Source organism: Enterobacter sp. RIT637, from assembly GCF_019718755.1.
Classification (GTDB): domain Bacteria; phylum Pseudomonadota; class Gammaproteobacteria; order Enterobacterales; family Enterobacteriaceae; genus Enterobacter.
The window spans coordinates 1-57,671 of record NZ_JAIHAZ010000008.1 but is presented as its reverse complement, the minus strand read 5'-3'; the positions used below and the strand labels follow the sequence as shown (position 1 = coordinate 57,671).

Annotated in this window: 52 protein-coding genes and 1 riboswitch (1 of these 53 running past the window's edge); of the genes, 20 read left to right on the top strand and 32 right to left on the bottom strand. The window is 55.2% G+C overall.

Annotation, left to right across the window (positions count from 1 at the left end; translation table 11 throughout):
- The 3 genes from aceF to pdhR all read right to left on the bottom strand — a co-directional run.
- Nucleotides 1-1,127, bottom strand: the 5' portion of a protein-coding gene (gene aceF, locus K5E19_RS13740) for a pyruvate dehydrogenase complex dihydrolipoyllysine-residue acetyltransferase (RefSeq protein ID WP_221551706.1). The gene continues 772 nt to the left of window position 1, outside the view; only the first 1,127 of its 1,899 coding nucleotides appear in the window; the start codon lies at nt 1,125-1,127; the stop codon falls past the left edge of the window.
- 14 nt (nt 1,128-1,141) lie between these two features.
- Complete coding sequence (gene aceE / locus K5E19_RS13735; RefSeq protein WP_221551705.1) at nt 1,142-3,805, bottom strand: pyruvate dehydrogenase (acetyl-transferring), homodimeric type; 2,664 nt, start codon at nt 3,803-3,805, stop codon at nt 1,142-1,144.
- A gap of 123 nt (nt 3,806-3,928) precedes the next feature.
- Nucleotides 3,929-4,693, bottom strand: a complete 765-nt coding sequence (gene pdhR, locus K5E19_RS13730; RefSeq protein ID WP_008501960.1) for a pyruvate dehydrogenase complex transcriptional repressor PdhR — start codon at nt 4,691-4,693, stop codon at nt 3,929-3,931.
- 263 nt (nt 4,694-4,956) lie between these two features.
- Here pdhR and K5E19_RS13725 point away from each other — a divergent pair, with 263 nt between their 5' ends.
- The 4 genes from K5E19_RS13725 to K5E19_RS13710 all read left to right on the top strand — a co-directional run bounded on the left by K5E19_RS13725 (nt 4,957) and on the right by K5E19_RS13710 (nt 9,125).
- On the top strand, nt 4,957-5,184 hold the full coding sequence (locus tag K5E19_RS13725; protein ID WP_221551792.1) for a hypothetical protein: 228 nt from the start codon (nt 4,957-4,959) through the stop codon (nt 5,182-5,184).
- A gap of 46 nt (nt 5,185-5,230) precedes the next feature.
- Complete coding sequence (gene aroP / locus K5E19_RS13720) at nt 5,231-6,601, top strand: aromatic amino acid transporter AroP (protein WP_221551704.1); 1,371 nt, start codon at nt 5,231-5,233, stop codon at nt 6,599-6,601.
- A gap of 165 nt (nt 6,602-6,766) precedes the next feature.
- On the top strand, nt 6,767-8,164 hold the full coding sequence (locus K5E19_RS13715) for a glycoside-pentoside-hexuronide (GPH):cation symporter (RefSeq protein ID WP_221551703.1): 1,398 nt from the start codon (nt 6,767-6,769) through the stop codon (nt 8,162-8,164).
- Between the two features lie 10 nt (nt 8,165-8,174).
- A complete protein-coding gene (locus K5E19_RS13710; protein WP_221551700.1) occupies nt 8,175-9,125 on the top strand; it encodes a family 43 glycosylhydrolase in 951 nt (316 codons plus the stop codon).
- 18 nt (nt 9,126-9,143) lie between these two features.
- Here K5E19_RS13710 and ampE read toward each other — a convergent pair whose 3' ends face one another.
- On the bottom strand, nt 9,144-9,998 hold the full coding sequence (gene ampE, locus K5E19_RS13705; RefSeq protein WP_221551699.1) for a beta-lactamase regulator AmpE: 855 nt from the start codon (nt 9,996-9,998) through the stop codon (nt 9,144-9,146).
- A 9-nt stretch (nt 9,999-10,007) separates the two neighbouring features.
- The gene (gene ampD / locus K5E19_RS13700) at nt 10,008-10,559 is read right to left on the bottom strand and encodes a 1,6-anhydro-N-acetylmuramyl-L-alanine amidase AmpD (RefSeq protein WP_221551697.1); all 552 of its coding nucleotides are present in this window, start codon (nt 10,557-10,559) and stop codon (nt 10,008-10,010) included.
- Between the two features lie 87 nt (nt 10,560-10,646).
- Here ampD and nadC point away from each other — a divergent pair, with 87 nt between their 5' ends.
- The 4 genes from nadC (at nt 10,647) to hofC (ending at nt 14,720) form a co-directional block, all read left to right on the top strand.
- Nucleotides 10,647-11,540 (top strand): carboxylating nicotinate-nucleotide diphosphorylase, encoded by an 894-nt coding sequence (gene nadC / locus K5E19_RS13695; RefSeq protein WP_221551695.1) that lies wholly within the window; start codon nt 10,647-10,649, stop codon nt 11,538-11,540.
- Between the two features lie 173 nt (nt 11,541-11,713).
- Nucleotides 11,714-12,151: a prepilin peptidase-dependent pilin gene (gene ppdD / locus K5E19_RS13690; protein ID WP_221551693.1), complete on the top strand. Its 438-nt coding sequence runs from the start codon at nt 11,714-11,716 to the stop codon at nt 12,149-12,151.
- A 12-nt stretch (nt 12,152-12,163) separates the two neighbouring features.
- Nucleotides 12,164-13,546: a type II secretion system protein GspE gene (gspE, locus tag K5E19_RS13685; RefSeq protein WP_221551787.1), complete on the top strand. Its 1,383-nt coding sequence runs from the start codon at nt 12,164-12,166 to the stop codon at nt 13,544-13,546.
- Nucleotides 13,536-14,720, top strand: coding sequence for a protein transport protein HofC (gene hofC, locus K5E19_RS13680; protein WP_221551691.1), 1,185 nt, complete (start codon nt 13,536-13,538; stop codon nt 14,718-14,720). The genes gspE and hofC overlap by 11 nt, the downstream gene beginning before the upstream one ends.
- 43 nt (nt 14,721-14,763) lie before the next feature.
- On the opposite strand, the gene K5E19_RS13675 is transcribed toward hofC, so the two are convergent.
- Nucleotides 14,764-15,807, bottom strand: coding sequence for a GMP reductase (locus K5E19_RS13675; RefSeq protein WP_089599177.1), 1,044 nt, complete (start codon nt 15,805-15,807; stop codon nt 14,764-14,766).
- A gap of 228 nt (nt 15,808-16,035) precedes the next feature.
- Here K5E19_RS13675 and coaE point away from each other — a divergent pair, with 228 nt between their 5' ends.
- Genes coaE through yacG form a run of 3 tightly spaced genes read left to right on the top strand, consistent with a single transcriptional unit; the run spans nt 16,036 to nt 17,603 of the window.
- Entirely contained in the window at nt 16,036-16,656 is a 621-nt protein-coding gene (coaE, locus tag K5E19_RS13670) for a dephospho-CoA kinase (RefSeq protein WP_221551689.1), read from the top strand.
- The gene (gene zapD, locus K5E19_RS13665; protein WP_221551688.1) at nt 16,656-17,399 is read left to right on the top strand and encodes a cell division protein ZapD; all 744 of its coding nucleotides are present in this window, start codon (nt 16,656-16,658) and stop codon (nt 17,397-17,399) included. Before coaE ends, zapD begins: the two co-directional genes overlap by 1 nt.
- Nucleotides 17,400-17,408: 9 nt before the next feature.
- Nucleotides 17,409-17,603, top strand: a complete 195-nt coding sequence (gene yacG, locus K5E19_RS13660) for a DNA gyrase inhibitor YacG (RefSeq protein ID WP_010426960.1) — start codon at nt 17,409-17,411, stop codon at nt 17,601-17,603.
- A 32-nt stretch (nt 17,604-17,635) separates the two neighbouring features.
- Here the strand turns inward: yacG and mutT are convergent, their stop codons facing one another.
- From mutT to leuO, 23 genes are all read right to left on the bottom strand, one after another.
- Nucleotides 17,636-18,028, bottom strand: a complete 393-nt coding sequence (gene mutT, locus K5E19_RS13655) for an 8-oxo-dGTP diphosphatase MutT (protein ID WP_221551687.1) — start codon at nt 18,026-18,028, stop codon at nt 17,636-17,638.
- A 57-nt stretch (nt 18,029-18,085) separates the two neighbouring features.
- Entirely contained in the window at nt 18,086-20,791 is a 2,706-nt protein-coding gene (gene secA, locus K5E19_RS13650) for a preprotein translocase subunit SecA (protein ID WP_120159218.1), read from the bottom strand.
- Between the two features lie 59 nt (nt 20,792-20,850).
- Nucleotides 20,851-21,354 (bottom strand): secA translation cis-regulator SecM, encoded by a 504-nt coding sequence (secM, locus tag K5E19_RS13645; RefSeq protein ID WP_221551686.1) that lies wholly within the window; start codon nt 21,352-21,354, stop codon nt 20,851-20,853.
- 277 nt (nt 21,355-21,631) lie between these two features.
- Nucleotides 21,632-22,549, bottom strand: coding sequence for a UDP-3-O-acyl-N-acetylglucosamine deacetylase (lpxC, locus tag K5E19_RS13640; protein ID WP_010426966.1), 918 nt, complete (start codon nt 22,547-22,549; stop codon nt 21,632-21,634).
- A 101-nt stretch (nt 22,550-22,650) separates the two neighbouring features.
- The gene (gene ftsZ, locus K5E19_RS13635) at nt 22,651-23,802 is read right to left on the bottom strand and encodes a cell division protein FtsZ (RefSeq protein WP_221551685.1); all 1,152 of its coding nucleotides are present in this window, start codon (nt 23,800-23,802) and stop codon (nt 22,651-22,653) included.
- 189 nt (nt 23,803-23,991) lie between these two features.
- Nucleotides 23,992-25,248, bottom strand: coding sequence for a cell division protein FtsA (gene ftsA, locus K5E19_RS13630; protein ID WP_010426970.1), 1,257 nt, complete (start codon nt 25,246-25,248; stop codon nt 23,992-23,994).
- A complete protein-coding gene (gene ftsQ / locus K5E19_RS13625; RefSeq protein WP_221551684.1) occupies nt 25,245-26,087 on the bottom strand; it encodes a cell division protein FtsQ in 843 nt (280 codons plus the stop codon). The genes ftsA and ftsQ overlap by 4 nt, the downstream gene beginning before the upstream one ends.
- 1 nt (nt 26,088) lies before the next feature.
- Entirely contained in the window at nt 26,089-27,009 is a 921-nt protein-coding gene (locus K5E19_RS13620; RefSeq protein WP_221551683.1) for a D-alanine--D-alanine ligase, read from the bottom strand.
- Complete coding sequence (murC, locus tag K5E19_RS13615; RefSeq protein ID WP_221551682.1) at nt 27,002-28,477, bottom strand: UDP-N-acetylmuramate--L-alanine ligase; 1,476 nt, start codon at nt 28,475-28,477, stop codon at nt 27,002-27,004. Before murC ends, K5E19_RS13620 begins: the two co-directional genes overlap by 8 nt.
- Nucleotides 28,478-28,533: 56 nt before the next feature.
- Nucleotides 28,534-29,598, bottom strand: coding sequence for an undecaprenyldiphospho-muramoylpentapeptide beta-N-acetylglucosaminyltransferase (gene murG, locus K5E19_RS13610; protein ID WP_042718660.1), 1,065 nt, complete (start codon nt 29,596-29,598; stop codon nt 28,534-28,536).
- Nucleotides 29,595-30,839, bottom strand: coding sequence for a cell division protein FtsW (ftsW, locus tag K5E19_RS13605; protein WP_042718662.1), 1,245 nt, complete (start codon nt 30,837-30,839; stop codon nt 29,595-29,597). Before ftsW ends, murG begins: the two co-directional genes overlap by 4 nt.
- Complete coding sequence (gene murD / locus K5E19_RS13600; protein WP_042718665.1) at nt 30,839-32,155, bottom strand: UDP-N-acetylmuramoyl-L-alanine--D-glutamate ligase; 1,317 nt, start codon at nt 32,153-32,155, stop codon at nt 30,839-30,841. Before murD ends, ftsW begins: the two co-directional genes overlap by 1 nt.
- Before the next feature lie 2 nt (nt 32,156-32,157).
- Nucleotides 32,158-33,240 (bottom strand): phospho-N-acetylmuramoyl-pentapeptide-transferase, encoded by a 1,083-nt coding sequence (gene mraY / locus K5E19_RS13595; RefSeq protein ID WP_003856353.1) that lies wholly within the window; start codon nt 33,238-33,240, stop codon nt 32,158-32,160.
- Nucleotides 33,234-34,592, bottom strand: coding sequence for a UDP-N-acetylmuramoyl-tripeptide--D-alanyl-D-alanine ligase (gene murF, locus K5E19_RS13590; RefSeq protein ID WP_221551680.1), 1,359 nt, complete (start codon nt 34,590-34,592; stop codon nt 33,234-33,236). The genes mraY and murF overlap by 7 nt, the downstream gene beginning before the upstream one ends.
- A complete protein-coding gene (murE, locus tag K5E19_RS13585) occupies nt 34,589-36,076 on the bottom strand; it encodes a UDP-N-acetylmuramoyl-L-alanyl-D-glutamate--2,6-diaminopimelate ligase (RefSeq protein ID WP_221551678.1) in 1,488 nt (495 codons plus the stop codon). The genes murF and murE overlap by 4 nt, the downstream gene beginning before the upstream one ends.
- Nucleotides 36,063-37,829 (bottom strand): peptidoglycan glycosyltransferase FtsI, encoded by a 1,767-nt coding sequence (locus tag K5E19_RS13580; protein WP_010426990.1) that lies wholly within the window; start codon nt 37,827-37,829, stop codon nt 36,063-36,065. Before K5E19_RS13580 ends, murE begins: the two co-directional genes overlap by 14 nt.
- Before the next feature lie 15 nt (nt 37,830-37,844).
- Entirely contained in the window at nt 37,845-38,210 is a 366-nt protein-coding gene (gene ftsL, locus K5E19_RS13575) for a cell division protein FtsL (protein WP_221551676.1), read from the bottom strand.
- Nucleotides 38,207-39,148, bottom strand: coding sequence for a 16S rRNA (cytosine(1402)-N(4))-methyltransferase RsmH (gene rsmH / locus K5E19_RS13570; RefSeq protein ID WP_014068893.1), 942 nt, complete (start codon nt 39,146-39,148; stop codon nt 38,207-38,209). The genes ftsL and rsmH overlap by 4 nt, the downstream gene beginning before the upstream one ends.
- Before the next feature lie 2 nt (nt 39,149-39,150).
- Complete coding sequence (gene mraZ, locus K5E19_RS13565; protein WP_010426995.1) at nt 39,151-39,609, bottom strand: division/cell wall cluster transcriptional repressor MraZ; 459 nt, start codon at nt 39,607-39,609, stop codon at nt 39,151-39,153.
- A 600-nt stretch (nt 39,610-40,209) separates the two neighbouring features.
- A complete protein-coding gene (gene cra / locus K5E19_RS13560) occupies nt 40,210-41,214 on the bottom strand; it encodes a catabolite repressor/activator (protein ID WP_010426996.1) in 1,005 nt (334 codons plus the stop codon).
- Between the two features lie 179 nt (nt 41,215-41,393).
- Nucleotides 41,394-41,885 carry an acetolactate synthase small subunit gene (ilvN, locus tag K5E19_RS13555; protein WP_003856371.1) on the bottom strand — a complete coding sequence of 164 codons (492 nt, stop codon included), beginning with the start codon at nt 41,883-41,885 and terminating at the stop codon, nt 41,394-41,396.
- Nucleotide 41,886: 1 nt separating this feature from the next.
- A complete protein-coding gene (gene ilvI / locus K5E19_RS13550) occupies nt 41,887-43,611 on the bottom strand; it encodes an acetolactate synthase 3 large subunit (RefSeq protein WP_221551675.1) in 1,725 nt (574 codons plus the stop codon).
- A 379-nt stretch (nt 43,612-43,990) separates the two neighbouring features.
- Nucleotides 43,991-44,935 carry a transcriptional regulator LeuO gene (gene leuO / locus K5E19_RS13545; RefSeq protein ID WP_221551674.1) on the bottom strand — a complete coding sequence of 315 codons (945 nt, stop codon included), beginning with the start codon at nt 44,933-44,935 and terminating at the stop codon, nt 43,991-43,993.
- A gap of 637 nt (nt 44,936-45,572) precedes the next feature.
- On the opposite strand from leuO, the gene leuL reads away from it, so the two are divergent.
- The 5 genes from leuL (at nt 45,573) to leuD (ending at nt 50,432) form a co-directional block, all read left to right on the top strand.
- Nucleotides 45,573-45,659 (top strand): leu operon leader peptide, encoded by an 87-nt coding sequence (gene leuL, locus K5E19_RS24385; RefSeq protein WP_071786497.1) that lies wholly within the window; start codon nt 45,573-45,575, stop codon nt 45,657-45,659.
- A gap of 91 nt (nt 45,660-45,750) precedes the next feature.
- The gene (gene leuA, locus K5E19_RS13535) at nt 45,751-47,322 is read left to right on the top strand and encodes a 2-isopropylmalate synthase (RefSeq protein ID WP_221551673.1); all 1,572 of its coding nucleotides are present in this window, start codon (nt 45,751-45,753) and stop codon (nt 47,320-47,322) included.
- Nucleotides 47,322-48,413: a 3-isopropylmalate dehydrogenase gene (gene leuB, locus K5E19_RS13530; protein WP_024907450.1), complete on the top strand. Its 1,092-nt coding sequence runs from the start codon at nt 47,322-47,324 to the stop codon at nt 48,411-48,413. Before leuA ends, leuB begins: the two co-directional genes overlap by 1 nt.
- Before the next feature lie 2 nt (nt 48,414-48,415).
- On the top strand, nt 48,416-49,816 hold the full coding sequence (leuC, locus tag K5E19_RS13525; protein ID WP_121425012.1) for a 3-isopropylmalate dehydratase large subunit: 1,401 nt from the start codon (nt 48,416-48,418) through the stop codon (nt 49,814-49,816).
- Nucleotides 49,817-49,826: 10 nt separating this feature from the next.
- Nucleotides 49,827-50,432 carry a 3-isopropylmalate dehydratase small subunit gene (gene leuD / locus K5E19_RS13520; protein ID WP_221551672.1) on the top strand — a complete coding sequence of 202 codons (606 nt, stop codon included), beginning with the start codon at nt 49,827-49,829 and terminating at the stop codon, nt 50,430-50,432.
- A gap of 92 nt (nt 50,433-50,524) precedes the next feature.
- On the opposite strand, the gene K5E19_RS13515 is transcribed toward leuD, so the two are convergent.
- The 3 genes from K5E19_RS13515 to sgrT all read right to left on the bottom strand — a co-directional run bounded on the left by K5E19_RS13515 (nt 50,525) and on the right by sgrT (nt 52,346).
- On the bottom strand, nt 50,525-50,677 hold the full coding sequence (locus K5E19_RS13515) for a Hok/Gef family protein (RefSeq protein ID WP_010427008.1): 153 nt from the start codon (nt 50,675-50,677) through the stop codon (nt 50,525-50,527).
- A gap of 217 nt (nt 50,678-50,894) precedes the next feature.
- Nucleotides 50,895-52,073 (bottom strand): sugar efflux transporter, encoded by a 1,179-nt coding sequence (locus tag K5E19_RS13510; RefSeq protein ID WP_221551671.1) that lies wholly within the window; start codon nt 52,071-52,073, stop codon nt 50,895-50,897.
- A 120-nt stretch (nt 52,074-52,193) separates the two neighbouring features.
- Nucleotides 52,194-52,346, bottom strand: a complete 153-nt coding sequence (sgrT, locus tag K5E19_RS13505; RefSeq protein WP_221551785.1) for a glucose uptake inhibitor SgrT — start codon at nt 52,344-52,346, stop codon at nt 52,194-52,196.
- A gap of 88 nt (nt 52,347-52,434) precedes the next feature.
- Between sgrT and sgrR the strand changes: the two genes are divergently transcribed.
- From sgrR to thiQ, 4 genes are all read left to right on the top strand, one after another.
- Entirely contained in the window at nt 52,435-54,090 is a 1,656-nt protein-coding gene (gene sgrR / locus K5E19_RS13500; RefSeq protein WP_221551670.1) for an HTH-type transcriptional regulator SgrR, read from the top strand.
- Between the two features lie 36 nt (nt 54,091-54,126).
- Nucleotides 54,127-54,227, top strand: a riboswitch (TPP riboswitch).
- A gap of 31 nt (nt 54,228-54,258) precedes the next feature.
- Nucleotides 54,259-55,242, top strand: a complete 984-nt coding sequence (thiB, locus tag K5E19_RS13495) for a thiamine ABC transporter substrate binding subunit (protein ID WP_221551669.1) — start codon at nt 54,259-54,261, stop codon at nt 55,240-55,242.
- The gene (thiP, locus tag K5E19_RS13490; protein ID WP_221551668.1) at nt 55,218-56,828 is read left to right on the top strand and encodes a thiamine/thiamine pyrophosphate ABC transporter permease ThiP; all 1,611 of its coding nucleotides are present in this window, start codon (nt 55,218-55,220) and stop codon (nt 56,826-56,828) included. The genes thiB and thiP overlap by 25 nt, the downstream gene beginning before the upstream one ends.
- Entirely contained in the window at nt 56,812-57,513 is a 702-nt protein-coding gene (thiQ, locus tag K5E19_RS13485) for a thiamine ABC transporter ATP-binding protein ThiQ (RefSeq protein ID WP_221551667.1), read from the top strand. The genes thiP and thiQ overlap by 17 nt, the downstream gene beginning before the upstream one ends.
- Nucleotides 57,514-57,671 lie beyond the last annotated feature (158 nt).

Genomic DNA, 57,671 nt, shown 5'->3' with positions numbered 1-57,671 from the left:
GCAGCTTCGGCGCGTTTCACCGCGTCTTTCACGTAGGTCTGAACGTCTTCGCGCAGGATACGACCCTTACGGCCGGTTCCTTTCACTTTCGCCAGGTTCACACCGAATTCGCGCGCCAGGCGACGAATCAGCGGGGTAGCGTGGACGTAAGCGTCGTTTTCAGCGAACTCAGATTTTTCTGCTTTAGCAGCAGGGGCAGCGGCTGGTTTAGCAGCCTGAGCCGGTGCAGCAGCAGGGGCTGGAGCAGCCGCGGCAGCCGGAGCTGCGGCAGGCGCAGCGCCTTCCACTTCGAAGACCATGATCAGAGAGCCGGTAGACACTTTGTCGCCGGTGCTGATTTTGATCTCTTTAACGGTACCCGCGAACGGCGCAGGCACTTCCATAGAAGCCTTGTCGCCTTCAACGGTGATCAGTGACTGTTCAGCGGCAACTTTGTCGCCCACTTTCACCATCACTTCGGTCACTTCAACTTCGTCACCGCCGATGTCCGGTACGTTAACGTCTTTCGCGCCGCCAGCAGCTGCTGGTGCAGCAGCCGGAGCCGGAGCAGCGGCCTGTGCAGGCGCGGCAGCAGGTGCAGCACCCGCCACTTCGAAGACCATAATCAGGGAGCCGGTAGACACTTTGTCACCGGTGTTGATCTTGATCTCTTTAACGGTACCGGCGAACGGCGCTGGCACTTCCATAGAGGCTTTGTCGCCTTCTACGGTGATCAGTGACTGCTCGGCCGCAACGGTGTCGCCCACTTTCACCAGGATTTCAGTGACTTCAACTTCGTCACCGCCGATGTCAGGCACGTTCACTTCTTTCGCGCTTGCGGCAGCGGCTGGAGCAGCGGCGGCCGGAGCGGCTTCTTTCTTCTCTTCCTGCGCAGGTGCAGCTGCTGCTGCACCGTCGGCGGAATCGAAAATCATGATCAGTTTGCCGGTCTCGGTTTTATCGCCAACAGAGACTTTGATCTCTTTAACGATGCCAGCCTGAGGAGACGGGACTTCCATAGAGGCTTTATCGCCTTCTACGGTGATCAGCGACTGTTCAGCTTCAACTTTGTCGCCTACTTTGACCAGGATCTCGGTGATTTCAACTTCATCAGCCCCGATGTCCGGTACATTGATTTCGATAGCCATTATTCTTTTACCTCTTACGCCAGACGCGGGTTAACTTTTTCTGCATCGATGTTGAATTTGGTGATTGCGTCCGCAACCACTTTCTTATCGATTTCGCCACGTTTAGCCAATTCGCCCAGTGCTGCTACAACCACGTAAGAAGCATCAACTTCGAAGTGGTGACGCAGGTTTTCGCGGCTGTCAGAACGACCGAAGCCGTCAGTACCCAGAACGCGATAATCATCAGCTGGAACGTAAGTACGAACCTGCTCAGCGAACAGTTTCATATAGTCAGTAGACGCCACCGCTGGCGCGTCGTTCATCACCTGAGCGATGTACGGAACGCGTGGAGTTTCCATTGGGTGCAGCATGTTCCAACGCTCACAATCCTGGCCATCACGCGCCAGTTCAGTGAAGGAAGTCACAGAGTACACGTCGGAACCCACACCGTAGTCTTTCGCCAGGATCTGTGCTGCTTCACGTACGTGACGCAGGATAGAGCCGGAGCCCAGCAGCTGAACTTTACCTTTGCTACCTTCGAGGGTTTCGAGTTTGTAGATACCTTTACGGATACCTTCCTCGGCACCTGCTGGCATTGCCGGCATGTGGTAGTTTTCGTTCAGGGTGGTGATGTAGTAGTAAATGTTCTCTTGCGCTTCACCGTACATGCGCTGCAGACCGTCATGCATGATGACTGCCACTTCGTACGCGTAAGACGGGTCGTAAGAGATACAGTTAGGGATAGTCAGAGACTGAATGTGGCTGTGGCCATCTTCGTGCTGCAGACCTTCACCGTTCAGGGTCGTACGACCGGAGGTACCGCCTACCAGGAAGCCGCGAGCCTGCTGGTCGCCTGCCTGCCAGCACAGGTCACCGATACGCTGGAACCCGAACATGGAGTAGTAGATGTAGAACGGGATCATCGGCAGGTTGTTGGTGCTGTAAGAGGTCGCAGCAGCCAGCCAGGATGCGCCTGCGCCCAGCTCGTTGATACCTTCCTGCAGGATCTGACCTTTCTCGTCTTCTTTGTAGTATGCAACCTGCTCACGGTCCTGCGGGGTGTACTGCTGGCCGTTCGGGCTGTAGATACCGATCTGACGGAACAGACCTTCCATACCGAAAGTACGCGCTTCGTCGGCGATGATTGGAACCAGACGATCTTTGATCGACTTGTTCTTCAGCATCACGTTCAGGGCACGAACGAAAGCGATAGTGGTAGAGATCTCTTTGTTCTGCTCTTCCAGCAGCTGAGAGAAGTCTTCCAGCGCTGGCAGTTCCAGCTTCTCGGTGAAGTTAGGCTGACGAGCTGGCAGGTAGCCTTTCAGCGCCTGACGACGTTCGTGCAGGTACTTGTGCTCTTCAGACCCTTCCGGGAAGGTGATGTAAGACAGGTTTTCTACCTGCTCATCGGTCACTGGAACGTTGAAACGGTCGCGGATATAACGCACGCCGTCCATGTTCATTTTCTTAACCTGGTGAGCGATGTTTTTACCTTCTGCGGTATCACCCATGCCGTAACCTTTGATGGTATGGGCCAGGATTACAGTCGCTTTACCTTTGGTTTCGCGCGCTTTTTTCAGTGCAGCGTAGACTTTCTTCGGATCGTGACCACCACGGTTCAGGGCCCAGATCTGCTCATCAGTCCAGCCTGCAACCAGTGCTGCGGTTTCAGGATATTTACCGAAGAAGTGCTCACGAACGTAGGCACCGTCTTTGGATTTGAAGGTCTGGTAGTCACCGTCAACGGTTTCGTTCATCAGCTGGATCAGTTTACCGCTGGTGTCTTTACGCAGCAGCTCATCCCAACGACCGCCCCACATGACTTTGATCACGTTCCAGCCAGCACCTGCGAAGATGCCTTCCAGTTCGTTGATGATCTTGCCGTTACCGGTTACCGGACCATCCAGACGCTGCAGGTTACAGTTGATGATGAAGCACAGGTTGTCCAGCTTCTCACGGGTTGCGATGGTGATCGCACCTTTGGATTCTGGCTCATCCATTTCGCCGTCGCCCAGGAAGGCGTATACGGTCTGCTCGGAGGTGTCTTTCAGACCACGGTGTTCCAGGTATTTCAGGAATTTAGCCTGGTAGATCGCACCGATTGGGCCCAGACCCATAGATACGGTCGGGAACTGCCAGAATTCAGGCATCAGTTTAGGGTGCGGGTAAGAAGACAGACCTTTACCGTGAACTTCCTGACGGAAGTTGTTCATCTGCTCTTCAGTCAGACGACCTTCCAGGAATGCACGTGCATAGATGCCCGGAGAGATGTGGCCCTGGAAGTACACCAGATCGCCGCCGTCTTTCTCGTTCGCTGCACGGAAGAAGTGGTTGAAGCACACTTCGTAAACGGTTGCAGAAGACTGGAAGGACGCCATGTGGCCACCCAGTTCCAGGTCTTTCTTGGATGCGCGCAGAACGGTCATGATGGCGTTCCAGCGGATTGCAGAACGGATACGACGTTCCAGATCCAGATTGCCCGGGTATTCCGGTTCGTCTTCGACGGCAATCGTGTTTACGTAGTTGCTAGCCCCTGCACCTGAAGCAACCTTCACACCGCCTTTGCGGGCTTCAGAAAGCAGCTGATCAATCAGATACTGAGCGCGCTCAACACCTTCTTCACGGATGACCGATTCGATCGCCTGTAGCCAGTCGCGAGTTTCGATCGGATCCACGTCATTTTGGAGACGTTCTGACATGGGGGTATTCCTTATCTATCTAATACGTTGATTTGTCTGGAACCTGTCCCATTGTGCTCTTGGGCAAGAACACAATAAGACAGGTTCTGCGTTTAGTTGCCGCGCTCTAAAAGTACCTGGCGCTTAATCCTTTCGTTGCTGTATGCGGCGTAATGAACGTTCGCGACGCGATTGTTCACGGCTGCGGTCCAGCAAGATTTCCTCAATGAAAGCCAGATGGCGGTGCGACGCTTCGCGCGCCTGCTCCGGTTCCCCGGCCATTATCGCCTCGAATACTCGGGTGCGATGGTTGCTTACCAGTGGGAGCATGTCCCGACGGGCATACAACAATTCAAAATTCTGACGAACGTTCTGGGCCAGCATGGGCTCCATGCAGCGTAGCAGATGGAGGAGCACCACGTTGTGGGCCGCTTCGGTGACGGCAATTTGATACTGGACGACGGCGCTGGACTCGGCGTCTAAATCGCCGGACTGCTGTGCCCGTTCAATGGCCTGATGCAGTTCGCGGATACGCACGCGATCTTCATCAGTGCTGCGAAGGGCGGCGTAATAGGCCGCAATACCTTCAAGCGCGTGACGGGTCTCAAGCAGGTCAAACTGGGATTCTGGGTGGTCAGAGAGAAGTTCTACCAGCGGATCGCTGAAGCTCTGCCACAGGCTGTTTTGCACAAAGGTTCCGCCGCCCTGGCGACGAAGCAGCAAGCCCTTTGCTTCGAGACGTTGAATCGCCTCACGCAGAGAGGGACGTGAAACGTCGAACTGTTTTGCCAGTTCGCGTTCTGGCGGAAGTTTCTCACCCGGGCGCAGAGTCCCTTCGAGGATTAAAAACTCCAGCTGCTGCTCAATCACATCAGATAGTTTTGGTTGGCGAATTTTGCTGTAGGCCATATTCCCTGTCTTACGCCTTTTTGCCCGGAGTCAATTGGTCTTACCAATTTCAAGTTCGTATCGCTAAAGTAACAAAGTATTCACCTTCTGTCCATATTGGTTTTGATTGAAATCAGTAAACCCTGCACATTTTAACAACCTTACAGAAATAACGTTTCAGAAATGTAACTTTGCACAAATGAGTTGATTACTACCAAAGAGGCAGTTTTAACCATAATGAAACGAGGGTTTTTGCAATCTGAAGCGATTCAACAAGGCAAATAATGAAAATTCGCCCACTTCTTGCGCATTTCTATTCTATAGGTTGGGTTAGGAGGAATGAGCGGGCCGATTTACAAATGCTTTCTTTTTATTCAAGTCGTCATCAGCCCTTCATAAAGCAGGTGCATTCACAGGCGCTTACCACTATTCTTGCGCTTACGGAAGTCATCTCCGCTTTTTTCGGTGTCATTAACCGTAAAGAAATAAATACAGAATATGGATTTTCATAATTACACACGCACAGCGTGAACATAACAACCACACACGAGGTTTCAAATGGAAGCTCAACAGCACGGCGATCAGCTAAAGCGCGGGCTTAAGAACCGCCACATACAGCTCATTGCACTGGGTGGTGCTATCGGTACTGGCCTGTTTCTCGGCAGCGCGTCCGTTATCCAGTCAGCCGGTCCGGGCATTATTTTGGGGTACGCAATCGCAGGCTTTATTGCCTTCCTGATCATGCGTCAGCTGGGTGAGATGGTCGTTGAAGAGCCGGTTGCAGGCTCGTTCAGCCACTTTGCCTATAAATACTGGGGCAGCTTTGCCGGTTTCGCCTCTGGCTGGAACTACTGGGTGCTGTACGTCCTGGTTGCCATGGCGGAACTCACCGCTGTCGGGAAGTACATTCAGTTCTGGTATCCTGAAATCCCAACCTGGGCTTCTGCTGCGGCCTTTTTCGTCCTGATTAACGCCATTAACCTGACCAACGTAAAAGTGTTCGGGGAAATGGAGTTTTGGTTTGCCATCATCAAGGTCATTGCCGTGGTAGCGATGATCATCTTCGGCGGCTGGCTGCTGTTCAGCGGCAACGGTGGCCCGCAGGCAACCGTGCGCAACCTCTGGGAACAGGGCGGATTCCTGCCTCACGGCATGACCGGCCTGGTGATGATGATGGCTATCATCATGTTCTCCTTCGGCGGCCTCGAGCTGGTGGGCATCACCGCCGCGGAAGCCGACAACCCGGAGCAGAGCATTCCAAAAGCCACTAACCAGGTTATCTACCGCATCCTGATCTTCTATGTGGGCTCGCTGGCCGTGCTGCTTTCCCTTCTGCCGTGGACCCGCGTGACCGCTGACACCAGCCCGTTTGTTCTTATCTTCCACGAGCTGGGCGATACCTTTGTCGCTAACGCGCTCAACGTGGTTGTTCTGACCGCTGCGCTGTCTGTTTATAACAGCTGCGTATACTGCAATAGCCGCATGCTGTTCGGTCTGGCTCAGCAGGGCAACGCGCCGAAAGCGCTGCTCAATGTCGACAAACGCGGCGTGCCGGTGAACACCATTATTGTGTCCGCAGTAGTCACGGCGCTGTGCGTTCTGATTAACTACCTGGCACCGGAATCGGCCTTCGGCCTGCTGATGGCGCTGGTGGTTTCTGCTCTGGTGATTAACTGGGCGATGATCAGCCTGGCTCACATCAAGTTCCGCCGCGCCAAGCAGCAGCAGGGCGTGACCACGCGCTTCCCTGCCCTGCTTTACCCGCTGGGCAACTGGGTGTGCCTCGTCTTTATGGCGGCCGTGCTGGTGATCATGCTGATCACCCCGGGCATGGCGATTTCCGTTTACCTGATCCCGGTCTGGATTGCGATCCTCGGCGTGGGCTACATGGTGAAACAGAAGAACCAGAAAGCCGTGAAAGCGCACTAAGCCTCTCTGCGCTGTACCCGTTTTTTGCGGGTACAGCGTGTTGTTACCTTCCTCACAAATTCCGGCCTTCAGCCATTTCATCCATATCACCGCCTTTATCCTGCAACGCATATATTCATGAGCCAGCGAATAATTCTCTCCATACCGTAAACCGGAGAGCTGTCGATGGATAACAACAAACTGTCAGTAAAAGAAAAGATCGGCTATGGGATGGGCGACGCGGGATGCAACATCATCTTCGGCGCCATCATGCTGTTTGTTAACTATTTTTATACGGATATTTTTGGCCTTGCGCCTGCGCTGGTCGGCGTGCTGCTGCTGTCCGTCCGCGTGATTGACGCCGTAACGGACCCGATCATGGGGGCGATTGCCGACCGTACCCGCAGTAAATATGGCCGGTTTCGTCCATGGCTGCTGTGGATCGCCTTCCCCTACGCGCTGTTCAGCATACTGATGTTCACCACGCCGGAATGGAGCTATAACAGCAAAGTTATCTATGCATTTGTCACCTACTTCCTGCTCTCTTTGACCTATACGGCCATCAACATCCCTTACTGCTCGCTGGGTGGCGTGATCACCAACGACCCGAAAGAACGTGTGGCCTGCCAGTCGTATCGCTTCGTGCTGGTCGGCATCGCCACGCTGCTGCTCTCATTAACGCTGCTGCCGATGGCCGACTGGTTTGGCGGGGACAACAAAGCCAAAGGCTACCAGATGGCAATGACCGTCCTGGCGCTGATTGGAACCTGCATGTTCCTGTTCTGCTTCGCCACCGTGCGCGAGCGCGTGCGCCCGGCGGTACAGACCAACGACGAGTTGAAAAACGATCTGAAAGACGTCTGGAAGAACGACCAGTGGGTACGCATTCTGCTCCTGACCCTGTGCAACGTCTGCCCGGGCTTTATCCGCATGGCGGCCACCATGTATTACGTCACCTGGGTGATGGGCCAGAGCACCCACTTCGCCACGCTGTTTATCAGCCTGGGCGTGGTCGGCATGATGCTCGGCAGCGTGCTGGCAAAAGTGCTGACCGACCGCTGGTGTAAGCTGAAGGTCTTCTTCTGGACCAACATCGTGCTGGCGATTTTCTCAACCGCCTTCTATTTCTTCGACCCGAAAGCCACCGTCACCATCGTGGTGCTCTACTTCCTGCTGAACATCCTGCACCAGATCCCGTCTCCTCTGCACTGGTCGCTGATGGCCGACGTGGACGACTACGGCGAGTGGAAGACCGGGAAGCGCATTACCGGGATCAGCTTCTCCGGCAACATCTTCTTCCTGAAGCTGGGGCTGGCGATTGCCGGAGCGATGGTCGGCTTCCTGCTCTCCTGGTACGGTTATGACGCAGGCGCAAAAGCGCAAAGCGCGGACGCCATTAACGGGATCGTGCTGCTCTTTACCGTCATTCCCGGCGTTGGATACTTAATTACCGCTGGCGTGGTGCGCCTGCTGAAGGTTGACCGTGAGACCATGAAGCAGATCCAGTCCGATCTGGAGAAGCGTCGCGCCAACTACCGCGAGCTGAATGATTATCAGGAACTCAAAGCCGCTGAGACTAAATAAGGAAAGCCGAATGCAAACCTGGCCAAACCCGTTTATCGAACAACGCGCCGATCCGTACATTTTACGCCATGAGGGGCAGTACTATTTTATCGCCTCCGTGCCGCAGTACGACAGGCTGGCGATCCGCCGCGCGGACTCGCTGGAAGGGCTACGCGACGCTGAAGAGGTCGTTGTCTGGCGTAAGCCCGACACCGGCCCGATGAGCCAGCTGATCTGGGCGCCGGAGCTGCACCACATTGACGGGAAGTGGTACATCTACTTTGCGGCGACGCACACCCAGGCGCTCGACGCGCTCGGGATGTTCCAGCACCGTATGTTCGCCATTGAATGTACTGACGGCGATCCGCTCGCCGGAACATGGATTGAAAAAGGGCAAATCAAAACGCCTTTCGATACCTTCGCCCTGGACGCCACCACCTTTGTTCATCAGGGCAAACGCTGGTATCTGTGGGCGCAAAAAGCGCCGGATATCACCGGCAACTCCAATCTTTATCTGTGTGAAATGGAGAACCCCTGGACGCTGAAAGGCGAACCGGTGATGCTCAGCAAGCCAGAGTATGACTGGGAGTGCCGCGGATTTTGGGTCAACGAAGGCCCGGCGGTACTGGTTCACGGCGATAAGCTGTTTATCAGCTATTCCGCCAGCGCCACCGACGAGAACTACTGCATGGGGCTACTGTGGATAGACCTGAATGCCGATCCGCAAAACCCGGCAAACTGGCACAAATCCCCGCGCCCGGTGTTCGTCACCAGCTATGAGAACCGCCAGTACGGTCCGGGCCACAACAGCTTTACGCAAACGCAGGAAGGGGAAGATGTGCTGGTGTATCACGCGCGTAATTACACCGAAATTGAGGGCGACCCGCTGTACGATCCGAATCGTCATACCCGGCTGAAGCTCGTTCGCTGGGACGAAAACGGGATGCCTGATTTCGGCATCCCGCCCGCGGATACGCTCTAGTCTTTGCGGCGCGCTGGCTTACACCAGCGTGCCGTAGATAGTCAGTAACGCCACCACCACAACCACCGCAAACGACGTTTTCTTCGCCATGGAGACAGCGGCCTTCGGCGTTTCAATCTTGTCGGTATGCGGCTCACGCGCCAGCGAGAACTGCGCCAGACGCGTTAGCACCTGATACTGCGACGTATGGCGGTCGCCAAGCGAGGCGAACCATGCTGGCAGCGCTTTTTCACCGTGACCAATCAACGCGTAGACCACGCCCACCAGACGAGCCGGGAGCCAGTCGAGCACGTGCAGGATGGCATCAATGCCTGACAGCAGGCGTTCGTGCGGCGTCAGGTAACGGGCCAGCCAGGTCTGCCAGGCGCGCAGGAACGCATACCCCATCAGCAGTACCGGCCCCCACGGACCGCCCACTACGAACCAGAACAGCGGTGCCAGATAGTAGCGGAAGTTAATCCACAGCAGCGCGTTTTGCAGCTCGCGCAGGAATTCGCGCTCGTCGCAGTCCGGCGGCACGCCGTGGATCATGGTCAACTCGCTCGCCATGGCGCCGCGCGCGTGGGCGTCGTCACGGGAGGCGGCTTTAAGATAAGCGTGATAGTGCATACGCACTTTGCCCGCACCAATGCACAGCACCCCAAGCAGGATCCACACCACCAGCAGCGGCACGTTGAAAAACAGCCCGTACAACGAGCGCAGCAGCAGGAAGGTAATAAGCATGACGCCCGCCGTCATCAACAGCGTACGCAGCATGGAAAAGTGCTTAATGCGGCGGAAAATTACCTCCAGCCGGTGATCCAGATGCCAGTGCTCGCCGAGTTTGAACAGGCGTTCAGCGATAATAACCAGCAGCATGGTAAACAACGTCATGGTATCTCCTTATTCTGACGACGCGGTGAGCATGGCGCGAAACCGGGGCCAGTCAAAGGCCGGACCGGGATCGGTTTTTCTCACCGGGGCGATATCACTGTGTCCGGTAATATTTTCTGCGATTGCCGGATAGAGCCCGATAAGCGTTCGGGTCACGGCGGCTAACTGTTGATACTGTGAATCGGTGTAGGGCGTGGTATCCGTGCCTTCCAGTTCGATCCCAATGGAGAAATCATTGCACCGTTCGCGCCCGTGATACACCGACGCTCCGGCATGCCAGGCACGCTTATCAAAAGGAACATACTGAACCACTTCACCGTCGCGACGGATCAGGCAGTGTGCCGATACGCGCAGATGGGCAATTTCAGCAAAAAAGGGATGGGCATCGGGATCAATCGTTCCCGTGAATAACGCGTCGATCCACGGGCCGCCAAACTCTCCCGGCGGGAGACTAATATTATGAACCACCAGCAGTGTGGGCTTTTCATCCTCCGGGCGGCAATCGTGGTGCGGCGAGGGCACGTGCCGCGCATCCACCAGCCATCCGTTTTCTAACAACATGCTGGAACTCCTTCTGTATGGTGCAATGACTCGGTTCAGAGTAGCATGTTTCAATATTATGATTCGTTACCAATTTGGAGTTTTATCATGCCGCCTCGCCGCTACAACCCCGACCACCGACGTGAAGCCCTTCTGGAACGTATTAACATGGATATCCCGGCAAGCGTCGCCCATGCGTTGAAAGAAGACCTGGGCGGCGACGTCAGCGCCGACAACGATATTACCGCACAGCTGTTGCCAAAAGAGACACGCTCGCACGCGGTCATCATCACGCGTGAAGACGGTGTTTTTTGCGGCAAACGTTGGGTCGAAGAGGTCTTTACCCAACTGGCAGGCGATGATGTGCAGGTAACCTGGCATGTAGATGACGGTGATGCGGTGACTGCCAATCAGACTTTGTTCGAGCTGGACGGTCCCTCCCGCGTATTGCTTACCGGCGAACGCACCGCGCTCAATTTTGTACAAACCCTCTCTGGCGTCGCCAGTGAAGTGCGTCGCTACGTTGACCTGCTGGCAGGCACCCGCACGCAGCTGCTGGATACCCGCAAAACGCTGCCGGGTCTGCGTACCGCGCTGAAATACGCGGTACTGTGCGGCGGCGGCGCAAACCATCGTCTGGGTTTGTCAGATGCTTTCCTGATTAAAGAGAACCACATTATTGCCTCTGGCTCCGTGCGCCAGGCGGTGGAGAAAGCCTTCTGGCTGCACCCGGACGTGCCGGTTGAAGTGGAAGTGGAAAATCTGGAAGAGCTTGAGCAGGCGATTAAGGCCGGGGCCGACATCATCATGCTCGATAACTTTGAAACCGAGCAGATGCGCGAGGCGGTAAAACTGACGAACGGACAGGCGCAGCTTGAGGTATCCGGCAACGTGACGTTCGATACCCTCCGTGAATTCGCGGAAACCGGCGTTGATTTTATCTCAGTAGGTGCTCTCACCAAGCATGTGCGGGCGCTCGATCTCTCCATGCGCTTTAAGTAATCCCGTTCTCCCCCTTCACGCGAAGGGGGAATCACAGCCTTCATCGCAAATCTTTTGCCCTTCCCTGTAACGCTACGTTAAATCCCTGAAAGCCCCTTCACGTTTCCTTTTTTGCCCCTCGTTTCTGCTCCCTCTCACTGCCAGAGTAGCGGCACTTAACCTAAGGAGCAGATATGAACAGACAAAAAGGATTCACGCTCATTGAGCTAATGGTGGTGATTGGCATTATTGCCATCCTGAGCGCCATCGGCATACCCGCGTACCAGAACTACCTGCGAAAAGCCGCACTCACCGATATGCTGCAAACGTTTGTCCCTTATCGCACTGCTATCGAGCTGTGCGCACTGGACCACGGCGGCGTGGAGCGCTGTGATGCGGGAACGAACGGCATCCCCTCTCCGACGACGACACGCTATCTTTCAGCGATGAGCGTGGCAAAAGGCGTCGTTTCGTTAACGGGGCAGGAGAGCCTGAACGGGTTGGAGATTCTCATGACGCCGCTCTGGAGCGACGGCAATGGCATGACGGGCTGGACGCGTGACTGCAAGATCGACTCTGACAGCGCGCTCAAGCAAGCCTGTGAAGACGTTTTCCGCTTCGACACTCACTAAGGGGAGCGGATGATGAATACCGAGCAACTCGTCGCACTGTGTCAGCGCCATCACGCCCTGCTACTGACCAGCGATACCGACACGATAAGCATTGCCGTCGCGGGAAACCCCGGCAATGAACTGATGGAAGCATTGCGTTTCGCGACGCAAAAACGGATTGATATCGAATGCTGGAGCGTTGAACGCATGGAAAAGCACCGGCAGATGGCATCACAGTCTCATCTCCCCGTCGTGTCAGCACCTCACTCCGCCGTAGATATCCTCAACCACACGCTGCAGCAGGCAATAAGCCAACGCGCGTCCGACATTCATATTGAGCCGATGGAGCACGCCTGCCAGATTCGTTTACGCATCGACGGCGTGCTTTGCCCGCAGCCGCCGCTCTCCGCGGCGCTAGCGACCATGCTCATCGCGCGCTTAAAGGTGCTGGGTAATCTGGATATTGCGGAGCGCCGTTTACCTCAGGACGGTCAGTTTACGGTTGAGGTAGCCAACGAGCCGGTCTCCTTCCGTATCGCTACGCTCCCCTGCAGCGGTGGTGAGAAAATTGTGCTGCGCCTGCTGCATCAGGTTCAACAGGCGCTCGAACCCGCTAAGCTGGGAATGAATATCGAACAGCTGGCCTGCTTCAACGAGGTCCTTCATCGCCCGCAAGGCTTGATCCTGGTGACGGGCCCCACCGGCAGCGGGAAAACCGTAACGCTATACAGCGCGTTGCAGGCGCGTAACACGCCCGACGTCAACATCTGCAGCGTGGAAGATCCGATTGAGATCCCGCTTGCCGGGTTGAACCAGACGCAGATTAATCCCCGAGCGGGATTAACCTTCCAGAGCGTGCTGCGGGCGCTGCTTCGTCAGGATCCCGACATCATCATGGTGGGAGAAATCCGCGACGGCGACACCGCGGAGATCGCCATCAAGGCCGCGCAGACCGGACATCTGGTGCTGTCTACGCTCCATACCAATTCAACAGCGGAGACGCTTATTCGTCTTCAACAAATGGGGGTCGCCCGGTGGATGATCTCCTCAGCGCTTTCGCTGGTGATTGCCCAGCGGCTGGTGCGCCGCCTGTGTCCCCACTGCCGCCTTGAAGCCAGCGGCCGTGAAGAATTACCTCGCGCCCTTTGGCCCAGGCCGCTTCCGCGCTGGCAACCTACAGGCTGCGATCGCTGTTATCACGGTTTTTATGGCCGCGTGGCGATTTTTGAAGTGCTGTCCATCGACAGCACGCTTCGACAGGCGATTGCCAGCGGAGCGACCATAGAGGTGATAGAAGGCAGCGCGCGTCAGGCAGGAATGACATCGCTGTTTGAACATGGCTGTATGGCCGTTGAAGAAGGGCTCACCACGATCGAAGAGGTGGTCCGTGTCATGGGAATGCCCGATGGCTGTTAATCAACTCTGGCGCTGGCGGGCGCTTTCTTCGGAAGGGGAAGTCCGCACGGGCACGCTTTGGGCTGTCAGTCGTGAGGCCGCTTGCAGCAGCTTAGAACAACGGTTTCTGCATCCGCTGGCGCTCAAACGGTCGTGGCAGCGTCCTCGATGGCAGCATCATCACTGCTACGATATCTTTCGCCAGCTCGCGACGCTGCTGCAGGCTGGCCTGACGTTGTCTCACAGCCTGCAAATGCTGGCGGAACAGCATCCGTTAACGCATTGGCAGGCTTTGCTTCACAGCCTTGCTGACGATCTGAGTGGAGGCTGTGCCTTTTCAGCGTCAATGAATAAATGGCCGGAGGTGTTTAGCCCGCTTTATGTCTCAATGGTAAAGACAGGCGAGCTGACCGGGAAGCTGGAGGAGTGCTGTCGCCAGCTCGCACAGCAACAAAAAGCCCAGCAGCAGCTCGGTGCAAAAGTCAAAAAGGCGCTGCGCTACCCCACGATCATTCTGACCCTTGCAGCGCTGGTGGTTCTGGCGATGGTGACCCTGGTGCTGCCCGAATTCGCCGCTATCTATAAAACGTTTAATACTCCCCTGCCCTGGCTCACGCAGGCTGTTATGGGATTGGCGGCGTTTATTCAGGAGCACATATTCCTGCTTTTTGCCCTGCTTCTTATTTTGGTGGTTGTCGCTTGTAAGCTACGACGACACCCGCGCTGGGAGCGCATGCTGCTGCACCTGCCCGTGATGGGCGCGCTGGCGCGTGGGCAAAAATTGGGGCAGATATTTACCGTGCTGTCATTAACCCAGCAAGCCGGGATCGCTTTTTTGCAGGGGCTGGAAAGTGTGGAAGAGACGGTTGAAAGCGGGTACTGGCAAGGAAAACTTCGCGAGATACGCGAACATGTCGAGCAAGGAATGCCCGTGTGGTCGGCCTTTCAGCAGGCATCTGTCTTTACACCGCTGTGCATACAGCTGATTCGAACCGGTGAAATCGCTGGTGCACTTGATGTGATGCTGGCGAACCTTGCCCGGCATCATACGGAACAGACATTTCAACAAGCAGACAATCTGGCTGCGCTTCTCGAGCCGCTACTGCTGATTGTGACAGGGTTGATTATCGGCACGCTGGTGGTGGCGATGTATCTGCCGATATTCCATCTGGGGGATGCCATGAGTGCGGGATAGTACAGAATAGTGCTGGCGCACGGACATGCGCCAGCCAGCGGTATTACAGGCTATTAAATACGCGGTTTTCTTGCTCCTGAACGCGAATAAACGTGGTGCGTTTCGTCAGCTCTTTCAGGCGGGATGCTCCCACATAGGTGCAGGCCGAGCGCAGGCCACCGAGGATATCGCGTGCGGTGTATTCAACCGGGCCGCGCAGAGGCAGCTTCACGGTTTTACCTTCCGCCGCACGGTATTTTGCCACGCCACCGACGTGACGAGTCATCGCGGATTCAGAGCTCATACCGTAGAACAGCATGAATTTCTCGCCATCTTCTTCAACGACGGTACCACCACTCTCTTCGTGGCCTGCCAGCATACCGCCGAGCATCACGAAATCCGCACCGCCGCCAAAGGCTTTCGCAACATCACCCGGCATGGTGCAACCACCGTCGCTGATGATCTGACCACCCAGGCCGTGCGCGGCGTCAGCGCATTCAATAACGGCAGACAGCTGCGGATAGCCGACACCGGTTTTCACGCGCGTAGTACATACGGAACCCGGACCAATGCCTACTTTTACAATATCTGCACCAGAGAGGATCAGCTCTTCACACATCTCACCGGTCACCACGTTGCCCGCAATGATAGTCTTAGTCGGCCAGGCTTCACGCGCTTTGCTGACAAACTGTACGAAGTGTTCGGAATAACCATTCGCCACATCAATGCACACAAAGTTAAGCGCCGGGTTAGCGTTCAGGATCTGTTTGGTTTTTTCGAAATCCGCGTCTGAGGTGCCGGTAGAAACCATCACATGCTTCACCACATCCGCGGATGCAGAGGCGACAAACGCATTCCACTCTTCGGTGCTGTAGTGTTTGTGAACAGCGGTGAGAATATCGAACTGTGCCAGCGCCGTTGCCATCTCGAAGGTACCGACCGTATCCATGTTGGCAGCGATAATCGGCACGCCAGACCAGGTCTGACCGGAGTGCTTAAAGGTGAATTGACGTTCGAGTTCAACGTCTGAGCGACTTTTCAGTGTAGAGCGTTTAGGGCGGATAAGAACGTCTTTAAAACCTAACTTCAGATCTTCTTCGATACGCATGTGCGGATTCCTGGGGTTAGAGGCAAATATGTTAAAAGCACAACTCCAGTGACGTTATCATACGCACTAATACCTGCTCCGCAAGACTGCGAAATTCTCTTTTTTTACGCTACAATCCTATAAATTTACCTGGTAAAAAGCAGGTAACGAGAGCTAAACACTCGCGGTAGAAAGTTTGAATTTCAACCAATTGATTTTAATAATGAATAATTCCCAGGATTCGATTTAATGGGGTATATCGTCGCATTAACCGGCGGCATCGGTAGTGGCAAAAGTACCGTTGCGGACGCGTTTTCACGTCTGGGTATCACGATTATTGATGCCGACATCATTGCCCGTCAGGTGGTAGAGCCAAATACACCCGCACTCAAGGCCATCGAGGCACACTTTGGCGCCATCATCCTGAATGCGGATGGCACACTCAATCGCCGCCAGCTTCGGGAATGCATTTTTTCTGATTCTGCAGAAAAAGCCTGGCTTAATGCCCTGCTCCATCCCATTATCCATCAGGAAACCCAGCGTCAGATTGCCGCAGCACGTTCGCCATATGTGCTCTGGGTCGTTCCACTGTTGGTAGAAAATCAGCTGCACCATAAAGCCGATCGGGTATTGGTCATTGATGTCTCCCCCGAAACGCAAATCCTACGAACCGTGGCGCGGGATCGGGTCTCGCGTGAACATGCTGAACAAATTCTTGCCGCACAGGCCACGCGCGCTCAGCGCCTTGCCGTTGCGGATGATGTTATTGATAATAACGGCGCACCAGATGCCATTGCATCGGATGTTGCCCGTCTGCACGCGCAGTATCTGACGTTCGCCGCGCAGGCCGTTGCACAGGAAAAACCATAATGTCGACCCACATCCTTTTTGAGCACCCGCTTAACGAAAAAATGCGTACCTGGCTGCGCATCGAATTTCTTATTCAACAGCTTTCGCATCATCTGCCTGTTAACGATCATGCCACCGCCCTGCATTTCTTTCGCAACGTTGGCGATCTGCTGGATGTGATTGAACGCGGCGATGTCCGCACAGAATTGCTCAAAGAGCTGGAGCGCCAGCAGCGTAAATTACAGGCATGGACAGAAGTGCCTGGCGTAGACCAGAGCCGTATCGACGCGCTCCGCCAGCAGTTGAAAAGCAGCAGCACCATTTTGATGGCCGCGCCGCGTGTCGGGCAGTTTTTGCGTGAAGATCGCCTGATCGCTCTGGTGCGCCAGCGTCTCAGCATCCCTGGCGGTTGCTGCAGCTTCGACCTGCCAACCCTGCACATGTGGCTACATATGCCGCAGGCACAGCGTGACGCGCAGGTGAATAGCTGGCTGGCAAGCCTGGAGCCAATGAATCAAACGCTCTCGCTGATCCTCGATCTTATCCGTAACTCAGCCCCGTTCCGCAAGCAAACCAGCCTGAACGGCTTCTACCAGGATAACGGGGATGATGCCGATCTGTTACGCCTGAATTTATCGCTGGGTGAGCAGCTTTACCCGCAAATTTCGGGGCATAAGAGTCGTTTTGCGATTCGCTTTATGCCGCTGGACAGTGAGAATGGCACCGTGCCGGAACGCCTCGATTTTGAACTGGCCTGTTGTTAAGGAGTGCCGATGTCTGACGTAACCACCGTAAACTGCCCGACCTGTGGCAAAACCGTTGTCTGGGGCGAAGTGAGCCCATTTCGCCCATTCTGCTGCAAGCGCTGCCAGCTCATTGACCTGGGCGAATGGGCCGCGGAAGAGAAACGCATTCCAAGCGAAGGCGATCTCTCTGACAGCGACGACTGGAGCGAAGAGCAGCGATAGCCTTAAAGCCTGCAGGCGCTTCGCTAGCAGGCCTACAGATTGCCCGTCAGGCGAGATATGACGGGCGCATTTGCCGGAGGAAATTTGTCAGCATCACTTGCCTGAAGCTCAACCCAGTTACCCGGTTGCCCCTCTTTCCCCCAGGGCTCGCCTTCCCAGCTTTCCACCAGCCAGAACCACAGCGTGATGTGTCTGTCCGGGAACTGGTATTCGAGCTTATCAAACAGCGTTGCGCCAAACGGGGTGATCCCCACCTCTTCCTGAAGCTCCCGAACCAGCGCCTCTTCCGGCGTTTCGCCTGACTCGATTTTACCGCCCGGAAACTCCCACTTGTTCGCCATATGGGCGTCGGCAGCGCGCTGGGTGATGAAGATTTGGTTTTGCGGGTTGCGAATAATCCCGACGGCAATTTGCAGTATTTTCATATTGTCACTTCCATAAAAAAGGCGCAGAAATCTGCGCCTTTTTGTTTTTTTATGAACTTAGCTCAGACGGCCGTGGCACGCCTTGTATTTTTTACCAGAACCACATGGGCACGGATCGTTACGGCCCACTTTACGATCGCCAGTCTGCGCTGCGATCGCCGCTGCGGCTTCGCTTTCGTCAGTCTGGTGGCTCAGCTGTTGCATCTGTGCCAGACGCTCAGCTTCTTCACGACGCTGTTGTTCCATCGCTTCCACTTCTTCCGGCATACGCACCTGAACTTTGCTCAGGGTGCTGATGACTTCATACTTCAGCGACTCCAGCATAGCGGCAAACATGGAGAAGGATTCACGCTTGTACTCCTGCTTCGGATCTTTCTGCGCATAGCCGCGCAGGTGGATACCCTGGCGCAGGTAGTCCATCGCCGCCAGGTGCTCTTTCCACAGGGAGTCGAGTGTCTGCAGCATCACGCCTTTTTCGAAGTGACGCATCATCTCTTCGCCAACGACTTCTTCCTTACGCTTGTAAACGTCCAGCGCAGTTTCGAAGATACGTTCACGCAGCGTCTCTTCGTGCAGCTCAGGCTCTTTATCCAGCCACTCTTTGATCGGCAGTTCAAGGTCGAAATCGTTTTTCAGACGTTCCTGCAGACCTTCGATATCCCACATTTCCTCCAGAGACTGCGGAGGAATATGCGCATCGATAGTCGCTTTGAACACGTCTTCACGAATGCTGTTGATGGTTTCGCTCACGTCGGACACGTCCAGCAGTTCGTTACGCTGGGTATAGATCGCACGACGCTGATCGTTGGCAACATCATCATATTCCAGCAGCTGCTTACGAATATCGAAGTTACGGCTTTCCACTTTACGCTGTGCGTTGGCAATCGCTTTGGTGACCCATGGGTGCTCAATCGCTTCGCCAGGCTTCATACCCAGTTTACGCATCATGCCGGACACGCGGTCGGAGGCAAAAATACGCATCAGCGCATCTTCCATAGACAGGTAGAAGCGAGAAGAACCGGCATCACCCTGACGGCCCGCACGGCCACGCAGCTGGTTATCGATACGACGAGATTCGTGACGCTCAGTACCAATGATGTGCAGACCACCCGATGCCAGCACGGCATCGTGACGCACCTGCCAGTCGGCTTTGATCTGCGCAATTTGTTCTGGGGTTGGGTTTTCCAGCTCCGCCACTTCGGCCTGCCAGCTACCGCCCAGCATAATATCGGTACCACGACCCGCCATGTTGGTCGCGATGGTCACGGCTGCCGGATAACCCGCCTGCGCAACGATATCCGCTTCTTTGGCGTGGAATTTGGCGTTAAGAACGTTGTGCTTGATGCCCGCTTTGGTCAGCTCGTTGGAAACCACTTCGGATTTCTCGATGGAGATGGTCCCCACCAGCACCGGCTGGCCTGCCGCGGTACGATCGCGAATATCTTCGATGATCGCCTGAATTTTTTCCGCTTCGGTCATGTAAACCAGATCCGGCATATCCTTACGGATCATCGGACGGTTGGTAGGCACAACCACGGTATCCAGCTTGTAGATAGAGCTGAATTCAAACGCTTCGGTATCTGCAGTACCGGTCATCCCTGCCAGCTTCTCGTACAGACGGAAGTAGTTCTGGAAGGTAATTGACGCCAGCGTCTGGTTTTCGTTTTGAATATCAACGCCTTCTTTCGCTTCAACCGCCTGATGCAGACCGTCAGACCAGCGACGCCCCTGCATGGTACGACCGGTATGTTCATCAACGATGATCACTTCACCGTCTTTAACGATGTAATCAACGTCGCGGGTGAACAGCGCGTGCGCGCGCAGTGCGGCCGTCACGTGGTGCATCAACATGATGTTAGTTGGAGAGTAAAGAGACTCACCCTCTTCCATAATGCCCTGAGCCACCAGCAGTTCTTCAATCTGAACCAGACCACGTTCGGTCAGGTTAACCTGGCGCGCTTTTTCATCAACAGAGAAGTGACCTTCACCCTGGAAGGTATCGGAGTCTTCTTTCTCCTGACGCAGCAGGTGCGGAATGATTTTGTCGACTTTACGGTACATCTCGGAGCTGTCTTCGGCCGGGCCGGAGATGATCAGCGGGGTACGCGCTTCATCGATCAGGATGGAGTCCACCTCATCCACCAGCGCATAGTGCAGCTTACGCTGTACGCGCTCTTCAGGGCTGAACGCCATGTTGTCGCGCAGGTAGTCGAAGCCGTATTCGTTGTTGGTGCCGTAGGTGATATCTGCGTTATAGGCTTCACGCTTGGCTGGTGCAGGCAGACCGGACATGTTGATGCCCACGGTCAAGCCTAAGAATTCAAACAGTGGACGGTTGTTTTCGGCGTCACGCTGTGCCAGATAGTCGTTGACGGTAACGACGTGAACGCCCTTACCGGTCAGTGCGTTCAGGTAAGCCGGCAGCGTCGCGGTCAGGGTTTTACCTTCACCGGTACGCATTTCCGCGATGCAGCGCTCGTTGAGCACCATACCACCCAGCAGCTGCACGTCGAAGTGACGCATACCGAAAACACGTTTACTCGCTTCGCGCACGACGGCGAATGCTTCCGGGATCAGGCTTTCCAGGGTTTCGCCTTTTTCCAGACGCGCGCGGAACTCCGCCGTTTTCGCCTTCAGCTCGTCATCGGACAGCTTTTCCATCGCCGGTTCCATACCGTTGATGACGGCAACAGCTTTGCGCATACGGCGAAGGGTACGATCGTTACGACTACCAAAAACTTTGGTTAATAATTTGATTAACATAATAAATTCTCAAACGCCCCAGATGGGCAGATAAATTAAGGTATTGAAAAAAGGTTAATTTAGCTGAGGCGTTGCGGTCCAGCACGGATGCCATGAACCTGGCTTATCCATGTCGAGACAGAAAATGTGGCAGGCGGGATGAGCGCGAATTGCGCCGTCTGACGAACCATAACCGGCGGCTGGCTGTCCTGCGTGAGCAGCGCGTTGAGCGTGTCCAGCAGAGCAAGATGCTGAGCCTGAACCGGCAGCGTCTCTTCAGCAACAGGCATGGTCTGCGGTGCCATCGCGAAGGACAGATGGCGGATAACCGTGCGGATAGCGTGCTGATGCCAGTAATCAACCGAGAAATTTGGGCGGCGATTAGCTTCAAGCAGTGCGAGGTTAGTAAAATTAACCCGCGTGGTGAGATCGTGCTTGGTGGTGGAGGTTTTTGTCGGTGTAGCCGCTTCAGCACTGTTGCTGAGCGCAGGCAAGCCGAGGCTCGCCGCGACCATCCCTAATAAGAGATGCGGCCAGAAGTAACGTCTGCCAAATTGTCGCCAGCGCGTCAGTATTCCGCTCACCTGCTCCACCCAATAAGCCAGCCTTGCAGAGGCTGAGTTCAGTTATTCTTTTTAGCGCCCAGATATTACCACTAAAGCCAATGCGCAGCAGCAGGAATGACGTAATGCAGCGGGGAAAAACGGTCAAGAATGCAGCTAACGCACAGATTTTCTACGCCTGACGGGCGTGAGGTTACACCGAGGAAAACAAAGAAGAGTAAAAATAAAAACGACTGGCCTTCCTGGTCGGAGAGAGTACCAGGTTAACCAGTCGATTTTTTACGAACGGTATAGACCGTTACGCCAGAACCATGTTTGGTGCTTTGAAGGCCAGCGGCAGTTCAGCTTCGTCTTCAAAGGTCACATATTCCCAGGCTTCCTGTTTTGCCAGGACGGCCTGCAACAGTTTGTTGTTCAGCGCATGACCGGATTTAAACGCGGTAAATGCACCAATGATATTGTGACCACACATAAACAGGTCGCCGATCGCATCCAGCATTTTGTGACGAACGAATTCATCTTCAAAACGCAGGCCGTCTTCGTTCAGTACGCGATAATCGTCAACAACGATGGCACAATCGAAGCTACCGCCCAGGCACAGGCCGCGGGACTGCAGATATTCGATATCACGCATAAAGCCGAACGTACGAGCACGGCTGATCTGACGCATAAACGCATCAGCAGAGAAGTTCATCGCATAGCGCTGGGTGCTGGAGTCAATCGCCGGATGGTTAAAGTCGATGGTAAAGTCCAACGAGAAACCATTGTACGGTTTGAATTCAGCCCACTTGTCGCCATCTTCGACACGAACGGTCTCTTTGATGCGAACAAATTTCTTCGCGCAGTTCAGTTCTTCGATGCCGGCATCCAGCAACAGATAGACGAACGGTGCAGCACTACCATCCATGATCGGGATTTCTGGCGCATCGACTTCAACAATAATGTTGTCGATACCCAGACCCGCCAGGGCGGCGTTCAGGTGCTCTACGGTAGAAATCCGCACGTCATGCTCGTTCACCAGGCAAGTACAGAGCATTGTATCACGCACAGATTTGGCATCGGCCGGAAAATCTACCGGTGGATTCAAGTCGGTGCGACGATAGATGACCCCGGTATTGGCCGGCGCAGGGCGCAGCGTCAGGGTGACTTTCTTGCCGGTATGTAAACCGACACCAGTCGCCTGAACGATACGTTTAAGTGTCCTTTGTTTGATCATCGTATAATCTCGCCAAATTAACTATCCAACCGAGAGTGTATATCACTAACGGTGGGCCAGTTTAGCACAAAGAGCGAAAATCCCCAAATTCCAGCCAATTCCTAGTCAGCTTGCTTACGCAGGAACGCCGGGATATCCAGATAATCTGGCTCTTTTGCCGTTTGTGGAGTCGGGTCGTTTACCACTTTCGCGGCCGGTTTCTGCTCCTGAGTCAGCGGAGCCATACCGTGCTGCTGGTAACGATCCATCACCGGCTGCTGAGTCTGTTTGTTGGTAACCAGGGTGATCTCAGGACGCTTGTCCATGCCGATACCTGTGGCAACAACAGTGACGCGCAGTTCGTCGTTCATTTCCGGGTCAAGGGAGGTACCGATTACCACGGTAGCGTTGTCAGAGGCGAACGCACGGATGGTGTTACCCACGGTTTCGAACTCATCCAGACGCAGGTCAAAGCCAGCGGTAATGTTGACCAGCACGCCGCGCGCACCAGACAGATCGATATCTTCCAGCAGTGGAGAAGAGATCGCCATTTCTGCCGCTTCTTCTGCACGATCTTCACCGCTCGCCACGCCAGAGCCCATCATCGCGTAGCCCATTTCGGACATCACGGTGCGAACGTCAGCAAAGTCGACGTTCATCAGGCCAGGACGGGTAATCAGTTCAGCGATACCCTGAACCGCGCCTTTCAGCACGTCGTTTGCTGCGCCAAAGGCGTCCAGCAGGGAGATACCGCGACCCAGAACTTTCAGCAGTTTGTCGTTCGGGATGGTAATCAGAGAGTCCACATGTTTGGACAGCTCGGTGATACCCTGCTCCGCGAAGGCCATACGCTTCTTGCCTTCGAAGTTGAAAGGCTTGGTCACGACAGCAACGGTCAGGATACCTAAATCTTTTGCCACTTCAGCCACTACAGGTGCTGCACCGGTACCGGTACCGCCGCCCATGCCAGCTGCGATGAAGACCATATCCGCACCTTCCAGTGCAGCACGCAGGGCTTCACGATCTTCTTCAGCCGCGTTGCGACCGACTTCCGGGTTAGCCCCAGCGCCCAGCCCTTTGGTGATGCCACCGCCGATCTGGATAGTCTGGCCAACTGCCGTCTTACGCAGTGCCTGCGCATCGGTGTTAACTGCAAAGAATTCAACACCTTCAATGCGTTCACGCACCATATGCTCTACGGCGTTACCGCCGCCGCCACCGACGCCGATGACTTTAATCACCGCGTCGTTGGTCAGTTCCATAGGTTCAAACATAATTTCTCTCTCCGTTTTTACACTTCATCCTTCAAGCCGCCTCTTTGTTGGCTGCCTTCGTTCACACCCATCACTTACTCAAGTAAGCTCAGGGTGGTTCACTCAGTTGCCGCCGCGATGCAACTTGAAGGATTTTGTGTATGTGCCTGTCGCCCGAGACCGCTAATTCTCTCCGGTCTCTTAAAAAAATTAAAACTCTTTTCGCAACCAGGTGTTGAGTCGTTTGACCCATGACCCCACCGAGACGCGTTTTTCCACTTCTGCTTCACCACTCAAATGGGACTCTTTCCCGTAGTGCAGCAGGCCCACAGCCGTTGAATAATACGGCTCCTGAGCGTAATCCGTTAAACCGGTAATATTCAGCGGCGCACCAATACGCACCTGCGTATGGAACACGCGCTGAGCGCAGGCCGCAAGACCTTCAATTTGCGCTGCCCCGCCGGTTAATACAATCCCCGCCGCAAGATGATGTTTAACCCCCTGCTGGCGAAGCTGTTCCTGTAACTGCAAAATCTCTTCGTTGACCAGGTTGAGCAGCTCGGTATAGCGCGGCTCAATCACCTCGGCCAGCGTCTGGCGCTGGAGGCTGCGCGGTGGACGACCACCTACGCTCGGCACTTCAACGCTCTCATCTTTGCCCACGATAGAACCCAGTGCGCAGCCGTGGCGGACTTTAATTGCCTCTGCATCGCTCGGTGGCGTACCAAAGGCGTAGGCAATATCGCTGGTCACAACGTTCCCTGCGTAAGGGATCACTTTGGTGTGGCGCAACGCACCGCCGGTATAGACAGCCATGTCCATTGTACCACCACCAATATCGACGACACAGACGCCCAGTTCACGTTCATCTTCGGTCAGTACGGAATAGCTCGCGGCCAGACCGGCGAAAATAAGTTGGTCAACTTTCAGACCACAACGTTCAACGGCTTTTACAATGTTCTTCGCCATATCGTTGTGACATGTGATCAGGTGCACTTTTGCCTGCATACGTACGCCGGAAAGACCCACCGGGTTCTTAATCCCTTCCTGGTAGTCGATCGCATATTCCTGCGGGATCACGTGCAGCACGCGATGCTCATCGCGCACGCGCACGGACTTCGCCGTATGCACAACATTCTCTACGTCTTCCTGCGTCACTTCTTCTTCTGAAATCGGCACCATACCGATTTCGTTCTGGCAACTGATGTGCTTGCCAGAAAGGGCCAGATAGACAGAAGAAATCTGGCAATCTGCCATTAATTCAGCCTGATCGATGGCGCGCTGTACGCATTTCACCACCGACTCAAGGTCGTTTACCCCACCTTTATCCATACCACGGGATGGGCAACTCCCCACGCCAATGATATTGACCATACCGTCGGGCAGAACTTCCCCTACTAAAGCGGCAACCTTCGCGGTGCCAATCTCCAGTCCAACTACCAGTTTTCTGTCCGTCGCCTTGATCATTGTTGTTCTGCCTGTACCTGTGCCTGATTCTGTTGCTGATTAGGTTCCTCGACCGGAGCCGGCTCCCAACCGACTGCTGCGCCTGAGTCATAGCGCAAATCAACGTAGCTTATCCGTTTGCCGTCCGTCTGCGCCTGCTGCTGTAAAACCGGGTAAAGTTCTACAAATCGCGCCAGACGTTTCATTGTGTCGCCGCGGCCAAGGTTGAGCTTGATACCGTTCGTTAACGTCAGTTGCCAGGAGCGGCGCGCCGTCATTGCGGCATCTTTTAACGTAAAGCGGTCCTTAGCCAGCACCTGCCCCATATCGCGGAAACCTTGTAACACTTCGTTTTCGCTGCCTTCAGGGCCATACAACATCGGTAAATTTTGCTTGTTGACGCGATCGCTTGGGACGCTGAAGGAATTTCCGTCTACGTCGACCATGTGCTGATCATTCCAACGCGCAATGGGCACATATTCAACCAGATGAATCTTCAATTCATCAGGCCATTGCTTTCTTACGCTCGCCTGTTTTATCCACGGCAGACGTTCAATCTGGCTCTGGATAATATTCACGTCTTGGGTCATAAAGGTGCCAGGTGAGCCCAGGGCCAGAATAGACTGGCGAATATCATCGTTACGCGTGTAGTGACGCTCGCCGGTCACCACCAGCTTTGAGAGCGGTAAACGCTGCGCATCTTCCATCCAGCCCAGCACCATCCAGCCGCTGATAAACACGGTGCACAGCACCCCGAGCAGGAAGATAATCCCTGCAAGACGCGTTCCATTACTCCGGCGTGAAGAGGTATATTCTTCCTCTTCCTCGCGGTTGCGCGTGTTCAATGCAGCCTGAGACATATCAGCCCGCCTGGTCCAGAATACGTACGACTAACTGCGAGAAGCTCATCCCCGCCTGACGCGCTGCCATCGGCACAAGGCTGTGGCTCGTCATTCCCGGCGAGGTGTTGCCTTCCAGCAGGTAAAATTGCCCGTCACCGTCGAGCATCACATCAATGCGTCCCCAGCCGCGGCAGCCTAAAACATTCCAGGCTTTGAGCACCAGAGACTGTAAATGGGCTTCACGTTCTGCTTCAAGACCACTTGGACAGAAATATTGCGTCTCATCAGAGAGATACTTCGCCTCATAATCATAGAAGACTCCGGCGGGTTGGATGCGAATTGACGGTAAAATTTCTTCCCCAAGCATCGCTACAGTAAATTCCGGCCCGCTGAGCCATTTTTCAATCAGAACTTCTTCATCATGTTGAAATGCCAATGTTAAAGCAGCAGATAAATCCTCAGCTTTATCCACTTTAGACATCCCGACGCTCGACCCTTCGCGGCTCGGCTTAACAATAACCGGTAAGCCCAGCGCGGCAATGCGTGTATTAACGCTGTCCGACAGGCCCAATTCAAATTCATTACGCGTCAGAGCAACCCATGGCGCAACGGGGAGACCCGCGCCCTGCCACAGCAGCTTGCTGCGCAGTTTATCCATGGAGATTGCAGACGCCATCACGCCGCTGCCGGTATACGGCAGGCCGATTAACTCCAGCAGCCCTTGCAATGTACCGTCTTCACCGCCACGGCCGTGCAGCGCGATGAAGACTTTATCGAAGCCCATCGCTTTCAGCTGGGTTACATCAGTCTCTTTCGAATCGACCAGATGCGCATCAACGCCGCCTTCACGCAGGCCCGCCAGTACGGCAGCGCCTGAATTCAGGGACACTTCGCGCTCGGCGGAGGTGCCGCCAAACAGGACAGCAATCTTATCAGCCATGACGCTCGTCCTCCGGAGTTTGCGGCTTCAGTTTGATTTCGGCTAAGGTACGGGCGATTTTGCCGATGTTTCCCGCACCCTGAATCAGAATTAAATCGTTACCCGTCAGCACCGGCGCGAGAATTTCTGCTGCCTGAGCCGGGTCCGAAACCAAAATAGGGTCCACTTTACCGCGCGCGCGAATGGTACGACATAACGAACGGCTGTCCGCGCCCGGGATCGGTGTTTCACCCGCGGAATACACATCCAGCATCAGCAGCGTATCGACCTGCGACAACACGTTGGCGAAATCGTCATACAGATCGCGGGTACGGGTATAACGGTGCGGCTGGAAGATCATTACCAGATTTTTGTCCGGCCAGCCCGCACGAGCCGCTTTGATAGTGGCGTCCACTTCCGTTGGGTGATGACCGTAATCGTCTACCAGCATCGCGGTACCCGTTTTACCGTTCACTGCGTCCAGCGGGAACTCACCAAGGAAGTCGAAGCGACGGCCTGTACCCTGGAAGCTTTCCAGCGCGCGCAGGATCGCATCATCATCAATGCCTTCTTCCGTCGCTACCGCAACCGCCGCCGCCGCATTCAGGGCGTTATGACGACCAGGCGCATTCAACGTCACGTGCAGCAATTCTTTATCCTGACGCGCCAGGGTGAAATGCCCCTGCGCACCAATCTGTTTGTACTCTTCCACACGAACATCAGCGTCTTCGCTGAAGCCATAAGTGGTGATTTGACGCCCAACGCGCGGCAACAGCTCGCGGATCACCGGATCGTCAACGCACATTACCGCACGGCCGTAGAACGGCAGGTTGTGCAGGAAGTTAATAAACGTCTGCTTTAAGTTTTCGAAGTCGCCCTGGTAAGTATCCATATGGTCAGCTTCGATATTGGTGACAATCGCCACCATTGGCTGCAGGTGAAGGAACGACGCATCGCTCTCATCCGCCTCCGCAATCAGGTAACGGCTGTGGCCCAGACGCGCGTGGACGCCTGCCGCTTTCACCAGACCACCGTTAACGAACGTCGGATCCAGGCCCGCTTCCGCATAAATGCTGGAGACCATCGCCGTGGTCGTGGTTTTACCGTGCGTGCCCGCAACGGCAATGCCGTGACGGAAACGCATCAGTTCCGCCAGCATTTCAGCGCGGCGGATCACCGGAATGCGCGCTTCATGTGCGGCAACGATTTCCGGGTTGTCAGAGGAGATGGCGCTGGAGACCACCACCACGCTCGCATCGCGCACGTTTTCCGGGCGATGGTTGAAATAGATAGTCGCCCCAAGCGACGCCAGCTGCTGCGTTACAGGGTTTGGCGCCAGGTCAGACCCGCTGATCTGATAGCCTTCGTTAGCCAACACTTCGGCAATACCGCCCATGCCAGCACCACCGATGCCAACAAAGTGAATGTGCCGAACGCGACGCATCTCGGGCACGATTGAACGCAGTTTTGCCAGTTGTTGTGTATTCATTCTCTAAACGCCATCGACTACTTAAAATTCGTGCAGCGCAACACGCGCTGCGAGGGTTAAGCCTGGGCTGCCAGGCTCACTTCTTTTGCCACTCGTTCCGTTGCATCCGGAATAGCCGCCGCGCGCGCGCGCTGTGCCATTTCCAGCAATGCTTCTCGGTTCCAGCCCGCCAGAGTGGTGGCGACCGCATCGGCGGTAAATTGTGGCTGCTCAAAAATCTTCGCGGCACCGGCTTTCTCAAGCGGCAGCGCATTCCAGTACTGCTGTCGGTCTTTGTGCTGGAACGGCACAAACAGCGCTGGCAGACCCGCGGCAGCGATTTCGCTCACCGTTAATGCGCCAGAACGACAGACCACGACATCGGCCCAGGCATAGGCTGCGGCCATATCGTCAATAAATTCCGTCACCTTATGCTGCGGCTGCCCCGCTTCGGCGTAAGCCTGCTCAACGGTCTGCTGAGCACCTTTACCGCTCTGATGCCAAATGGTCACGGCATCGCCCAGTTTTGCGGCCACCTGCGGCATCGTCTGGTTCAGGATGCGTGCCCCCTGAGAGCCGCCAACAACCAGCACGCGAACCGGACCTTCACGACCATTCAGGCGAGCGTCAGGCAGCGGCAGCGCCAGCACATCGACGCGCACTGGGTTTCCGACGACGTCCGCTTTCGGGAACGCGCCTGGGAAGGCCTGCATCACCTTAGTGGCAATTTTCGCTAGCCACTTGTTGGTCAGCCCGGCGATACCGTTCTGCTCATGCAGCACAACAGGAATGCCCAGTGACCAGGCCGCCAGCCCACCCGGGCCAGACACATACCCGCCCATTCCCAGCACCACATCAGGCTTAAACTGCTTCATGATGGTGCGGGCCTGACGCCAGGCGTTAAAAATACGCACCGGGGCCAGCAGCATTGCCTTGAGGCCTTTGCCTCGCAGGCCAGAAATACGAATAAAGTCGATCTCAATACCGTGCTTCGGTACCAGGTCGGCCTCCATGCGGTCTGCGGTTCCCAGCCAGCGTACCTGCCAGCCCTGATCCATTAAATGGTGCGCAACCGCCAGCCCCGGGAACACGTGTCCGCCGGTACCGCCTGCCATCACCATTAACCGCTTCGGTTGATTCATCGTGAACCTCGTGTAAACGCCTGAGCTTTCTCCAGACGCGTCTCATAATCTATGCGCAACAAAAACATGATAGCCGTCGACATGATCAACAGACTCGAACCACCATAACTGATCAGCGGCAACGTCAGGCCCTTGGTCGGCAGCATACCTGCTGCGGCCCCGACGTTAACCAATGCCTGGAAGCTAAACCAGATACCAATTGAACAGGCTAAGAAACCTGAGAAGCGGTGATCGATCTCCAGCGCTTTTCGGCCAATCGACATGGCGCGGAAAGCGACGAAGAATACCATTAATAGCGCTAATACCACACCGATATAACCCAGTTCTTCCCCAATAATGGAGAAGATGAAGTCAGTGTGCGCCTCCGGTAAATACTCCAGTTTTTGCACCGAGTTGCCCAGGCCTTGCCCCCAGACTTCACCGCGGCCAAACGCCATCAGCGACTGCGTCAGCTGATAACCGCTGCCGAACGGGTCTTCCCACGGGTTCCAGAACGAGGTCACGCGGCGGATACGGTAAGGCTCGGCGAGGATCAGCAGCACAACCGCCGAAATTCCCATCCCGATGATGGCGATGAACTGCCACAGCTTTGCCCCCGCCAGGAACAGCATCGCCAGCGTGGTGACAAACAGTACCACCACGGTACCAAGGTCAGGCTGTGCCAGCAGCAGGATCGCCAGCACCAGAATCACGCCCATCGGCTTTAAGAAGCCGCGAAGGTTATTACGAACTTCATCAACCTTACGCACCAGGTAGTTCGCCAGGTAGCAGAACAGGGACAGCTTGGTAAATTCCGCAGGCTGAATACGCAGTGGACCAAAGGCTATCCAGCGCGATGCCCCGTTAACGGAGCTCCCGACAACCAGTACGATCAGCAGCATGATAATGGACGCAATCAACATGGCCGTACTGTGCCGCTGCCAGAACGACATCGGCAGACGTAAGGTCACCAGCGCCAAGCAGAAGGCCAGAATGATGTACAGCCCGTCACGCTTGGCAAACAGGAAAGGATCGTTAGCCAGACGCTGCCCGACCGGCATGGAGGCCGAGGTCACCATGATAAAGCCGATCGCCGCCAGCCCCAGCGTAAGCCAGAAGAGCATGCGGTCATACATGATCAGGCTATCGGAATCCTTATCCCGGGAAGCCATCACCCAGCCTTTCAGTGCCGCAAACAGCCACACCAGAATTCCAAATCCTGGCAGGCGCGGCATTTTCAGGCGAGGGAGAGATAAACGCATCAGCCTAACTCCTTCGCCAGGCGGGTAAAGACATCACCACGCTGTTCGAAATTCTTGAATTGATCGAGGCTGGCGCAAGCCGGAGAGAGCAGCACCATATCGCCTGGCTTCACGCGCGGCGCGATCAGGCGCAGCGCCTGTTCCATGGTCTCAGTTTGCTCGGCGATCTCCGGACGCAGTTCAGCCAGTTCGCTGCCGTCACGGCCAAAGCAGTACAGGCGGATGTTATCTCCGGAGAGATACTGTTTCAGCGAGGAGAAATCTGCAGATTTTCCATCACCACCCAGCAGCAAATGCAGCGTACCCTCAACGTGAAGACCGTTTAGCGCGGCCTCTGTGCTTCCCACGTTGGTGGCTTTGGAGTCGTTAATCCAGCGTACGCCGTTATGTTCCAGCGCCAGCTGGAAGCGGTGCGCCAGACCGGTAAATGTGGTCAACGCTTTCAGGCTGGAAGAGCGAGGCAGGCCAACGGCATCCGCCAGCGCCAGCGCCGCCAGCGCGTTGGTGTAGTTATGCTGACCGCAAAGCGTCATCTCCTTCACGTTCAGCACTTTTTCACCCTTCACACGCAGCCAGGTTTCCCCTTGCTGACGGTTCAGGTGGTAATCACCCATGGTGATCCCAAAGCTGATGCAGCGGTCATCTGCACCGCGCACCGGCATGGTCAGCGCATCATCAGCGTTAACCACGCAGACTTTGGCATTTTCATAAACGCGCAGCTTGGCCGCGCGATACTGCTGCAGACCAAAGGGATAGCGGTCCATATGATCTTCAGTCACGTTGAGGATCGTCGCGGCAGCCGCGTGCAGGCTGGAGGTGGTTTCAAGCTGGAAGCTGGAAAGTTCCAGCACGTACAGCTCGCAGCCTTTATCCAACAGCATCAGGGCTGGCAGGCCAATATTACCGCCCACACCGACGTTCTTACCCGCCGCTTTTGCCATCTCGCCGACAAGCGTAGTGACCGTACTTTTACCATTTGAACCGGTAATGGCGATAATCGGAGCCTGTGCTTCGCGGCAGAACAGTTCGATGTCCCCGACAATCTCAACGCCCGCATCAGATGCGGCGCTGAGTGATGGGTGCGCCAGCGCCATACCCGGGCTGGCAACAATCAGATCGGCGGCCAGCAGCCAGTCATCATTCAGACCACCAAGGTGGCGTTCAACCTGTTCCGGCAGTTTGTCCAGACCCGGCGGAGAGACACGCGTATCCATCACGCGTGGCGTGACGCCGCGCGCAAGGAAAAAGTCCACGCAGGAAAGGCCCGTGAGGCCTAACCCGATGATAACGACTTTTTTACCCTGGTAATCTGCCATGATTAACGTACCTTCAGCGTTGCCAGGCCAATCAGCACCAGCATCAGCGAAATAATCCAGAAGCGCACAATCACGCGCGGTTCCGGCCAGCCCTTCAGTTCATAGTGGTGGTGAATCGGCGCCATACGGAAGATGCGCTGACCGCGCAGCTTGAAGGAACCGACCTGCAGAATGACCGACAGGGTTTCAACCACGAACACACCGCCCATGATCACCAGCAGGAACTCCTGGCGCAGCAGCACGGCAATAATGCCTAACGCGCCACCCAGCGCCAGTGAACCGACGTCGCCCATGAAGACCTGTGCCGGATAGGTGTTGAACCACAGGAAGCCCAGCCCCGCGCCGACAATCGCCGTACAGACGATGACCAGCTCACCCGCGTGGCGCAGGTAAGGGATGTGCAGATAGTTCGCGAAGTTCATGTTCCCGGTCGCCCAGGCCACCAGCGCAAAACCGCCCGCCACGAAGACGGTCGGCATAATTGCCAGGCCATCCAGACCGTCGGTCAGGTTGACCGCGTTACCGGTGCCGACAATCACGAAATACGCCAGCAGGATGTAGAACAGACCCAGCTGCGGCATCACGTCCTTGAAGAAGGGCACCACCAGCTCGGTAGCAGGGGTGTCTTTCCCTGCCAGATACAGCGCAAAGGCGACGCCCAGCGCGATGACCGACATCCAGAAATACTTCCAGCGGGCGATCAGACCCTTGGTGTCTTTGCGTACCACTTTGCGATAGTCATCGACGAAACCAATAATCCCGTAACCCACCAGAACCGTCAGAACGCACCAGACGTACGGGTTGGAGGGATACGCCCACAGCAGCACGGAAACAACGATCGCGGTCAGGATCATGATCCCGCCCATCGTTGGGGTACCGCGTTTGCTGAAGTGAGATTCCGGACCGTCGTTACGCACAACCTGGCCGAAAGAGAGCTTTTGCAGACGGGCAATCATACGCGGGCCCATCCACAACGAGATGAACAACGCAGTCAGCAGGCTGACAATGGCGCGAAACGTCAGATAGGAAAAGACGTTAAAGCCTGAGTAATATTTGACCAAATGTTCGGCCAGCCAAACTAACATGTCCCGTTCTCCTGTAATGCGTGCACAACCTCTTCCATGGCGGCACTACGTGAACCTTTCACTAACACTGTCACAATTTGTTTTTCTGTAATTAATGCTTTAAGGCGCTCAATCAACGCCGCTTTTTCGGCAAAGTGTTCACCGACACCGCTGGCATGGCTAATTGCCTGGCTCAGTTTTCCTGCGCTCAACACGCAATCAATGCCCGCCGCTTTCGCCGCGTCACCGACCTGGGTATGACAGGCTTCGCTTTCATCGCCCAGCTCGGCCATATCGCCAACCACCATCACGCGGTAGCCCGGCATTTCAGATAACACCTGCACCGCCGCCGTCATCGAGCCAACGTTCGCGTTGTAGGAGTCATCCAGCAGCAGTTTGTTTTCCGCAAGCTGAATCGGGAACAGACGCCCCGGCACGGCTTTCAGATTCGCCAGCCCGGCTTTGATCGCATCATGCGACGCGCCCACCGCCATGGACAACGCCGCCGCCGCAAGCGCATTGGCGATGTTATGACGCCCCGGCAGAGGCAGCAGCACATCCACGTCACCCGTTGGGGTGTTGAGGGTAAACTCCGTGCCATGGGACGTTACATGGATATTGGTTGCCGTAAAGTCACTGTTGGCGGTATTCGGTGAGAAGCGCCAGGTCTTACGGGAACCAATAATGCTTTGCCAGTTCAGCCAGTCGTTGTTGTCAGCATTCATAATGGCAATACCGTCAACCGGCAGGCCGGTGTAGATCTCGCCTTTGGCTTTCGCCACGCCTTCCAGCGACCCGAAACCTTCCAGATGCGCGGCGGCCAAGTTATTCACCAGCGCCGCTTCCGGGCGAGTCAGGCTCACGGTCCAGGCGATTTCCCCCTGGTGGTTTGCCCCTAACTCGATTACCGCAAATTCATGTTCTTTGGTCAGGCGGAGTAATGTCATCGGCACGCCGATGTCATTATTTAGGTTACCCGCGGTATAAAGTGTGTTTCCGCACTGGCCAAGAATCGCCGCCGTCATCTCTTTTACCGATGTTTTTCCGGACGACCCCGTCAGCGCGACAACGCGAGCCGGAACCTGCTGACGGACCCATGCCGCCAGCTCACCAAATGCCAGACGGGTATCGTTCACCACAATCTGCGGCAGATCGATATCCAACCTGCGGCTGACCAGCAGCGCACCAGCGCCGTTCTCTTTGGCCTGCTGTGCAAAATCATGCGCATCAAAACGCTCGCCTTTCAGCGCCACAAACAGACAACCCTCGGTCACTTTGCGGGTATCCGTGGTTACGGCGTCGATGGTCAGATCCTGACCCAATAATTCGCCGTGCAGTACCGCAGCGGCCTGGCTTAGCGTGAGGCTAATCATGCCACGACTCCCAGCAGACGTGCTGCCGTTACACGATCCGAGTAATCCAGACGACGATTGCCGACAATCTGATAATCTTCATGGCCTTTACCCGCCAGCAGGACAACATCATTCTCCTGCGCCTGCATGATGGTGTTGGTCACGGCTTCCGCACGCCCTTCCACCACGCGAGCACGACCCGCATCCAGCATGCCCGCCAGAATATCGTTAATGATGGCGCGAGGCTCTTCGGTACGTGGGTTGTCATCGGTCACTACCGGGATATCCGCAAACTGCTCGGCAATAGCGCCCATCAGCGGGCGTTTGCCCTTGTCGCGATCGCCACCGCAGCCAAACACGCACCAGAGCTTACCGGTACAGTGCAGGCGCGCCGCTTCCAGCGCTTTTTCCAGCGCATCCGGCGTATGGGCATAGTCGACCACGACCGTCGGTTTCCCCGGCGCGCTGAACACTTCCATACGGCCGCAAACAGGCTGCAGTCGCTCAGCGGTTTTCAGCAGGTCGGCCATTGGATAGCCCAGCGCCAGCAGTGTCGCCAGCGCCAGCAGCAGGTTGCTGACGTTAAACGCACCCATCAGGCGGCTTTCAATTTCGCCTTCACCCCAGGAAGAGGCAAAGCGGATTGTCGCCCCGCTATCGTGGTAATTCACCTCAACAGCCTTCAGCCAGCGGCCGTGGCAGTTCGGATTGATATGGTCTCCCATCGACACCGCAACCGCATCCGGCAGCTTCGCCAGCCAGCGGCGACCGACTTCATCGTCGGCATTGATGATGGCCTGACCATGATGGTGGGTGGAATAGAGCAGCCATTTCGCGGCTTCGTAGTGCTCCATATCACCATGGTAATCAAGATGATCGCGGCTCAGGTTGGTAAACACCGAAGCCGCAAATTTCAGCGCGGCCACGCGGTGCTGTACCAGACCGTGTGAAGAGACTTCCATCGCAGCAAAGGTTGCACCCTGCTCTGCCAGCCCGGCAAGCACATGCTGTACGTCAACTGCCGAACCAGTGGTATTTTCCGTCGGGCTCACTTTACCCAGCAGGCCATTACCCACGGTCCCCATGACGGCACCGGTTTCACCCAGCAGTTGCGCCCATTGCGCCATCAGCTGCGTGGTGGTGGTTTTACCGTTGGTGCCCGTCACGCCAACCAGACGTAACTGGTCGGAAGGTTCGTGATAGAAACGTCCTGCCAGCGCAGAGAGACGCTCATTTAACTGGCTGAGATAGATAACCGGCACACCGTGCATTTCACGGATTTCACCATCGGTTGCCTCATCTTTGGCCTCAGCAATAATGGCAGCAACACCTTGCGCAATCGCCTGCGGGATATAACGACGCCCGTCCGCCTGATGACCGACCACCGCTACAAAAAGATCGCCAGAAGCAGCCACACGGCTGTCCAGTACCATCTCTCGCAGTGCTCGCTCCGGTGCATTTGGCACCCACGGAGCGAGAAGGTCGCGCAAATTACGATCTGCCACCTGTACCCTCGCCTTGATTAATTACAAATTCACTTTTGTCGCCCGTCGCCAGCGCATCCGGTTCAATGTTCATGGTGCGCAATACGCCGCCCATGATGGCCCCGAACACAGGCGCGGAGACGGCGCCGCCGTAGTATTTACCCGCCTGTGGATCGTTAATGACGACCACCAGCGCAAAACGCGGATTGCTTGCAGGCGCTACGCCTGCGGTATAGGCAATGTATTTGTTGATGTAGCGGCCGTCTGGCCCCACTTTTTTCGCTGTACCGGTTTTAATGGCGATGCGGTAGCCTTTAATCGCCGCCTTCACGCCACCGCCGCCGGGCAGCGCCACGCTTTCCATCATATGAACAACAGTACGGACGGTCGATTCCGGGAAAATACGCTCACCGGGAACCGGTGGATCAACTTTGGTAATCGACAGCGGGCGATAAACACCATAGCTGCCGATCGTTGCGTAGACTCGCGCTAACTGTAACGGTGTCACCATTAGCCCGTAGCCGAAAGAGAAGGTGGCCCTCTCTATGTCAGACCACCGTTGTTTTTGAGGATATAAGCCACTGCGTTCTCCGACCAACCCCAAATTGGTCGCCTTTCCAAGCCCAAAACGTGAGTAAGTCTCTACTAACGCTGAGGACGGCATCGCTAACGCCAGCTTTGAAACACCGACGTTACTCGACTTCTGTAATACCCCGGTCAGGGTCAATTCGCTGTAGCGCGCTACGTCTTTGATTTCGTGACCGTTAATACGGTAAGGAATAGTATTCAGTACGGTGTTTTCATTGACGATACCGCGCTGAAGTGCCGTCATGACCACCATCGGCTTAACGGTTGAACCCGGTTCGAAAACGTCGGTGATGGTACGGTTACGCATAACATCCTTCTGCGTACCGGTAAGATTGTTAGGGTTGTAGGACGGGCTATTGGCCATCGCCAGCACTTCACCCGTGCTGACATCAACTAACACGGCACTGCCCGATTCCGCTTTGTTAAAGGCCACGGCATTGTTCAGCTCGCGGTAAACCAGCGCCTGTAGCCGCTCATCGATACTCAGTGCAAGGTTGTGTGCGGCCTGGCTGTCGGTTGAGGAAATATCCTCGATCACGCGACCATAGCGGTCTTTGCGCACAATGCGCTCGCCGGGCTGACCGGTGAGCCATTTATCAAAGCTTTTTTCAACGCCTTCAATCCCCTGGCTATCAACGTTAGTGAAGCCAATGAGGTGAGCAGTCACTTCGCCGGATGGATAGTACCGGCGGGATTCTTCTCGCAGATGGATCCCCGGCAGCTTCAATTTTTTGATGTAATCCGCCATGTCAGGGTTCACCTGACGCGCCAGATAGATAAAGCGCCCTCTCGGGTTCGTATTCACGCGTGAAGCGAGCTGGTCCAGCGGCATCTTCAGCGCGTCCGCAAGGGCCTTCCAGCGGTTATCAAGCGTGATCCCACCGGCATCATGCAGCTCTTTCGGATCGGCCCAGATTGCCTTCACTGGCACGCTTACCGCCAGCGGGCGTCCAGAGCGATCGGTGATCATCCCGCGAGACGTGGACACTTCCTGCACGCGAAGAGAGCGCATATCACCCTGACGCACCAGCATGTCAGGGGCGATGATTTGCAACCACGCTACGCGTCCCAGCAGGAAACCCAGCGCCAGTAAAATGCAGCCGCAAAGCAACGCAAAACGCCAACTGACAAAGTTGGCCTGTTCTTCCTGACGTTTTGGTTTTAGCGTTTTTGCCGCTGCTTTCATGCGTCGCGTTTTCCCTTATTTTTGTACTACGATATTTTCCTGCGATGGATCAATATGCTGCAGCTGCAGCTTTTCCGTTGCGATCCGTTCAACCCGGCTGTGATCGCCGAGCGCGTTTTCTTCAAGGATCAGATTTCGCCATTCAATATCCAGCGCATCGCGTTCCAGTACCAGCTGCTCGCGTTGCGCAGTCAATAAACGTGTATGGTGGGCTGTAGTCACCACCGTTACTGCCGTCACAATGATGCAAATGAACAAGCAGAGTGGCAGCTTCCCAAACCGCAAAAGATCGTCGCCGATCACGCCAGGCAAGGCATGGCGCTCGTTGCTTCCTAACGATCCCTTAACTTTGCTTAGGGTCTCTGTCACTCTGCCGATCATGCGTTCGTCCTCTCTGCAACTCGCAGCACTGAACTACGGGCACGTGGATTCTCTGCCACCTCTTCTTCGCCCGGCATCAACTTGCCTAATGCTCGCAACTGACGGCCACCCAGCTTCCTGAGTTGTTCTTCCGTCATCGGCAGCCCCGCTGGCACCTGAGGACCGCGGCTCTGTTCACGCATAAAGCGCTTCACAATGCGGTCTTCCAGCGAATGGAAGCTGATGATGGATAACCGCCCACCCGGGGCCAGCACGTCGAGCGAGCTTTTTAGCGCCAGCTCTATTTCCTCCAGTTCACTGTTTACCCAAATGCGAACCGCCTGGAAGGTACGGGTCGCGGGATGTTTGTGCTTATCCTTCACCGGTGTTGCAGCTGCAATCACCTCGGCCAACTCTTTGGTACGCGTCATCGGCTCAATGCGGTTTCGTTCAACGATGGCTCGCGCAATACGTTTACCAAAACGCTCTTCACCGAAGGTTTTGATGACCCAGGCGATATCCGCTTCGTCAGCCGTTTGTAACCACTCTGCGGCAGACTGGCCGCGCGTCGGATCCATGCGCATGTCCAGTGGACCGTCGCGCATGAAGGAGAATCCGCGTTCTGCATCATCAAGCTGAGGTGAAGAGACGCCAAGATCGAGAAGAATTCCGTCGATCTTGCCCGTCAGGCCGCGCTCAGCTACGTAATCCGCCAGCGCAGAAAAAGGTCCATGCACGATGGAAAAGCGTGGGTCATCGATGGTTTGCGCAACGGCAATCGCCTGCGGATCGCGATCGATTGCCAGCAGACGTCCTTCCGCCCCTAGCTGGGAGAGGATCAGACGCGAGTGGCCACCGCGGCCAAAAGTGCCATCAATGTAGATGCCGTCTGGACGAATATTCAGACCGTTAACGGCCTCATCCAGCAACACCGTTGTATGTTTATAATTTTCCATCATATTTATAGAGACAAGTCCTGCAGCCGTTCCGACAATGTTGCGGAATCGGACTGCTCAGCGTCGATATCTTCCTTGACCTGTTGATACCAGGTCGTTTCGTCCCACAGTTCAAACTTGTTGAACTGCCCGACCAGCATCACTTCTTTTGTCAGACCCGCATGTTGCCGTAACACAGGCGCAATCAGTAGTCGTCCTGCGTTGTCCATCTGACACTCACTGGCATGTCCCAATAACAACCGCTGCACGCGGCGCTCTTGCGGATTCATGCTCGACAGTCGCGACAGCTTTTGCTCGATAATTTCCCATTCGGGTAAAGGGTAAAGCAGCAGGCAGGGGGAGTTGATGTCAATGGTGCAAACCATTTGACCTGAAGCGTTCTCAATCAGCTGGTCGCGGTATCGGGTTGGTACCGATAAGCGCCCTTTGCTGTCGAGATTGACTAACGTAGCTCCACGGAACATGCCAGCCTCACCCCTCCTCACCACTTTAACCCACAAATTCCCACCTAGAGGAGTTTACGGAGCGATGGAAAAGCTTGTCAAGCCAGGACTCTCTCTATACGGACCCGAAAGCCCTCTATTTACAGAGAGAAACAGACCTGGTTAATAACTGCACAACTGGCGAGGCAAAATTAACGTTATGAATATTTGTAAGAAAAAAACCGAATATGCACACTAGCGTTAAAGCTCACTCAATATCATCGCAAGGAAATATAAAGTGTCAGTTTGCGACGCGGGCAGCATTTTAAGACATATTGCCAGGGGATAACAGCGCCAGATTCATCGCGGCATCCTGAGCGTTCTACGGCGGGCAGGCCAGCCAGAAGGGAGAGAGAAAAAACGTTTGAATATTCATCACCCGAAGCAGGTTTGTAACAAAACAATACAAAATTAGCCTTTTAAAAACGTATCAGTATTCTTTTAAAGGCAATTTAAACGCTCAAACGAATTAAGAAAATAGCAGGCTATGATTCCTAAGGAATTATCCTAATTTTAATGCGGGAATTAAGGTAGCCATTAATTCTGTAAAATGGGGGCTGTTTTCACGCCCCCGGGTATTGATTAATGACGGCTTAAAATGCCACGACGATAAAGATTACGTTTGATGCGGGTAAGGCCAGGCTTCGGTTTGCGGGGCTCATCCAGGCTCGCCAGCACAATCTCCAGCACGCGTTCAGCCACGTCGCGGTGGCGCTGAGCTACGGCCAGTACCGGGCACTGCAAGAAATCGAGCAGTTCGTTATCACCAAACGTTGCGATGGCCAGATCGGACGGCAACTTCCCGTCACGACGCAGCGTCACATCCATCACCCCCTGCAGCAGAGCAAATGAAGTCGTGAACAGCGCCTGAGGCATTGGATGCGTTTCGAGCCATTTTTCGAACAATTGTGCGGCGGCTTCGCGTTCATAGCTGTTGGCATAGAGATAGTGAACCTCGCGCGGATCCTCTTTCCAGGCAGTCCTGAAGCCTTGTTCACGCAGGAAGCTCACCGAAAGCTCTGGCAGCGCGCCAAGATACAGCACGGTTTCGGCCGGGAAGGTTCTTAGCTCGGCCGCCAGCATTTCCGCATCATCCTGATCGGCACCTACGACGCTGGTGAAATGCTCCCGGTCAAGGGCACGGTCGAGTGCGACAATCGGGAACGGATCGTTTGCCCAGCGCTGGTAAAACGGATGCTCCGGCGGTAATGAGGTTGAAACGATGATGGCATCCACCTGGCGCTGGAGCAGATGCTCAATACAGCGCATCTCGTTATCGGGCTGGTCTTCAGAACAGGCAATCAGTAATTGATAGCCGCGCTGGCGTGCCTGACGTTCGAGATAGTTGGCGATACGGGTATAGCTGGTGTTTTCCAGGTCTGGGATCACCAGGCCAATCGAGCGGGTGCGTCCAGCGCGTAGACCGGCTGCGACAGCATTCGGATGGTAGTTATGCTCACGAACCACCGCCATGACTTTTTCAACGGTCTTATCGCTGACACGATACTGCTTCGCCTTACCGTTAATCACATAGCTGGCCGTAGTTCGTGACACGCCGGCTAACCGGGCGATTTCATCCAGTTTCACAATTGCCCCTTAAAAAAAGAAAAGAGTCCATGGCCCTGTCAAGGTTATGGTTAAATCTTTTAACATCTAAACGCAGAAAAGCCTTCGCGGCAACCGCTTTTATCTGCGTTGTCGGCTGATTACACAAAAAAAAGCCCGGCTTTGGTGACCGGGCAGAAAGAGGCGAACCTTTTCGACAACTAACGCATGATTTTATCGCCGCGCGAAAGGCCAACCACGCCAGAGCGCGCGACTTCTACAATTTTTGCCACATCCCGTACGGAGGCCAGGAAGGCATCCAGCTTATCACTCGTCCCTGCCAGCTGAACCGTATAAATAGAAGGCGTGACGTCAATAATCTGCCCACGGAAGATATCCGTGTTGCGTTTGACCTCCTCACGTCCGTAGCCGCTGGCCTGAATTTTTACCAGCATCACTTCACGCTCAACATAAGCACCCTGCCCCAGCTCGCTCACGCGCAGCACATCAACGAGCTTATGCAGCTGTTTCTCGATCTGCTCAAGCACCTTGGCGTCGCCGACGGTCTGGATCGTCATGCGCGACAGCGTGGGATCGTCCGTTGGCGCAACGGTCAAACTTTCGATGTTGTAACCGCGCTGAGCGAATAGCCCGATGACGCGTGACAGTGCGCCAGACTCGTTTTCCAGTAATACAGATAATATCCGGCGCATATCAGGTTCTCTCCGTTTTACTTAACCACATTTCGTCCATACCACCACCGCGAATATGCATCGGGTAAACGTGTTCGGTGCCATCCACAATGACATCCATGAACACGAGGCGGTTGTTTTTCACGTGCTCAAGCGCTTCACCGAGTTTCGTTTCCAGCTCTGCCGGATCGGTCACCCGCATGCCAATATGCCCATAGGCTTCAGCCAGACGGACAAAGTCCGGAAGAGATTTCATATAGGATTGAGAATGGCGGCCGGAATAGATCATATCCTGCCACTGCTTCACCATGCCGAGATAGCCGTTGTTCAGGTTCAGCACCAGAACCGGCAACTCATATTGCAGCGCAGTCGACAGCTCCTGAATATTCATCTGAATACTGCCATCCCCGGTCACACAGACCACGGTTTCATTTGGCAGTGCCAGCTTCACCCCCAGCGCGGCTGGCAGACCGAAGCCCATCGTGCCCAAGCCCCCTGAGTTGATCCAGTGGCGCGGCTTATCAAACGGATAATAGAGGGCAGCAAACATCTGATGCTGACCAACGTCAGAGGTCACATACGCCTCGCCGTGAGTCAGACGCCAGATCGTTTCGATTACCGCCTGCGGCTTAATATGCTCACTTTGCGTGTCGTACTTCAGGCACTGACGCCCGCGCCATTGTTCAATCTGCTGCCACCAGTCGCGGATCTCATCCAGCGGCTGAGAGACCGTTTCCTGCCCCAAAAGATCCAGCATTTGCTCAAGGACCTGACGCGCATCCCCAACGATCGGCACATCTGCCGGGACCGTTTTCGAAATAGAGGTGGGATCGATATCAATGTGCAGCACGGTCGCATCTGGACAGTATTTCGCCAGGTTATTGGTGGTGCGATCGTCAAACCGAACGCCAACAGCAAAGATCACATCCGAGTTATGCATCGTCATGTTGGCTTCATAGGTGCCGTGCATACCCAGCATCCCCAGCGCCTGACGATGCGTTGCCGGGAATGCCCCCAGCCCCATCAGCGACGATGCGACAGGAAGATTCAACTTTTCTATCAGTTCACGCAGCTGCGTTTCACAGGCGGAATTAACGGCACCACCGCCCACATAGACCACCGGTTTTTTTGCTGCCACAAGCGTCTGAAGCGCGCGCTTAATTTGGCCTTTGTGGCCTTGCGTCGTTGGATTGTAGGAGCGCATGCTCACCGATTCCGGCCAGACATACGGCAGCTTATTCGCCGGGTTCAGAATATCCTTTGGCAGATCGACCACTACCGGGCCTGGACGCCCGCTTGCTGCCAGCCAGAAGGCTTTTTTCAGCACGCCGGGAATATCTTCGGTTTGCTTCACCAGGAAGCTGTGCTTAACCACGGGGCGTGAAATCCCCACCATGTCGCACTCCTGGAATGCATCGTAGCCAATCAAGGAGGTTGCAACCTGACCGGAAAGAATGACCAGTGGAATGGAGTCCATATACGCTGTCGCGATACCGGTAATGGCGTTGGTCGCACCAGGACCCGACGTGACTAATACCACGCCTACTTCACCCGTCGCACGGGCCAGCCCGTCAGCCATGTGTACCGCCGCCTGCTCGTGACGAACCAGAACATGGTCAATGCCGCCCACCGTATGAAGCGCATCATAAATATCGAGGACTGCGCCTCCAGGGTAGCCGAACACTTGCTTCACGCCCTGATCGATCAGCGATCGAACGACCATTTCCGCGCCAGACAACATCTCCATGCTTTGCCTCCAGGCTTTTTGTTATAGACAGAAAGCAGAATTCATTTCCGCCCCGTCTTACGATAGGGATCAACCCATCTTATATAATGCAGAGTGATCGTTACCTTAACCGCTCGTTATAAGGCAGGCAATTGGCAAACAAGGCGGGGGAAATGTCCTCCGAAGCAGAAAAGAGAGCCAGTCCGGAAGGTTATGGTGAATTCATCTGTTATTAGAGGTTGAGATAATGATTCATCGCTTAAAAGTGAGATGATTCAGGAAATCATCTATTTTTGACGGGATGACAACCGGAGGAAAAAAGTCACTCAGAACAAAATATCATTAACGATAAAAATATCAGGATAAACCGCATGTTTTAATGCGATTTATCCTGACGAGCTTATCGACGACAGACGCTGATAAGTAACTCTTCCATCCACTGATGCCCTTTATCCCGGCCCGCTGCTTCATGCCATGAAAGGTAACAGGTACGGCTATTTAGCTTGAGCGGTAATGGCAAAATTTGCAGATTAAGCTGTTCAGAGAACTCTTCCGCCAGCCAGCGCGGGGCAATAGCGACCAGGTGCGTCTGGGATACCACATTTAATACGCTGACCATTGCCATACCCTGATAAGCAACGCTCGCTTGTTTATCTGCGGTGTCATACCACGGCAGACTAAATGAAGCATACCTGTCGAGAGCGACAACGGCATGTTGCTCATTATAAACATCGTTTTCACGCAGCGGAGCATTCATTCTCGGGTGTTTTTTACTGGCGACCAGGACCATTTCATCTTTAAATAGCGGTACGCAGGAAAACTCCGGGCGACGGAACTCTTCGTATCCTAAGACAAACTCCGTTTCCTGATAACGAAGCTGGTGCTCAGTGTTCTGATTTAATGAAGACTTAAAAACCAGATGAATATTTGGCGCAATCGTTTCAACTTTATTATATATAATAGAGGTCAAATAATTGTCGAGTGGACTGCAAACGCATAAATGGAAAACTCGCTCGCTGCTTAAGGGTTCAAAGCCTGAACCAGGCAGTTCATTTTGTACCAGTTGCAGCGCCTGACGAATAGAGCCAAACAGTTGGAATGCGCGAGCAGTGGGCTGGATCCCCCTTCCGTAACGTACGAATAATTCGTCGTTAAACATCAGTTTAAGCCTGGCCACCGCATTACTTACCGCTGGTTGAGACATGCCAAGGGATTGCGCTGCACGCGTGATATTCTGCTCCTGCATTACCGCGTCAAAAACGGTTAACAGATTGAGATCCACAGTGCGTAACTGAGGTTTAACCCCGTCATAAACCTGAGGTTGATTAATATTATTTAATGGCATTCCTGACTCCACTGTCACGCTAAATTCCCTCTGCCAGAGCATTGTAATAAGTTCGAAAAATATGATTTACCATGCATATACGACCAGCGAAAGAGAATTATTTAAAATTCGGAAAATATAAAGACAAACTCATCAATAGAGTGCAGATGCATCTCATTGACTCGGGGATAAAAATCAACGTAAATTGATATCGATTACATTAGGGTTGGCATGAAACCATAGTTCAGATGAATAAACAATCACCCCTCAGGTTAATAATAACTTAAGTTTCATTAAACTATTAACAGCAACATCGTTGAGTTAGTTAACAAACTTTTATCAATATGCCCTGCACATTCGTTTCCAATTCATTCACTGCGCACATAAATTAATGAAAAAACACGCATTTCAACCCCAGGTGCAACGACAAACAAAGTATGTTTAATTGATACTAAATATATTCAAATCATTCCGGTGACAAATTTTAAGTCCAAAAATAGACAATTAAAGAGGTCACAAACGAGAAAGCCAGCACAATTAGCTAAATCCAATAATCAGTGCAATCATGCCAGCAGGTGTAAATTTGTCACCAAGGGTTGACATGAACAGCCGTATCCAGTACCACTAAAAGCATATTGAATTTAACGGAGCACGATTCATGACACGCACCATTCGTTTCACCGGTCTACTACTACTAAACGCATCCACTGTGCGCGGTAGACTGGCGGGCGAAATTCAGCGTTGAATCGTCACCAGTAAGACTAGAAACCCGCGCCACTGCGCGGGTTTTTTTATGCTCGTAGCAAGGCGCCCTAAGACTGACAAGGACCTAACCCATGAGCCAGCAAGTCATTATTTTCGATACTACTTTACGTGACGGTGAACAGGCATTACAGGCGAGCCTGAGTGTGAAAGAGAAACTGCAGATTGCGCTGGCTCTCGAACGTATGGGCGTCGACGTGATGGAAGTGGGTTTCCCCGTCTCTTCACCGGGTGATTTTGAATCAGTGCAAACCATTGCGCGCACCATTAAAAATAGCCGCGTATGTGGTCTGGCGCGCTGCGTGGAGAAAGACATCGACGTTGCCGCCGAGTCATTGAAAGTCGCCGAAGCGTTCCGTATTCACACCTTCATTGCGACCTCGCCTATGCACATCGCGACCAAGCTGCGCAGCACGCTGGATGAGGTGATTGAGCGCGCGGTTTACATGGTTAAGCGCGCACGCAACTATACCGATGACGTTGAGTTCTCCTGTGAAGATGCGGGTCGTACGCCAATCGAAGATTTGGCGCGCGTCGTCGAAGCCGCGATCAACGCGGGCGCGAAAACCATCAACATCCCGGACACCGTCGGCTACACCATGCCGTTTGAGTTCTCCAACATCATCACCGGTCTGTATGACCGCGTACCCAATATTGATAAAGCGATTATCTCCGTCCACACCCACGATGATTTGGGTCTGGCCGTGGGCAACGCCATCGCGGCCGTCCACGCCGGTGCGCGTCAGGTAGAAGGCGCAATGAACGGTATCGGCGAACGCGCGGGTAACTGTTCGCTGGAAGAAGTGATCATGGCGATCAAAGTACGCAAAGACATCATGGACGTGCACACCCGCATCAATCACAACGAAATCTGGCGCACCAGCCAGACCGTCAGCCAGATTTGCAACATGCCGATTCCGGCCAACAAAGCGATTGTCGGCACCGGTGCCTTCGCGCACTCCTCCGGTATTCACCAGGACGGCGTGCTGAAGAACCGTGAAAACTACGAAATCATGACTCCGGAATCCATCGGCCTGAACCAGGTGCAGCTGAACCTGACCTCTCGCTCTGGCCGCGCGGCGGTTAAGCACCGTATGGAAGAGATGGGTTATCAGGACAGTGATTACAACATGGATCAGCTGTACGACGCGTTCCTGAAGCTGGCCGACAAAAAAGGTCAGGTGTTCGACTATGACCTGGAAGCGCTGGCCTTCATTAACAAGCAGCAGGAAGAGCCAGAGCACTTCCGTCTGGATTACTTCAACGTACAGTCTGGCTCCAGCGACATCGCCACCGCCTCGGTCAAACTGGCCTGCGGTGATGAAATTAAAGCGGAAGCCGCGAACGGTAACGGCCCCGTCGATGCGATTTACCAGGCGATTAACCGCGTCACCGAGTACGACGTTGAGCTGGTGAAGTATGACCTGACGGCGAAAGGGCATGGTAAAGATGCCCTGGGACAGGTGGATATCGTGGTGAATTACAACGGCCGCCGCTTCCACGGCGTGGGCCTGGCGACCGATATTGTTGAATCCTCCGCGAAAGCGATGGTGCACGTTCTGAACAACATCTGGCGCGCCGCCGAAGTCGAAAAAGAGTTGCAACGCAAAGCTCAGAATAAAGAGAACAACAAGGAAACCGTGTAATGTCGAAGAATTACCATATTGCTGTGTTGCCGGGCGACGGTATTGGTCCGGAAGTGATGGCACAGGCGCTGAAAGTACTGGAAGCCGTTCGCACGCGTTTTGCGATGAAAATCACCACCAGCCACTACGACGTGGGTGGTATTGCGATTGATAACCACGGTACCCCGCTGCCTAAGGCGACCGTGGAAGGCTGCGAAAATGCCGATGCCGTGCTGTTTGGCTCCGTCGGTGGCCCGAAATGGGAACACCTGCCGCCGGCAGAGCAGCCAGAGCGCGGCGCGCTGCTGCCGCTGCGTAAACACTTCAAGCTGTTCAGCAACCTGCGTCCGGCGAAGCTGTATCAGGGTCTGGAAGAGTTCTGCCCGCTGCGCGCAGATATCGCCGCCAACGGTTTCGACATTCTGTGCGTGCGTGAACTGACCGGCGGGATCTATTTCGGTCAGCCAAAAGGCCGCGAAGGCAGCGGCCAACACGAGAAAGCATTCGACACCGAGGTATATCACCGTTTCGAAATCGAACGTATCGCCCACATCGCGTTCGAGTCGGCGCGCAAACGCCGCCATAAAGTGACCTCTATTGATAAAGCGAACGTGCTGCAGTCTTCCATTTTGTGGCGCGAGATCGTCAGTGAAGTCGCTAAGCAGTACCCGGACGTCGCGCTGTCGCACATGTACATCGACAACGCGACTATGCAGCTGATTAAGGATCCGTCCCAGTTTGACGTGCTGCTGTGCTCCAACCTGTTCGGCGATATCCTCTCTGACGAGTGTGCGATGATCACCGGCTCCATGGGCATGCTGCCATCCGCAAGCCTGAATGAAGAAGGCTTTGGCCTGTACGAGCCTGCCGGCGGCTCCGCGCCGGATATCGCAGGCAAAAACATAGCTAACCCGATTGCGCAGATCCTCTCCCTGGCCCTACTGCTGCGCTACAGCCTGGATGCAGGCGATGCGGCAACCGCAATTGAGAACGCCATTAACCGGGCGTTAGAAGAAGGCGTCCGTACCGGCGATTTAGCACGCGGCACGGCGGCAGTCAGTACCGATGAAATGGGCGACATTATTGCCCGCTATGTCGCTGAAGGGGTGTAATCATGGCTAAGACGTTGTATGAAAAGTTGTTTGATGCGCACGTTGTTTACGAGGCGCCAAACGAAACCCCGCTGCTGTACATTGACCGCCACCTGGTGCACGAAGTGACCTCACCTCAGGCATTTGACGGCCTGCGCGCGCACAAGCGCCCGGTACGTCAGCCGGGTAAAACCTTCGCGACGATGGATCACAACGTTTCCACCCAAACCAAAGACATTAATGCCTCGGGTGAGATGGCGCGTATCCAGATGCAGGAGCTGATTAAGAACTGCAACGAGTTTGGCGTTGAGCTGTACGACCTGAACCATCCGTATCAGGGCATCGTCCACGTAATGGGGCCAGAACAGGGCATTACCCTGCCGGGCATGACCATCGTGTGCGGTGACTCCCATACCGCCACCCACGGCGCGTTTGGTGCGCTGGCGTTCGGGATTGGCACGTCCGAAGTGGAACATGTGCTGGCAACGCAGACCCTGAAACAGGGTCGCGCCAAAACCATGAAGATTGAAGTGAAGGGTAAAGCCGCACCGGGCATTACCGCGAAAGACATCGTGCTGGCGATTATCGGCAAAACCGGCAGCGCAGGCGGCACCGGCCACGTTGTTGAGTTCTGCGGTGAAGCCATCCAGGCGCTGAGCATGGAAGGTCGTATGACCCTGTGCAATATGGCCATTGAGATGGGCGCAAAAGCCGGTCTGGTCGCGCCTGACGACACCACCTTCAACTATGTGAAGGGTCGTCTGCATGCGCCGAAAGGTCAGAATTTTGACGACGCGGTTGCGTACTGGAAAACCCTGAAAACCGACGATGGGGCAACCTTTGATACCGTTGTCACACTGCAGGCTGAAGAGATTGCGCCTCAGGTGACCTGGGGCACCAACCCGGGTCAGGTGATTTCCGTCAACGACGCCATTCCCGATCCGGCCTCCTTCGCCGATCCGGTCGAGCGCGCCAGTGCGGAAAAAGCATTGGCCTATATGGGGCTGAAGCCCGGCGTGCCGTTGACCGACGTAACCATTGATAAAGTCTTTATCGGTTCCTGCACCAACTCCCGTATCGAAGATTTGCGTGCCGCCGCCGAGATTGCCAAAGGCCGCAAAGTGGCACCGGGCGTGCAGGCGCTGGTGGTACCTGGCTCCGGTCCGGTTAAGGCGCAGGCTGAAGCCGAAGGTCTGGATAAGATCTTCATTGAAGCAGGCTTCGAATGGCGTCTGCCAGGCTGCTCAATGTGTCTGGCGATGAACAACGACCGCCTGAATCCGGGCGAGCGCTGTGCCTCCACCAGCAACCGTAACTTTGAAGGCCGTCAGGGCCGCGGTGGGCGCACCCATCTGGTCAGCCCGGCAATGGCCGCCGCTGCGGCAGTCACCGGCCATTTCGCCGATATTCGCAGCCTGAAATAAGGAGACAATCATGGCAGAGAAATTTACCCAACATACGGGCCGTGTTGTCCCGCTGGACGCCGCTAACGTCGATACTGATGCGATCATTCCTAAGCAGTTTTTGCAGAAAGTGACGCGTACCGGTTTTGGCGCACATCTGTTTAACGACTGGCGTTTTCTGGATGACAAAGGCGACGTGCCGAACCCGGAGTTCGTCCTGAATTTCCCGGAATACAAAGGTGCATCCATTCTGCTTGCGCGAGAAAACTTTGGCTGCGGCTCATCCCGTGAACACGCGCCCTGGGCGCTGACCGACTATGGGTTTAAGGTGGTTATTGCCCCGAGCTTCGCGGATATTTTCTACGGCAACAGCTTCAACAACCAGCTGCTGCCGGTAACGCTGAGCGATGAACAGGTCGATGAGCTGTTTGCGCTGGTGCAGGCAAATCCGGGGATATCGTTTGAAGTGGATCTGGAAGCGGAAGTGGTGAAAGCCGGGGATAAGTCCTACAGCTTTAGCATTGATGCGTTTCGCCGTCACTGCATGCTGAACGGTCTGGACAGCATTGGCCTGACGCTCCAGCACGAAGACGCTATCTCAGCGTACGAGAAAAAACAGCCTGCGTTTATGGGCTAAAGGCAATAGCCCGCAGGGCGCGGGCCATTGATAAGGGTGCGTTGAGGCTCAACCACTCTGGAGAGGCGGGGAACCTTCCCCCGCCAATACCGCTAACGTTTTGCTTCGTAAGCCAACACTGCCGCCAGCTCTGTTTTCTCCTGTCTGAAGTGCAGCTCACACAGCGAGTCACGCACCATCCAGGTGAAGATCAACAGCGTCGTACAGATCAGAAACAAACCTAACAGCAGAGTACGTTTTGGCATTCCAGCCTCCTTATTGCTTTTCGGCAATGAAGAGACTAACCTCGCAATGTTGGTTGTGAAGTTGGTCTCCCCATCAGTTTTTTTGATGTGGGACTCTCCACTGTTTGCCTCTTGCGAAAGCCTGAGGCAAACAGCCTCAAGCACCCGCCACGCACTCTATTCTCCTTCCTGGTACCTGTCAGAAAGTCGTTTCATTTCGTGAAGCCGCCTTCCAGAATCAGACATCCTTAACCCGGCAGGTCAGCCCAAGCGTAACCACCGAAATCGCGGCAATCATCCAGTAAACCGAGGCATGCCCGTAGCTTTGCGCCAGCGCGCCCTGAATCACCCCCGCCAGAATAACGCCCGTTGAAATGCTGTTGGTGAACAGCGTGGTCGCAGATCCAGCGCGTCCCGGCATTAAATCCTGGAACCAGAGCATGCCGATCCCGGCAACAATACCGATAAACACGGCGTTAAACAGCTGCAGCGCCAGCAGGGCTTCACGCGAATGGAAGAGGATCAGCCCCGCGTAGAACAGCACCCCGGCCGCCACGGCGACGATCATCATCCTGCGTTTTCCGAAGCGCTTAACGTAGTATCCCGCCAGAATCATTGCCGGAATTTCCAGCCCGGCGGCTGTCCCCATTAAGATCCCTGCGAGCTTGTCCGGCAGACCCAGATCGCTGCTGATCCACAGCGGCATATCGATGATGTACATGGTATTGCAGGTCCACATCAGCGTGGAGGCAATAAACAGCATGCGGACGTTTTTATCCTGCCAGCCGCTCACCTGGGTGACAGGTTTATCCGTTGTCTGTTCGACGCGCGCCACGGACGGCAGCGCAAAGGCGATCAATACCAGACTGATGACAAAAATTCCGGCGGCTATGGAGAACATGGTGGTGAAGCCGTAATTCAGCGCCAGCATGAAGGCCAGCGGTGGGCCGATGACCCACGCCAGCGAGAGCTGCGCGCGCATCACGGAGCTGAACATCACCACTTCCCGCGCCGAGTTATCCGCGTATTCACGGGCCAGCGCGAACAGCTGTGGCATGGCGGTATTCGCGAGAGAGGCCAGCAGCACACCGCAGGTAATGAGGGTCAAATAATGACGGTTAAAGGCAAATAGCAGCGCGTTGCCCACGGCCATCGCGCAGCAAAAGAGGATCAACTTGCGCCTGTCACCCTGACTGTCGGATCGTTTTGCCAGCCCCAGGCTCACCAGGATCCCGGCAATGGCGTTGACGGTGTAAAACAGGCCGACCCAAAACGGCTGCGCCCCCACCTCGCGGCTGAGAAACAGGCTCAGCGTCGGTGCCTGAAGCGCCCCCGCCACGCCCATCATAAAGGCGACCAGCATAAAAGCGGCATACACGCCGTTCAGGCGTCGCCCCATCGTCATCAACCACAGCATGCGCAAGTCCTTGTGAAAGCGAATCGAAATTGGGTGAAATAGTAAACGAAAAAAGCCAGCAAAAACATTTTGCTGGCGGGTGATTAGCACCAATACTCAGTCACACATGATCGAGGCGAGTTAGCGAGAAGAGGTCGGTTTCGTAACGTCCCACTGCATCAATTCTTCTAACATTTTCAGCCGTTGCTCTGCACACTGGCGGGCCAGCCAGGACGATCCTTTTGTCGCTGAAAAGTACTGCTGATAAAATTGACGTGCGGTAGACCACTTCATCATTTACCTCCTCACTTCATCGGGAAGCATTATTGTCCTAATATAGGGATTAATAAATTGCTGGTTTTTTGTCAGGAGTTCCCCTTTTATGCCTTCCGGTCGTCTGCAACAACAATTTATCCGCCTCTGGCAGTGCTGCGAGGGGCAATCGCAGGAGACCACGCTGAACGAGCTGGCTGACCTGCTCAACTGTTCGCGCCGACATATGCGCACGCTGCTCAACACCATGCAGCAGCAGGGTTGGTTAAGCTGGGAAGCGGAGGCGGGACGCGGCAAGCGCTCTCGCCTGACGTTCCTCTACACCGGCCTGGCGCTGCAGCAGCAGCGCGCGGAAGATCTGTTGGAGCAGGACCGTATTGAGCAACTGGTACAGCTGGTGGGCGACAAGGCCGCCGTGCGCCAGATGCTGGTCTCGCATCTCGGACGCAGTTTTCGTCAGGGCCGCCATATTCTGCGGGTGCTTTACTACCGCCCGATGAAAAATCTGTTGCCCGGCACGGCGTTACGGCGCTCTGAAACCCATATGGCCCGGCAAATCTTCAGCGGGCTGACGCGAATAAATGAGGAAAACGGGGAACTGGAAGCCGATATCGCGCACCACTGGCAGCAACTCTCGTCACTCCACTGGCGCTTCTTTTTGCGCCCAGGCATCCATTTTCATCACGGTCGCGAGCTGGAAATGAGCGATGTTATCTCTTCTCTGGAACGCGCCCGCAAGCTCCCTCTCTACTCACATATTTTGCGCGTCCACTCCCCCACGGCGTGGACGCTGGACATTGAACTGTCGCAGCAGGATAAGTGGCTCCCCTGGCTGCTGGGCTATGTGCCCTCGATGATTTTGCCCGGCGAGTGGGAGTCTCTGAATAATTTCGCCAGCCAGCCAATTGGCACCGGCCCTTATGCCGTCTCCCGCAACAACAGCAATCAGCTGAAGATCCGTGCCTTTGATGACTATTTTGGCTATCGGGCGCTGATCGACGAAGTGAACGTCTGGGTGCTGCCGGATCTCAACGAAGAGCTCAGCGCCGGGCTGACGCTGGAAGGCCCGACGACAGGGGAAAAGGCTGTCGAAAGCCGCCTTGAAGAGGGCTGTTATTATCTGCTGTTTGATCGCCGCACCCATCGCGGCGCGAATCCTCAGGTGCGAGAGTGGATCAGCCACATTCTGGCCCCTGCGAACCTGATCTATCATGCCGACGTGCAGTATCAGGCCTGGTGGTTCCCGGCCTATGGCCTGCTTCCGCGCTGGCACCACGCTCGTCCAGCGCGTAACGAAAAGCCCGCAGGGCTGGAGTCCATCACCCTGACCTACTACCGCGAGCACGTAGAGCATCGTTTTATCGCCAGAATCATGACCCGACTACTGGCGGCCGAAGGGGTAACGCTGGAGGTCAAGGAAGTTGACTATGACGAATGGCACCAGGGGGATATCACCAGTGATATCTGGCTCAACAGCGCCAACTTCACCCTGCCGCTCGATTTCTCGCTCTTCTCGCACCTGTATGAAGTCCCGCTGATCCAGCACTGCATCGACCGTGACTGGCAGCAGGACGCCGCCTTGTGGCGAGCGGGGGAGATGAATTTAGCCGCGTGGTGCCAGGCGTTACTTGCCGAACAGGCGATCGTGCCGCTGATCCACCACTGGCTGATGATCCAGGGACAGCGCAGCATGCGCGGCCTGCGGATGAACACCCTGGGCTGGTTCGACTTTAAATCCGCCTGGTTTGCGCCGCCGGAGCCATAACGCTTTCGTAATATTCACCAAATCATTACAATAGCGCCGTTCTCAACGGGGTGCTGCATCACTGATGTGCGCTGAGATAATACCCGTCGAACCTGATCCGGATAACGCCGGCGAAGGGATTTGAGGCTGTCTCTCAAAATCCTTTGCCACTCAACTTTGAGGTGCAAAGTGTTAAAAAAAGTTCTCCCCCTGCTGGCGCTGTTTGCGCTGCCCGCTTTTGCGAAGCCCGTCCTGACGGTCTACACCTATGACTCCTTCTCTGCCGACTGGGGCCCTGGCCCGGTAGTCAAAAAAGCCTTTGAAGCGGACTGTAACTGCGAACTGAAGTTCGTGGCGCTGGAGGACGGCGTGTCGCTGCTTAACCGCCTGCGTATGGAAGGGAAAAACAGCAAAGCTGACGTGGTGCTCGGGCTGGATAACAACCTGCTGGAAGCCGCCTCGCAAACCAAACTGTTTGCCAAAAGCGGCGTCACGGCAGATGCCGTTAACGTGCCGGGCGGCTGGAAAAACGACACCTTTGTGCCGTTTGACTATGGCTACTTTGCTTTTGTTTACGACAAAAATAAGCTGAAAAACCCGCCGAAGAGCCTGAAAGAGCTGGTGGAAAGCGACCAGAAATGGCGCGTGATTTATGAAGATCCGCGTACCAGCACGCCAGGCCTGGGCCTGCTGCTGTGGATGCAAAAGGTCTACGGGGATAAAGCGCCTGAAGCGTGGCAGAAGCTTGCCGCCAAAACCGTCACCGTCACCAAGGGCTGGAGCGAAGCCTATGGCCTGTTCCTGAAAGGCGAAAGCGATCTGGTGCTGAGCTACACCACCTCTCCGGCCTACCACATTATCGCCGAGAAGAAAGACAACTACGCTGCTGCGAATTTCGCTGAAGGTCACTACCTGCAAGTGGAAGTGGCCGCGCGTACCGCCGCCAGCAAACAGCCGGAGCTGGCCGAGAAGTTCCTGAAGTTCATGGTTTCACCCGGGTTCCAGAATGCAATTCCCGCAGGCAACTGGATGTATCCGGTCACTAACGTTGCCCTGCCCGCAGGTTTCGAGCAGTTGACCAAACCAACAGCCTCGCTGGAGTTTACGCCGCAGCAGGTCGCCGCGCAGCGTGCCGCATGGGTAAGTGAATGGCAACGCGCCGTCAGCCGTTGATTCCCGGCTGGTTAATCCCCGGTCTGCTCGCCGCCCTGCTGATGGTGGCGGTCAGCCTGGGGGCATTCCTTGCACTGTGGTTTAACGCGCCGGAGAGCGATCTGCTCGCACTCTGGCACGACAGCTATCTCTGGCACGTTATCCGGTTCTCCTTCTGGCAGGCGTTTCTTTCTGCCCTGCTGTCGGTGATCCCAGCCATTTTTCTGGCGCGCGCCCTGTATCGGCGGCGTTTCCCCGGCAGGCTGGCACTGCTGCGCCTGTGCGCCATGACGCTGATCCTTCCCGTGCTGGTGGCGGTATTTGGTATTCTGAGCGTTTACGGTCGACAGGGCTGGCTGGCCTCTCTCTTTGCATTTTCAGGACTGGAGTGGACCTTCTCCCCCTACGGGCTGAAGGGCATTCTGCTCGCGCACGTCTTTTTCAATATGCCGATGGCGACGCGCCTCTTTTTGCAGGCGCTGGAAAACATACCCGGCGAACAGCGCCAGATTGCCGCTCAGCTAGGCATGCGCGGCCTGTCGTTCTTCCGCTTTGTCGAATGGCCGTGGCTTCGCCGCCAGATCCCGCCCGTGGCGGCGTTAATCTTTATGCTCTGCTTTGCCAGCTTTGCCACCGTGCTGTCGCTCGGCGGCGGGCCGCAGGCCACCACCATCGAACTGGCGATCTACCAGGCGCTGAGTTACGACTACGATCCCGGTCGCGCCGCGCTGCTGGCGATGGTGCAGATGGCGTGCTGCCTTGTACTGGTGCTGTTGAGCCAGCGGCTGAGTAAAGCCATTCCCGCTGGCAGTAACCAAATCACCGGCTGGCGCGATCCGCAGGACAGTCTGCACAGCCGCGTCACCGATTTTATCCTGATTGCGCTGGCGCTCCTGCTGCTGCTGCCGCCGCTGATGGCCGTTATCGTTGACGGACTGAACCTTAATCTCATGTCCGTCCTGCAACAGCCCGTCCTCTGGCAGGCGACCTGGACCTCGGTACGCATAGCGCTGGCTGCCGGACTGCTGTGCGTTATGCTCACCATGATGCTGCTGTGGAGCAGCCGTGAACTCTATGCCCGGCATGCACAAAAGGCCGGACAGGCGCTGGAGCTGACGGGCATGCTGATTCTGGCGATGCCGGGCATCGTGCTGGCGACGGGCTTCTTTTTACTGTTCAACAGCACCATCGGCCTGCCGGAAAGGGCCGACGGCATCGTGATTTTCACCAACGCCCTGATGGCCATTCCCTACGCGCTGAAAGTGCTGGAAAACCCGATGCGCGACGTGAACAGCCGCTACGGGTTGCTGTGTCAGTCGCTGGGCATGCAGGGCTGGCAGCGGCTGAAGGTGGTTGAACTCCGCGCCCTGAAACGTCCGCTGGCGCAGGCGCTGGCGTTTGCCTGCGTGCTGTCGATTGGGGATTTTGGTGTGGTGGCTCTCTTTGGCAATGACGATTTCCGCACGCTGCCATACTGGCTCTATCAGCAAATCGGCTCTTATCGCAGTCAGGACGGCGCGGTCACCGCGCTGTTACTGCTGCTGCTGTGTTTTGCCTTATTTACCGTTATCGAAAAACTTCCGGGGCGTGATGTTAGAACTGACTGATGTAACCTGGCTTTATCAGCATCTGCCGATGCGCTTCACACTCTCCGTGCGTCAGGGGGAGATGATCGCCGTGCTTGGTCCAAGCGGTGCGGGGAAAAGCACGCTGCTTAATTTGATTGCCGGTTTTCTGCAGCCGGCGAGCGGCTCGATAGTGATTGAAAGCCGGGACCATACCCGTACTCCACCGGCAAAGCGTCCGGTCTCGATGCTGTTTCAGGAAAACAACCTCTTTAACCATCTGACGGTGCGACAAAACATTGCGCTGGGGATGCATCCGGGACTCAAGCTGAACGACGCCCAGCGCCAGAAGCTGGAGAGTATTGCCGCGCAAATGGGGATCGCCGAATTCATCGACAGGCTGCCGGGCGAGCTTTCCGGCGGCCAGCGTCAGCGCGTGGCGCTAGCACGTTGTCTGGTGCGCGAGCAGCCGGTACTGCTGCTGGATGAACCCTTCTCTGCGCTCGATCCCGCGCTGCGTCAGGAGATGCTGGCCCTGGTGCAGGACGTCTGCCAGCGCCAGCAGCTGACGATGCTGATGGTATCGCACAGTATTGAGGATGCCGCGCGGATTGCGCCGAGATCGGTGGTGATTGCCGAAGGGCGTATTTTGTGGGATGGAAAAACAGAAGAACTGCTGAGCGGTAAAGCGGGGGCGTCTTCACTGTTGGGCATTCATGCGGACTGATGCCCTCACCCCGGCCCTCTCCCACTGTACAGTCCGGGGACATAGTGAACACTTGTTCGGGGACATGGTAGACACTTACAACTAAGGCATAAGAACCCGTTTATGGAGTCGCTTATGCCCTGGGATGCGAGAGATACCATGTCATTACGTACCGAGTT

Bases quoted from the DNA above. Each gene is read 5' to 3' on its own strand.
- aceE (WP_221551705.1), bottom strand. From the start codon at position 3,805: ATGTCAGAACGTCTCCAAAATGACGTGGATCCGATCGAAACTCGCGAC.
- pdhR (WP_008501960.1), bottom strand. From the start codon at position 4,693: ATGGCCTACAGCAAAATTCGCCAACCAAAACTATCTGATGTGATTGAG.
- K5E19_RS13725 (WP_221551792.1), top strand. From the start codon at position 4,957: ATGAAAATTCGCCCACTTCTTGCGCATTTCTATTCTATAGGTTGGGTT.
- aroP (WP_221551704.1), top strand. From the start codon at position 5,231: ATGGAAGCTCAACAGCACGGCGATCAGCTAAAGCGCGGGCTTAAGAAC.
- K5E19_RS13715 (WP_221551703.1), top strand. From the start codon at position 6,767: ATGGATAACAACAAACTGTCAGTAAAAGAAAAGATCGGCTATGGGATG.
- K5E19_RS13710 (WP_221551700.1), top strand. From the start codon at position 8,175: ATGCAAACCTGGCCAAACCCGTTTATCGAACAACGCGCCGATCCGTAC.
- ampE (WP_221551699.1), bottom strand. From the start codon at position 9,998: ATGACGTTGTTTACCATGCTGCTGGTTATTATCGCTGAACGCCTGTTC.
- ampD (WP_221551697.1), bottom strand. From the start codon at position 10,559: ATGTTGTTAGAAAACGGATGGCTGGTGGATGCGCGGCACGTGCCCTCG.
- nadC (WP_221551695.1), top strand. From the start codon at position 10,647: ATGCCGCCTCGCCGCTACAACCCCGACCACCGACGTGAAGCCCTTCTG.
- ppdD (WP_221551693.1), top strand. From the start codon at position 11,714: ATGAACAGACAAAAAGGATTCACGCTCATTGAGCTAATGGTGGTGATT.
- gspE (WP_221551787.1), top strand. From the start codon at position 12,164: ATGAATACCGAGCAACTCGTCGCACTGTGTCAGCGCCATCACGCCCTG.
- hofC (WP_221551691.1), top strand. From the start codon at position 13,536: ATGGCTGTTAATCAACTCTGGCGCTGGCGGGCGCTTTCTTCGGAAGGG.
- K5E19_RS13675 (WP_089599177.1), bottom strand. From the start codon at position 15,807: ATGCGTATCGAAGAAGATCTGAAGTTAGGTTTTAAAGACGTTCTTATC.
- coaE (WP_221551689.1), top strand. From the start codon at position 16,036: ATGGGGTATATCGTCGCATTAACCGGCGGCATCGGTAGTGGCAAAAGT.
- zapD (WP_221551688.1), top strand. From the start codon at position 16,656: ATGTCGACCCACATCCTTTTTGAGCACCCGCTTAACGAAAAAATGCGT.
- yacG (WP_010426960.1), top strand. From the start codon at position 17,409: ATGTCTGACGTAACCACCGTAAACTGCCCGACCTGTGGCAAAACCGTT.
- mutT (WP_221551687.1), bottom strand. From the start codon at position 18,028: ATGAAAATACTGCAAATTGCCGTCGGGATTATTCGCAACCCGCAAAAC.
- secA (WP_120159218.1), bottom strand. From the start codon at position 20,791: ATGTTAATCAAATTATTAACCAAAGTTTTTGGTAGTCGTAACGATCGT.
- lpxC (WP_010426966.1), bottom strand. From the start codon at position 22,549: ATGATCAAACAAAGGACACTTAAACGTATCGTTCAGGCGACTGGTGTC.
- ftsZ (WP_221551685.1), bottom strand. From the start codon at position 23,802: ATGTTTGAACCTATGGAACTGACCAACGACGCGGTGATTAAAGTCATC.
- ftsA (WP_010426970.1), bottom strand. From the start codon at position 25,248: ATGATCAAGGCGACGGACAGAAAACTGGTAGTTGGACTGGAGATTGGC.
- ftsQ (WP_221551684.1), bottom strand. From the start codon at position 26,087: ATGTCTCAGGCTGCATTGAACACGCGCAACCGCGAGGAAGAGGAAGAA.
- K5E19_RS13620 (WP_221551683.1), bottom strand. From the start codon at position 27,009: ATGGCTGATAAGATTGCTGTCCTGTTTGGCGGCACCTCCGCCGAGCGC.
- murC (WP_221551682.1), bottom strand. From the start codon at position 28,477: ATGAATACACAACAACTGGCAAAACTGCGTTCAATCGTGCCCGAGATG.
- murG (WP_042718660.1), bottom strand. From the start codon at position 29,598: ATGAATCAACCGAAGCGGTTAATGGTGATGGCAGGCGGTACCGGCGGA.
- ftsW (WP_042718662.1), bottom strand. From the start codon at position 30,839: ATGCGTTTATCTCTCCCTCGCCTGAAAATGCCGCGCCTGCCAGGATTT.
- murD (WP_042718665.1), bottom strand. From the start codon at position 32,155: ATGGCAGATTACCAGGGTAAAAAAGTCGTTATCATCGGGTTAGGCCTC.
- mraY (WP_003856353.1), bottom strand. From the start codon at position 33,240: ATGTTAGTTTGGCTGGCCGAACATTTGGTCAAATATTACTCAGGCTTT.
- murF (WP_221551680.1), bottom strand. From the start codon at position 34,592: ATGATTAGCCTCACGCTAAGCCAGGCCGCTGCGGTACTGCACGGCGAA.
- K5E19_RS13580 (WP_010426990.1), bottom strand. From the start codon at position 37,829: ATGAAAGCAGCGGCAAAAACGCTAAAACCAAAACGTCAGGAAGAACAG.
- ftsL (WP_221551676.1), bottom strand. From the start codon at position 38,210: ATGATCGGCAGAGTGACAGAGACCCTAAGCAAAGTTAAGGGATCGTTA.
- rsmH (WP_014068893.1), bottom strand. From the start codon at position 39,148: ATGATGGAAAATTATAAACATACAACGGTGTTGCTGGATGAGGCCGTT.
- mraZ (WP_010426995.1), bottom strand. From the start codon at position 39,609: ATGTTCCGTGGAGCTACGTTAGTCAATCTCGACAGCAAAGGGCGCTTA.
- ilvN (WP_003856371.1), bottom strand. From the start codon at position 41,885: ATGCGCCGGATATTATCTGTATTACTGGAAAACGAGTCTGGCGCACTG.
- ilvI (WP_221551675.1), bottom strand. From the start codon at position 43,611: ATGGAGATGTTGTCTGGCGCGGAAATGGTCGTTCGATCGCTGATCGAT.
- leuO (WP_221551674.1), bottom strand. From the start codon at position 44,935: ATGCCATTAAATAATATTAATCAACCTCAGGTTTATGACGGGGTTAAA.
- leuL (WP_071786497.1), top strand. From the start codon at position 45,573: ATGACACGCACCATTCGTTTCACCGGTCTACTACTACTAAACGCATCC.
- leuA (WP_221551673.1), top strand. From the start codon at position 45,751: ATGAGCCAGCAAGTCATTATTTTCGATACTACTTTACGTGACGGTGAA.
- leuB (WP_024907450.1), top strand. From the start codon at position 47,322: ATGTCGAAGAATTACCATATTGCTGTGTTGCCGGGCGACGGTATTGGT.
- leuC (WP_121425012.1), top strand. From the start codon at position 48,416: ATGGCTAAGACGTTGTATGAAAAGTTGTTTGATGCGCACGTTGTTTAC.
- leuD (WP_221551672.1), top strand. From the start codon at position 49,827: ATGGCAGAGAAATTTACCCAACATACGGGCCGTGTTGTCCCGCTGGAC.
- K5E19_RS13515 (WP_010427008.1), bottom strand. From the start codon at position 50,677: ATGCCAAAACGTACTCTGCTGTTAGGTTTGTTTCTGATCTGTACGACG.
- K5E19_RS13510 (WP_221551671.1), bottom strand. From the start codon at position 52,073: ATGCTGTGGTTGATGACGATGGGGCGACGCCTGAACGGCGTGTATGCC.
- sgrT (WP_221551785.1), bottom strand. From the start codon at position 52,346: ATGAAGTGGTCTACCGCACGTCAATTTTATCAGCAGTACTTTTCAGCG.
- sgrR (WP_221551670.1), top strand. From the start codon at position 52,435: ATGCCTTCCGGTCGTCTGCAACAACAATTTATCCGCCTCTGGCAGTGC.
- thiP (WP_221551668.1), top strand. From the start codon at position 55,218: ATGGCAACGCGCCGTCAGCCGTTGATTCCCGGCTGGTTAATCCCCGGT.
- thiQ (WP_221551667.1), top strand. From the start codon at position 56,812: ATGTTAGAACTGACTGATGTAACCTGGCTTTATCAGCATCTGCCGATG.